Raw genomic sequence first — 57,671 nt, forward strand, 5'->3', positions numbered from 1 at the left:
GCTACCTCGGTCCGGACGGCAGCAACGTCGCCGACACGGATGTCGGTACGGTGAGCGAGGTGCTCGGTGACCAGCAGACGCTGCGCTACCAGTTCTCGGACAAGGCAGTGTTCTCCGACGGCAAGCCGATGGACTGCGACGACCTGGTGCTGGCGTGGGCCGCGCAGAGCGGGCGATTCGAGGGTTTCACCCCGGCGACCACCGCCGGATACCGCGACATCGAATCCGTCGACTGCGATCCCGGGCAGAAGTCCGCGACCGTCACCTTCGCCAAGGGCCGTGACTACCGCGACTGGCGCGGGTTGTTCGGCGCGGGAACGTTGTTGCCCGCCCATCAGGCGGCGGCGGCGGCGGGTGTGCCCGACGTGGTCGCCCCCATCCGCAACCGCAACACCGGGGCCGTGGCGCGCATCGCGAAGTTCTGGAACACCGGGTGGTCGTTGACTCCGGGCTCCATCGACCCGGCCAGGAACCCAGCATCCAAGTACCCGTCGTCGGGCCCGTACAAGCTCGAGTCCTACAGTGCGACGGACGGTCTGGTGCTGGTCGCCAACGACAAGTGGTGGGGTGACAAGCCCACCGAACCGCGGATCACCGTGTGGCCACGCGGCACCGACGGTGCCCAGCGGTTGTCGGCCGGGCAGATCGACGTGATGGATACGGGCAGAGGGACCTACGGTTCCGGTTCGGTGAACCAGACCCCGTCGTCGTCGGCCCCGCCGGTGAACGGTGCCACCGAGGGCCGGCCCACGTCGACCGGGGTGGAGCGGTTGGTGATGTCCACCAGCGGTCCGCTGGCCGATCCGAACGTGCGCCGAGCGCTGGCCGCCTGTCTGCCGCGTGATCAGCTCGCCCAGACGGCGGGCACCGCGATCAGCAATCTGCACCTGCTGGGCGCCGGTGACCTGGTCGCCGCGACGCTGAACGGTGAGTTCGGCGCCGACGCCCAACGCGCCGACGTCGACAAGGCCCGCGCGCTGCTGAAGACCGCCGGCCGCACCGCGCCGGTGGCGGTGCGGATCGGCTACCCCGGCCCGGATCAGCGGCGCGCGCAGACCGTCTCGCAGATCGCCTCCTCATGCGCGGGCGCCGGCTTCCGGATCCAGGATGCCGCGTTCACCGGATCGGAGCCCGCCCTGGAAGCGGTGCTCACCGGTAGCGGCGACGACTTCGCCGCGTCCGGTGCCGCCGATCCCACCCGCGACAGCTACGCCCTCTACGCCGGGGATCCGGCGAACGTCGGGCGGTACGACGACAAGGGCGTCGCCGACGGCATCGATGAGCTCGCGGTGACGTCGGACGGTCAGACCCGGACCACCCGATTGCGGGATCTGGAGAAGACGCTGTGGGATCAGATGCCCAGCGTGCCGCTGTTCGTCAGCCCCCGCGAGGTCCAGTGGCGTTCCGGTGTCGGCAACGTGGTCGCCGCCTCGGGGCGCAATGGTGCCGGATGGAACATGGATCGTTGGGAGCTGCGATGACCCCCGAGAACCCCGGCTCCGCAGACCACGACCCCGACGAACCGGGGACCGCGAAGCGCGTCATCGACCGACTGACCCGTCGGGTCGCCGACTTCCCCGAACCGGGGATCCAGTTCAAGGATCTCACCCCGGTGCTCGCCGACCCCGACGGGCTGCGCGCCGTGGTCGACGGGCTGCTGCACGACGTCCCGTCGATCGACGTGGTCGCGGGGATCGACGCGCGGGGGTTCCTCATCGGTGGGGCGGTCGCCCTGCGTCGCGACGTCGGGGTGCTGGCCATCCGCAAGGCGGGCAAGCTGCCGCCGCCGGTACACACCCGCGAATACCAGCTGGAATACGGCGCGGCCTCCCTGGAACTGCCCGCCGACGGTCTCGACATCGCAGGCAAACGGGTGCTCGTGGTCGACGACGTGCTGGCCACCGGCGGCACCGTGTTGGCGGCGGTGGGGTTGCTGCGGGAATGCGGCGCGCAGGTGGTGGCCGTGTCGACCATCATGGAGATCGCCGACATCCCCGGTCGGCGGACCGTACAGGCCGAGCTCGGTCCCGACGTGCCGCTGCTCAGCCTCACCGAGGGATGACCCGATCGCCCACGATCGGGCGACGGGCGCACCCACGCGACGCCGACGACTAGAGTCGGCAACCAACACGCAGCGGAGGAGGTGGCGATGACGGAACGGACCGACACGGCAGGTGCGGAACCGGTGGCCGACGCCGACCCCGCGCCGGAGACATCGGTGCCGGCCGCACCGGAGGCCGGTGGCGAGCCGGCAGCCGTCGCCCCGACCGACACCCAGCCCGACGGCACCCGGACGCCCGTCGGCTCCTCGTCGACGTCGCGCCGAGTCCGGGCCCGCATCGCGCGGCGGATGACCGCGACCCGCAATCCCATCCGGCCGGTTCTCGAACCGTTGGTGGCGCTGCACCGCGACGTCTACCCCAAGGCCGACGTGGTGGTGCTCCAGCGGGCCTACGACGTGGCCGACGAGCACCACCGCGGACAGTTCCGCAAGTCCGGCGACCCCTACATCACCCATCCGCTCGCCGTCGCGACCATCCTCGCCGATCTGGGCATGGACTCGACCACGCTGGTCGCCGCGCTGCTGCACGACACCGTCGAGGACACCGGGTACTCGCTGGCGCAGCTGTCGCAGGACTTCGGGTCGGAGGTCGCCCACCTCGTCGACGGCGTCACCAAACTGGACAAGGTGGCCCTCGGCCACGCCGCCGAGGCCGAGACCATCCGCAAGATGATCATCGCGATGGCCCGCGACCCCAGGGTGTTGGTCATCAAGGTCGCCGACCGCCTGCACAACATGCGGACCATGCGTTTCCTGCCACCGGAGAAGCAGGCCCGCAAGGCCCGGGAGACCCTCGAGGTGATCGCCCCGCTGGCCCACCGCCTCGGGATGGCCACGGTGAAATGGGAACTCGAGGACCTGTCGTTCGCCATCCTGCACCCGAAACGCTACGAGGAGATCGTCCGGCTGGTCGCCGACCGGGCTCCGTCGCGCGACACCTACCTGGCCCGGGTCCGTGCCGACATCACCACCGCGCTCACCGCCTCCCGGATCAGCGCGACCGTGGAGGGTCGGCCCAAGCACTACTGGTCGATCTACCAGAAGATGATCGTCAAAGGACGCGAGTTCGACGACATCCACGACCTGGTGGGGATGCGGATCCTGTGCGACGAGATCCGCGACTGTTACGCCGCCGTCGGGGTGGTGCACTCGCTGTGGCAGCCGATGGCCGGTCGGTTCAAGGACTACATCGCCCAGCCGCGGTTCGGGGTCTACCAGTCCTTGCACACGACGGTGATCGGGCCGGAAGGCAAGCCGCTGGAGGTGCAGATCCGCACCCAGGACATGCACCGGACCGCCGAGTTCGGCATCGCCGCGCACTGGCGCTACAAGGAGACGCGCGGTCGCAACGGCGCCAAGTCGGGATCCGACGCCGGTGAGATCGACGACATGGCCTGGATGCGTCAACTGCTCGACTGGCAGCGTGAGGCCGCCGACCCGGGGGAGTTCCTGGAATCGTTGCGCTACGACCTGGCGGTCAAGGAGATCTTCGTGTTCACCCCGAAGGGTGACGTGATCACGCTGCCTGCCGGGTCGACGCCGGTGGACTTCGCCTACGCGGTGCACACGGAGGTCGGTCACCGATGTATCGGCGCTCGGGTCAACGGCCGGCTGGTCGCGCTGGAGCGCACGCTGGAGAACGGCGAGGTGGTGGAGGTGTTCACCTCCAAGGCGGCCACCGCTGGACCGTCCCGGGACTGGCAGACCTTCGTGGTGTCGCCACGGGCCAAGGCCAAGATCCGGCAGTGGTTCGCCAAAGAACGCCGCGAGGAGGCACTGGAGGCGGGCAAGGACGACATCGCCCGCGAGGTGCGGCGCGGGGGTCTGCCGCTGCAACGGTTGATGAGCGCCGAGTCGATGGCCGCGATCGCCACCGAACTGCGCTACACCGACGTCTCCGCGCTGTACACCGCGGTCGGCGAGGGCCACGTCTCGGCCAAACACGTGGTCGGCAGGCTGGTGGCCTCGCTGGGTGGTCTCGAGGACGCCGAGGAGGAACTCGCCGAGCGGTCCACGCCGTCGACGATGCCCACCCGGCCCCGGCAGACCGGTGACTCGGGGGTGTTGGTGCCGGGCGCCGACGGTGTGGTGGCGAAACTCGCCAAGTGCTGCACCCCGGTGCCGGGCGACGAGATCATGGGCTTCGTCACCCGGGGTGGCAGCATCAGCGTGCACCGCACCGACTGCACCAACGCGGGGACTCTGCAGGCCCAGTCGGAACGCATCATCGAGGTCACCTGGGCTCCGTCGCCGTCATCGGTGTTCCTGGTCGCCATCCAGGTGGAGGCCCTGGACCGGTCGCGTCTGCTCTCCGACGTCACCCGGGTACTCGCCGACGAGCGGGTGAACATCCTGTCCGCGTCGGTGACCACCAGTCGTGACCGGGTTGCCATCAGCAAGTTCACCTTCGAGATGGGTGACCCCAAACACCTCGGTCACGTACTGAACGTGGTCCGCAACGTCGAGGGTGTCTACGACGTCTACCGGGTGACATCGGCCGCCTGACGGCGGGGGTGACATCGGCCGCCTGATCAGCTCAGCTTCACCGTCGAGATGTCCACCGGGGTCTTCGGCTTGCCGTCGCCGGGGGTCTGCTGGAAGCCGGTCACCGCGCCGGTCTGCTGGTCGCGGCTCGGTTGCACACCGGGCGTCACACCACCGGCGTAGATCTTGTCGATCACCTTCATCCCCGCGTCGTCGACCTTGCCGACCAGGCTGTAGTTCGGCGGCAGCTGGGCGTCCTTGATGGCGATGAAGAACTGGCTGGCACCCGTGTTCTGGCCCACCTCCTGGCCACCCGCGGACTGATAGCCGTTCGCGATGGCGACGCTGCCGCGCGGGTAGATCGCCTTCTGCGGCAACCCGTAGGCCGCGGACTGCTCATCCTGGGGGAGGGTCTTGAGGTTCTTCGGGAACTCGTCGGGGCTGGTCCAGCCGGGGGTGCCCACACCGGTGCCGGTCGGGTCACCGCACTGCAGCACGGCCAACTTGCCGGAGTCGTCACCCTCGGTCATCCGGTGGCACGAGGTGTTGTCGAAGTACTTGTCGCCGATCAGCGCGCCGATCGCGGCCACGTTACACGGGGCCGACGCGCGGTCGAGGCTCATGGTGATCGCACCCTGTGAGGTGGTGAAGGTGGCCTTCTCGGTGCCTTCCTTCAGCTGCCGGTTACCTGGTTGGGATTCCTTGCGCTGCTTTGCCTTACCCGCGTTGAGCTCGTCGACATACTGTTTGCCCCACGCCTGCTGGTCGGCGGGTAGGTTCGCCGGGACCGTCGGCACCTGACTGAACGGGTCCTGGGTCATCGCTGTGTAGGCGCAGGCGGTGTGGCGCGCGTTGTCCCGATCCTGCAGGACCTTCATGGTGATCAGGGTCGCCGCGGTGGCGGCCACCGCGACCACCACCACCGCCGAGGTGCCGATGATGATGAACCGCCGCTTCCGGGCCGCCTGCCGTTCCTGCTGCAGTCGGTCCTCGAGCTTGCGCTTCGCCGCCTGCCGGCGCTCCTCATTGGTGGACACAGCCGCATCCCTCTTCCCGCACGTCTGGCCGACGCCGTCCACCGGCCGGCTGGTCTGTGACGACCGATTCCGGCGCGACGGTGCCCGCATCGGTTACTCGATCAACTCCAAGGCACTTCTCGCTGAGATGGCATCGCTGCCGGGGCAAAGTGTGCCAGTGCGAGCTGAGAGTTTTCTCAGTGGGAGGCGTTCCGCGCGTCGGCGGGCACCGGAATCGCCCTTCTCGGCGACCGCGGCCGCACGTACCGATTTGCGTCGACCAGTCCGCCCGCCAGAGACTGGACACCCACCAGCGTCCGCGGCGGAGACCCCGAGGCGGCGCTGTCCGGGGCAGATGAAGGAGTGGTATTCGGTGCTGATCACCGGTTTCGCTGCAGGCGTGTTCTCGACCAACTGCTACCTGGTGGCACCGGAGCCGGGTGGCGAGGCGATCATCATCGACCCGGGACAGGATGCCGCCGCGCAGGTCGCCGAACTGGTCGACCAGCACGAGGTGCGCCCGGTGGCCGTGCTGCTGACCCATGGACACCTCGACCACACCTGGACCGCATCGCAGGTGTGCGAGCGCTACGACATCCCGGCCCACATCCACCCCGGTGACAACGCCATGCTCGCCGACCCGACGGTCGGCATCGGACCCGGTCTGGCCGCCATGATGCCGACCATCGACTACACCGCACCCGCGGACGTCCGTGAACTGGTGGACGGCACGGCACTGGACCTGGCCGGGCTCAGCATCGGGGTGCAACACGCACCCGGTCACACCCAGGGTTCGGTGCTCTACAGCCTGCAGATCCCCACCGACGCGGGGGTGGTGCCGATCTGCTTCAGCGGCGACGTGCTGTTCGCCGGATCGATCGGACGCACGGACCTGCCCGGCGGCGACCACGCGCAGTTGCTGGAGACGCTGGCGACCACGGTGTTGCCGATGGCCGACGACACCCAGGTGTTGCCGGGGCACGGTCAGCAGACCACCATCGCGCGCGAACGCGCCACCAATCCGTTCCTCACCGAGTTGACCCGGTCCAGCTGACCCCACCGAACCGACCCGGGCACCGCACCCGGTGGGTGAACACCCGGTGACCTGCCCTGCAGCGGATGGTGGCACAGTGGCGCACGACCGTTCGCGCGTCTGAGATCTCCGGTGGCGCGCCGATGCGAGAAAGGACGAACCTCTCCGGTGAGTGCAGGTTTCCAGGCTCCGAGGGGCATCCCGGACTACGTCCCACCCGGTTCCGCGCAATTCGTCGCGGTCCGCGACGGGCTGCTGCAGGCCGCCCGGCTGGCTGGTTACGGCCACATCGAACTGCCGGTGTTCGAGGACACCGCGCTGTTCGCCCGGGGCGTCGGGGAGTCCACCGACGTCGTGTCCAAGGAGATGTACACCTTCGCCGACCGTGGTGACCGGTCGGTGACCCTGCGACCCGAGGGCACCGCGGGGGTGATGCGCGCGGTCATCCAGCACGGACTCGACCGGGGCGCGTTGCCGGTCAAATTGAGCTATGCGGGGCCGTTCTTCCGGTACGAGAAGCCACAGACCGGTCGCTACCGGCAGCTGCAGCAGGTGGGGGTCGAGGCCATCGGCGTCGACGACCCGGCACTGGACGCCGAGGTGGTGGCCATCGCCGACGAGGGTTACCGCCGCCTGGGTCTGCGCAACCACCGGCTGGAGATCACGTCGCTGGGCGACGGCACCGACCGTCCCGCCTACCGTGAACGCCTGCAGGAGTTCCTGCTCTCGCTCGACCTCGACGAGGACACCCGCAACCGGGCGCGGCTCAACCCGCTGCGCGTCCTCGACGACAAGCGCCCACACGTCCGGGAACTCACCGCGGACGCGCCGCTGATGATCGACCACCTGTCGGAGTCGTCGCGGGCGCATTTCGACGCCGTGCTCGGCCATCTCGACCGGATGGGCGTGGCCTATGTGGTCAACCCGCGTCTGGTCCGCGGGTTGGACTACTACACCAAGACCACCTTCGAGTTCGTGCACGACGGCCTCGGTGCGCAGTCGGGTATCGGGGGCGGCGGTCGCTACGACGGGCTGATGCGCGACCTCGGGGGCAAGCAGGAGCTGTCCGGGATCGGTTTCGGTCTGGGCGTCGACCGGACCGTGCTGGCCCTGGAGGCCGAGAACGTCGCCGCGGCGCCGGATGCGCGCTGTGACGTGTTCGGTGTGCCGATGGGAGAGAACGCCCTCGACGAACTGGTGGCGCTGGCCGCCGCGCTGCGCGCCGCGGGTGTGCGGGTGGATCTGGCGTACGGCGGTCGCGGTCTCAAGGGCGCGATGAAGGCCGCGGACCGGTCCGGTGCGCGGTACGCGCTGGTCCTCGGTGACCGGGAGCTCGAGGCGCGCGAGATCGAGGTCAAGGATCTCGGCACCGGACACCAACAGCGGATGCCGATCGACGGCGTCGTCGCCTGGTTGCGGGCTCAGGTCCTGCTGTCGCGCTGACTCATTCCCTGCTCGTCGACCATCTCCGTGCGTAGGACGTCGAGGCTGACCCCGCCGAGTCGCAGTGCTCGGGAGTGGAAGTCCTTGAGCGTCGCGGTGGGGTGGCGACTCAGGTAGTCGGCCCGAGCCTGTTCCCACACCCGCTGTCCCAACGCATACGACGGCGCCTGTCCGGGCCAGCCCAGGTATCGGTTCAGTTCGAACCGCAGCACCGCGCGGTCCATGGCCACCGCGTCGGTGAGGAAGGCCCATGCCTTGTCGGCGTCCCAGAAACCGCCACCCACCGACTCCGGCGCCCGCAGTCCGCAGTGCACGCCGATGTCGACCACCACCCGCGCTGCGCGCAACCGCTGCGAGTCGAGCATGCCCATGCGGTCGCCGACGTCCGACAGCCACCCGAGCTCGTCCATCAGACGTTCGGCGTAGAGCGGCCCAGCCCTCGCCGTGACCGGAGGTGAACGACGCCAGCTTGCGCCAGCGGTTCAGTTCGGGGCTGATCATCGACTGACCGAGCTGCAGATGGTGACCGGGGACGCCCTCGTGGAAGACCGTCGTGGTCTCCTGCCAGGTGTGGAACACGGTCTGCTCCGGTGGCACCGACCACCACATGCGTCCGGGCCGGCTCAGGTCCTCACTGGGCGCCGTGTAATAGATCGTCCCGGTCGACGACGGTGCCAACCGGCATTCGAGACCGGTCAGGCCGGCGGGGATGTCGAAGTGTTCGCCGGCCAGACCGTGCAGAGACCGGTCGGACAGATCCTGCATCCAGGCGACGAAGGCCGCGCGGTCGGTCATCTGGTAGCGGGGATCGGCGTCCAGTGCCGCCATCGCCCCGGCGACGGTCGATCCGGGCGCGATCCTGTCGGCCAGGGACTGCTGCTCCGCGGCGATGGCCGCGACCCGATCCAGACCCCACGCATACGCCTCGTCGGGGTCGATGTCGGCGCCGAGGAACTCCGCGGAATGCAGCAGGTACCGGTCCCGACCCACGCCGTCGGTCTCGACGGCGTCGGGCAGCACCTCGTCGCGGAGCACCAGGCGGAAGCGGTCGAACGCGGCCGCCGCGTCGGTGTGGGCGGTGGTGAACCGGTCGGTCAGCGCGGCGTCGGCCGCGAGGGCGCGGGCCACATTCGTCCACAGCGCGTCGGCCGCGGCACCTGCCTGGTCGGCGACCAGCTCGGCCTGCCTCCGGGGTACCGGTGGGCCCGCGGTGCGCCGGTACCGTAGCCCGGCGACGGCCGCATCGATCGCCGGCGGGAGCGCCGCGACCCGCAGCAGCATGATCTCGCGGTCGTCGGTCGTCTCGACCGGCATCAGGTCGAACACGTCGCGGAGTGCCTGCAACGGCGATTCGATCACGTTGAGCTCACCGGTGCGAAGGCCGGAGTCGTCGACGGCCAGCGCGCGACCGAGCTGTGCGGCCATGGTGGCGACGGTGACCCGGTCCACGTCGTCACCGGGGGCGGCCGCGGCGAGATCGGCGACCACGGACCGCTGTAGGGAACTGCGTTCGCTGATCGCCTCGGGGGAGTAGTCGGTCAACCGGTGGTCGTGGCCCGGTACGCCGACCAGTGTGGCGAACACCGGGTCGAGGCCGCACGATCGCACCAGGAAGTCGTCGGCGATGGCGTCGATGGTGCTGGGTGTGCGATTGGTCGCGGCATCGGTCATAGGGGATATGCAATCAGAGCCGACCGACGCCAGGCGGGCGGCCACACGCCGTGGCCCGGACATCTCGATCGGGACGGGTGCCATCGGAGTGCGCGCACGATTACGGTCGGGGAATGGGCGATGTCAGCACCGACGAGCAGACCCGGGTGACCAACCTACTGGACGCACAGCGCATGGCGGTGGGTCTCTTCGACGCCATCACCGAACAGGGGCTGATCCGACCCGGCGTCTCGGAACGGCAGGTCAGCGACGAGGTCCGCGACCTGGCCGCCGAGATGTACGGGGTGTCGCGGTTCTGGCACAAGCGCATCGTGCGCGGCGGGGTGAACACCTTGCAGCCGTACCGCGAGAACCCTCCCGACCGCACCCTGACCGACGACGACATCGCGTTCGTCGACTTCGGTCCCGTCTTCGAGGGCTGGGAGGCCGATTTCGGGCGGACCTACGTGCTGGGCGCCGACCCGCGCAAACAGGCGCTGCGTGACGCCTTACCGACCATCTTCGACGCGGGCCGGTGCTACTTCGACAGCCACCCCGAGGTGACCGGCGAGGAGCTATACCAGGAGGTGGTCCGACTCGCCGAGCAGGACGGGTGGGAGTTCGGCGGTGAGATCGCCGGCCACCTGGTGGGTGAGTTCCCGCACGAGAAGATCCGCGGTGACGAGGTGTTGTCATACATCGCGCCCGGCAGCACCACCCCGATGCGCCGACTCGACGGGTCCGGACGCCCATGTCACTGGATCCTGGAGATCCATCTCGTCGACCGGGACCGCGGTATCGGTGGTTTCCACGAGGAGTTGCTGGACATCGGGCATCGGTGAGGTGTGCGGGTACGGTCACGATGAACGACGGATGAGACCTGCATCGCACCCGATGACGAGGTCGTCGGGTACTCACGGCAAAATGGGCATCGCCGACACCCCGTGTGAACGGATAATGGATCACGATGTCTCCTGCGACCCCGCTGCGCGTGCACGTTCGTCGACTGGTTCGACTGCTCGAGCAATGGTGGAACGACCCCGCGGACTACCGGTGGCTCACAGCGCTGATGGACTCGCGTGGCCTGTTGCCCGCCATGAAGGCGTTCATCGCCTTCGGTGGATTGGTCCTCGCGCTGATCTCCGCATTGGTGCAGTTCAGCTCCAGTGCGCCGGATACGATCGTCGGCCGGGTGGTGTGCGGCCTGGTCAGCGTTCTGGCGTTGGTCTGGGCCATGCGCTGGGCGTTCGGGGAGTGGCCGACCCCCGGTGAGTCCTTGCGGCTGTGTGTGGCGGCGGACGTCGCCATCACCGTGGCCTGTGTGTTCGACTCCAACCGATTGGCAGGACTTGCCGGCACCACCCTGTTCGTGGTCACCGGCGCCTACATCACCTTCTTCCACGGCCCCCGGTTGCACGCCGCGCATGTGGTGTGGGCCACCGTCTCGGTCGTCGCGTTCGCGGTGTGGATGGGGGTCGACGGCGGCACACCCGCACTGGTGTTGGCCGTCGCGAAGGCGTTGATCGCGTTGATCGTGATCGTCGGGATCCTGCCGGTCCTGCAGTTCGGCTACTGGCTGATCCGCACCAGCGCGGTCGATTCGCTGGTGGACCCGCTGACCGGTCTCGCCAACCGACGTGGGCTCGACCATCACATCGCGCACACCTTCACCGCGGGTCCTGCGACGACCGTCTGCGCGATCCTCGTCGATCTGGACAACTTCAAGGCCATCAACGACCGGTATGGGCATGCCGTCGGCGACCGGGTCCTGGTCCGGGTGGCCGACCGCATCCAGCGTGCGGTCGATGCCGGTGGGTTCACCGCACGCCTCGGCGGCGAAGAGTTCCTGGTCCTGCACACGTTGTCCGCGTCGGTGGCCGCCGAACTGGCCGAACGGGTCCGCCTCGCCGTCGCCGAGCCCGCCGACCCGCCGATCACCGCCAGCGTCGGGGTCGCGCTCACCGACCACCCGCGCGGTCTCGCCACCGGTACCGGTGACATCGGCGACCTGCTCGCGGCGGCCGACACCGCGATGTACGCCGCCAAACAACTCGGCGGTGACGCGGTGCGCCACCACGCCGCCTAGCCGTACCGACCACGGAGGGCGGTGACAGCGCTCAGAGTTGGTCGGTGTCGAAGGTGCCGCAGTCGCGCGGATCGCCGCCGCGGTAGCCGTTGGTGAACCAGCGCACCCGCTGCGCCGCCGAACCGTGTGTCCAGCCCTCGGAGTCGTTGTTGCCCGACAGCGTGTCGTCGCCGATCGCCTTCGCGGTCTGGATCACCTCGGAGATCTGATCCTGGGTCAGCGTCTTCAGCATCGCGTTCGGCCCCTTGTCGGCGTGTTCGGCCCACACACCCGCGTAACAGTCGGCCTGCAGTTCCAGCCGCACCGACCCCGACGTCGGGCCCTGCGAACCCAGGCTCTGCGCCTTGCTCATGGTGCCCATCAGGTTCTGGACGTGATGACCGAACTCGTGAGCGACCACGTATTCCTGGGCCAGCGGGCCGTTGCTGCCGCCGAGTTTGTCGTGCAGTTCGTCGAAGAACGACGGGTCGAAGTAGGCGGTCCGATCCTCGGGGCAGTAGAAGGGGCCCACCGCAGAGGACGCCACCCCGCACCCCTGCGTCTGCACCGAACCGGTGAAGATCTTGGTCTCCGGCGGGGTGTACCGCGACAGCATCGTCGGCCACACCTTGTTCAGGCTGTTGGTGGTGGCCACGATCCGGCAGATGGTGTCGGTGTTCGCCTTGGCGATGGTGCAGCTGTGGATCTGGTCGTCGATGGCCGAGTTGCCCGCCGACGCGCCCGCACCACTACCGGTCGACGAGCCACCGTCCTCACCGAGGATGTCGCCGGGGTTGATCCCGAACAACAGCGCCACCACGGTGACCACGAGCCCCACCCCGCCGCCGATCGCGATTCGGCCGCCGCCGCCACCACCGCCGCCGGACACACCACCGGTGTCGAGCGGGCCGTCCCCCTGGAAGGTCATCGGACTCCTCGTGTCCTCGCGCACCGGTCGGCGCCCCATCGTGTCCCCGCGCCGGTCGGCGCCGATCCGAATCATCTCACCATGTCGGTACTCCGTACGATGACGGACGGACAATGTGCCGGGGCAGCCCCGCGCGCGTCCCGCCGGTCGTGTCCTCCTCACCCGGCGGTGTGACGCCGACGGACCCCCGGGTGATGGCTAGGAAAGGACCTCCACCAGTGCTGCGCAGCAATCTCGCCGGCTCGTTGCGGATGCAGAACGCCTCCGACGTCGTGACCGTGGCCGGGTGGGTGGCCCGTCGACGTGACCACGGCGGTGTCATCTTCATCGACCTGCGGGACAGCTCCGGCGTGGTGCAGGTGGTCTTCCGTGCCGAGGCGATCGCCGAACAGGCCCATCGGTTGCGCGCCGAGTACTGCGTACAGGTGACCGGGGTGGTCGAGGCCCGACCCGAGGGCAGCGCCAACCCGGCCCTGGCCTCCGGTGAGATCGAGATCAACGCCACCGAGTTGACCGTCCTGAACGAGTCGGCACCACTGCCGTTCCAGCTGGACGAGCAGCCCGGCGAGGAGACCCGCCTGCGCTACCGCTATCTCGACCTGCGACGGTCCGGTCCGGCGGCCGCACTGAAACTGCGGTCCGCGGCGAACTCCGCGGCTCGAGGTGTGCTGGAGGCTCACGACTTCGTGGAGGTGGAGACCCCCACCCTGACCCGGTCGACGCCGGAGGGTGCCCGCGACTTCCTCGTCCCGGCCCGACTGCAACCGGGCGACTTCTATGCCCTGCCGCAGAGTCCGCAGCTGTTCAAGCAGCTGCTCATGGTCGCGGGGGTGGAGCGCTACTTCCAGATCGCCCGGTGTTACCGCGACGAGGACTTCCGCGCCGACCGGCAGCCCGAGTTCACCCAGCTCGACGTCGAGCTCAGCTTCGTCGACCAGGACGACGTCATCAAGGTCGCCGAGGACATCCTGGTGGCCGTGTGGCGACTCATCGGCCACGAGATCTCGACCCCCATCCCGCGGATGACCTACGCCGAGGCGATGCGCCGGTTCGGCAGCGACAAGCCGGACCTGCGGTTCGGTGTGGAGCTCGTCGAGTGCACCGACTTCTTCGCCGACACCCCGTTCCGGGTGTTCCAGGCGCCCTACGTCGGCGCCGTGGTGATGCCCGGGGGCGCCGGTCAGCCGCGTCGTCAGCTCGACGCCTGGCAGGAATGGGCCAAGCAGCGCGGTGCACGGGGACTGGCCTACGTCCTCGTCGGTGAGGACGGCACGCTCGGCGGCCCCGTCGCCAAGAACCTGTCCGATGCCGAACGCGCCGGTCTGGCCGATCACGTCGAGGCCCGGCCGGGCGACTGTGTGTTCTTCGCCGCCGGTCCCGCGAAGGCGCAGCGTGCGCTGCTCGGTGCCGCCCGGGGCGAGATCGCCCAGCGACTCGGCCTGATCGACGACAACGACTGGGCGTTCACCTGGGTGGTCGACGCGCCGTTGTTCGAACCCGTCGAGGACGCCACCGCCGGCGGCGACGTCGCGGTGGGCACGGGTGCGTGGACCGCGGTGCACCACGCCTTCACCTCACCCACACCGGAGTCGATGGACATCCTCGAATCCGATCCCGGCGCGGCCCTGGCCTACGCCTACGACATCGTCTGCAACGGCAACGAGATCGGCGGCGGCAGCATTCGTATCCACCGCCGTGACGTGCAGGAGCGGGTGTTCCGGATCATGGGCATCGACGACGCACAGGCACAGGAGAAATTCGGGTTCCTGCTCGACGCCTTCGCCTTCGGCGCCCCGCCGCACGGGGGAATCGCCTTCGGCTGGGACCGCATCACCGCACTCCTGGCCGGTCAGGCCTCCATCCGCGAGGTCATCGCCTTCCCCAAGTCCGGCGGTGGGGTGGACCCGCTGACCGATGCCCCCGCGCCGATCACCGCAGCGCAGCGCAAGGAATCGGGTATCGACGCGACGCCCAAGCCTCGCGGCGACGGGTCCGTCGGCACCCCTGACGGCGCGAGCACGGGCAACGGGGACGAGTCGACCCCGCGGTGACCGCGCGCCACGGGGTTCCGGCGAGACCCCTCCCGCGGTGCACACGTACAGTTCTCCGGTGACTTCTTCACCGGTGCGACTCGGTGACCGGGCGGACCGCGACGACAGATCGCTCGACACCTACCGCGCCCAGCGGTCCGGGGATGCGCCCGGGACCGGAGACGAGATGCTCGAACCGGACGGTGAGATCCGGTCGGTGTGGGCGGATCTCATCGGTACGTTCGCACGTACCGGCGACAGCGGACTCCGGCAGGCCACGCAGCGGGTGGCCGCAACCGTCCGCGACGACGGCATCACCTACAACGCCCACACCGCCGCCGACACCACCCAGACCCGCAGTTGGGTCCTCGACAGCATCCCGCTGGCGATCGACGGTGCGGAATGGGCTGGGTTGGAGCGGGGCCTGGCCCAGCGCGCGCTGCTCCTCGACGCCCTGCTGACCGACATCTACGGCGAGCAGCGAACCATCGCCACCGGCCTGCTGCCTCCCGAACTCGTCTACGGCCACCCCGGTTATCTACGCAAGGCGGCCCGGCTGCCCACCCCGGGTCCGCACGCATTGTTTTTGCACGCCGCCGACATCGGACGCACGGCCTCGGGCGAGTTCGTCGTCTACGCCGATCGCACCCAGGCACCGTCCGGGATCGGTTACGCCATTGCCGACCGCCGGGTGCTGTCGCGGGCTTTTCCGCGGATGTTCGGCCGATTCGGTCCGCGTCCCATCGCCGGCTTCATCGCGGCCCTGCGGTCGGCGCTGATCGGCTGCGCCCCCGACGACGTCACCGAACCGACGGTCGCGGTGCTGAGCCCGGGCAGCCTGTCGGAGACCGCCTTCGACCAGGCGCATCTGGCGTCGGTGCTCGGCTTCCCGCTGGTCGAGGCGGCGGACCTGGTGGTCCGCGACGGTGGGCTCTACATGCGTTCGCTGGGCCGGTTCAAGCGGGTCGACGTACTGCTGCGGCGAGTGGACGCCCCGTGGGTCGACCCGTTGGACCTGCGCAGCGACTCGCGGCTCGGGGTGGCCGGACTGGTGGAGATCATCGCCAGGGGACAGGTCGGCGTGGTCAACACGCTGGGTAGCGGGGTGCTGGAGAATCCCGCCCTGCACACGCTGCTGCCGCGACTCGCGCCGGCGCTCATCGACGAGGACCTGCTGATGGGTTCGGTCTCCACCTGGTGGGCCGGCGACCCGACGCAGCGGACCGTCATCCGCGACGACGCGGCGTCACTGGTGCTCACCAACTTCCACACCGGCGAGGAGTTCGTCGGCCCGTTGCAGTCCGCGCGACGGATCGACGAACTCCGCGCCCGGGTCGAGGCCGAGACCTGGCAGTGGACCGCGCGTGGCATGGAGCACTATTCGGTGGCCCCGTCGGTTGTACCCGGCGGTTCCGGTGCACAGTTGCTCCGGCCCGCGCCGGTCGGGTTGCGCAGTTTCGCCGTCGCCCAGACCGGCGGATACGCGGTGATGCCGGGCGGGCTGGGCCAGGTCCTCGCCGACGGGCCGCTGGGTGCGGCGATGGTCTCCGTCGCGGGCAAGGATGTGTGGGTCAGCAGCGAGTCGTCGGCACCCACCCGCATCACCGACACCCAGTCGACTCCCGCCGACGCGGTGGAACCGTCCGGCGGGGCCGAGTCGTCGTGGGCGTCGCCGCGCGTGGTGTCGGACCTGTTCTGGCTCGGTCGCTACGGCGAACGGGCCGAGGTCGCCAACCGGTTGCTCAAGGTGGTCCGCGAACGGTACGAGGACTACCGGTTCCGGCCGTGGATGAACGGCACCCGGTCGATGCCGCTGCTGCTCATCGCCGCGGCCACCGTCACCGCGAACCCGCAGCTCGTCGCCGACGTGGACGCCGCGACCCCACCCGACGACGACGACGTCTCCGAGGCGTTGACCGTCATCGCGGAGCTCACCGTCGCCAGACACGTGCCGGGTACCGTCGCGCACTCCACCGACCGTCTCACCGCGTCCGCCCGTGCCGTCCGCGACCAGTTGTCCACCAGCACCTGGATGGTGCTGAGCAGCGTCGACCGCGCGCTGAACACCCTGCGCTCGGTGTTGCACCCGGAGTCCTCATCGCCCCGGGTCGGGGTACCCCGCGCCGACCGTGGTGAGGCGTCCAGCGACGACGCGGGCCCCGAACTCGACGTCGTCGAACTCGGTCGTGCGCAGAGCGAGGTGCTCAACGGGTTGCTCGCCCTGACCGGTCTGCAGGCCGAGTCGATGGTGCACGACCCGGGTTGGCTGTTCATGGACATGGGTCGCCGTCTCGAACGGGGGATCACGCTGGCCGATCTCAACCGCGTGGTGCTCGACATCCGGCACGACCCCGATACCGAACAGGCTCTGTTGGAGGCGTACCTGGTGGCCAACGAGTCGAGCGTCATCTACCGACGCCGCAACCGCGGCATCATCCGCCCGGTGGCGGTGCTGGCTCTGTTGCTGTTCGACGAGACCAACCCGCGGTCGATGATCTTCCAGCTCACCGGTATCCGCGGCGACCTGGTCGGGCTGCCCGAGGAGATCCGGTCGGCCCCGGCCGAGCGCATCGTCGAGGATCTGATCGCCGAACTCCGTCGGGTGGACCCGACCGATCTGGTCGCCGTCGCCGGTGACGGGCGTCGCGAGTTGCTCACCGAGTTGATGACCACCATCGGCGACGGTCTGCGTGAGCTGTCGACGGTGCTCGGGCGGACGCGTTTCGCGCCGCCCGCCGACCTGCAGCCGCTGTGGGGTGGCGGTCTGTGGGGCGCCAGTGGAGATGAGGTGGGATGAACCCCGCCCGTGACATCCCCGCCCGTGACATCCCCGCGCGCAGTTACCTGGTCACCCACGTCACCGACTACTCCTACGACGACACGGTGACCTCCTCCTACGGCCGCTGCCACCTCACCCCGCAGGATCTGCCCGGACAACGGGTGCTCGAGACGGAGGTGACCATCGACCCGCACCCCGACGATCGCTCCACCGGTATCGATGTCTTCGGCAACGTCGACACGTACTTCCACGTCCGCACCCCGCACACCCGGCTGACCGTGACCGCGCGGACGCGGGTGGACGTCGACCCGCTCGACCCGGCGCTGGTCACCGGTGGCGCCGCCCTGCGACCGTGGGAGTCGGCGCGACCGACCGCTCGGGCGGGCGGGTCCGATGCGCTGGCGGTCGAGTTCGTCCTCGACCTCACCCCTCCGGAGATCACCGATGCCGTCCGTGCCTACGCCGCCCCCACTTTTCGTCCCGGTCGCCCGCTCATCGACGTCGTCACCGAGCTGACCACCCGGATCAACACCGACTTCACCTACCGGTCGGGGTCCACCGCGATCTCCACCCGGGTCGACACCGTGATGGACCGACGCGAGGGGGTCTGTCAGGACTTCGCACGGGTGGCCATCGCCTGCCTGCGATCCCAGGGTCTCGCCGCGCGGTATGTCTCGGGGTACCTGGCCACGGATCCGCCGCCCGGACGCGACCGGATGGTCGGTGCCGACGCCAGTCACGCCTGGGCGGCGGTGTGGCTGCCCGGTGGCACCTGGCTCCCGTTCGATCCGACGAATGACAAACTGGTCGACGAACGACACGTCACCGTCGCCTGGGGCCGGGATTACGACGACGTCCCGCCCCTGCGCGGGGTCATCTACACCGACTCGCGGCGCAGCAAGATCGACGTGTCGGTGGATGTCGCGCCGGTGTCGCCGACGTGATCACCGACCCGCGACATCACGACCGCGTGGAGGGCACCGCGCCCCGGGTGCGGACTCGTCGCGATCCGAATCGGCGCGGTGGCGACGACCTGCACGAGCGGTGACTCCGGTGACCACGGCCGGGGTGTTCGTTCGACGGGTTGGCGTAGGTTGGGGTGCGATGAGACAGGGCCAGACATGAGACCCGGACGACACCGGACGCCCGGGTACACGGCGAACCGAGGGGACGTTCGATGACGGTGGTGGTCGACCATCGCATCGCCGGGGCGGTGCACACGGCCGAGAAGGTGTTGTCGATGCGGGCGGGTACCGCGGTCACGCTGGCAGAACCGGAAGACCTCGGCGGCAGTGGACGTACCCACGTGGTCCGCGTCCGGGTCGCGCAGAACCCGCTGTCGATGGACCGTTCGCTGGTCATCAAGGCGTTGCCCGACGACGAGCCGATGGACGCATTCAACCGGGAACTGGTGTCTTACAAGTACGCGACCGCATTACCCAGTGATTCCCGCCCTGGACCGCAGTTGGTCGCCTATGACAGCGACGAGCGGACCATCGTGCTCAGCGACCTCGGTCACGGCCGCGCGATGGCCGACCTGCTGCACAGCCCGGAACAGACCGACATCGACCGGGCGATCAGCGCCTGGGGGCAGGCGCTCGGCCGGATGCATGCCGCGACCGTCGGCGGCGAGCACGATTTCGCGGCACTCCTACGGTGGAGCAACGGCGGCCGCGCCGTCGACGGGTTGTGGGAGCAGGCGAAGTCGGCGGCCGAGGTCGCCGACACCGTGCTGACCGACCAGTTCGGCCTGCCGCCGGTACCGGGGGTGCTGGAGGTGCTCGACGAGGGCTGCTCGTTGTTCGTCGAGGGCGATCACCGGGCGTTCAGCCCGTCGGATGTGGGCCCCGAGAACATCATGATCAACGACTCCGGGGTGCAGTTCCTCGACTACGAGTGGGGCGGTTTCCGCGACGCGACACTCGACATCGCCTACGCGGTGGTGACATTCGGTCCGCACCTGGCCTCGCAGTGGGCCGACCGCACGCCGGCGTTGGAGACTGCGATGGTCGATGCCTGGCGTTCGGAGGTCCAGGCCATCTGGCCGTCGCTGGGTCACGACCGCGAACTGCGGCGCAAGGTGTTCGCCGCCCGCGCGATGTGGGTGTGGCTGTCGACGGTGTGGATGTTGCCGGTCGACGTCAACCGCGACGAGCAGCAACACGGACTGGCCCTGTTCGCCTCCGATCCGCATGTCATCGTGCAGCGCTGGCGGGACCTGTCGCGAGCGGCCCAGGGACTGCACGACGGTTGGGCCGCATACGCCGCCGAGGTGGCTGACGCGCTCGACGCGTCCTGGTTGTCCTAGGTCGCGCTCATGACCGGTGAGGATTTCGGCCTCTTCCAGATCACCATCGGAGAGGACGATCGGCCGTCGGGCCCGAGCGCGGTGCCCGCATCGGCGCCGCTCGCCGTGCGGATGCGGCCCCGCAGCCTCGACGAGATCGTCGGACAGACCCATCTGCTGACCCCGGGTTCGCCGTTGCGACGCCTGATCGACGGATCCGGGGCGGCATCGGTGCTGCTCTACGGGCCGCCGGGCACCGGGAAGACCACCATGGCCTCGCTCATCTCCACCGCGACGGGCGGTCGGTTCGAGGCGCTCTCGGCCCTCTCGTCCGGGGTCAAGGAGGTGCGCGCGGTGATCGACACGGCTCGCCGCCGGTTGGCCGGCGGCCGGCAGACGGTGCTGTTCATCGACGAGGTGCATCGCTTCTCCAAGACGCAGCAGGACGCCCTGCTCGACGCGGTGGAGAACCGGATCGTGCTGCTCGTCGCGGCCACCACCGAGAACCCGAGCTTCAGTGTGGTCTCACCGTTGTTGTCGCGGTCGCTGGTGTTGCAACTGACTCCGCTGTCGGATGGCGACCTCACCGAGTTGCTGGGTCGCGCGGTGGCCGACGAGCGGGGGCTGGCCGGGGCGGTGGTGCTGGCCGAGGACGCGCTCGACCACCTGGTGTCGTTGTCCGGAGGTGACGCGCGGAGGGGTTTGACCGCACTCGAGGCGGCGGCGGGGGCGGCGCTCGATCGTGACGGTGACGGTGACCCGGTGGTGGTCACCCTCGCCGACGTGGAGTCGGCGGTCGATCGCGCGGCGGTGCGCTACGACCGCGACGGCGACCAGCATTACGACGTGATCAGTGCGTTCATCAAGTCGATCCGCGGTTCCGATGTCGACGCCGCGGTGCACTACCTGGCCCGGATGATCACGGCGGGGGAGGATCCTCGCTTCATCGCCCGGCGACTGATGATCCACGCCAGCGAGGACATCGGCATGGCGGATCCGACGGCGTTGCAGACCGCGGTCGCCGCCGCGCAGGTGGTGGCACTGGTGGGGATGCCGGAAGCGAGACTGGCGCTGACGCAGGCGACCATCCACCTGGCGACCGCGCCCAAGTCGGGCGGGGTCGTGTCGGCCATCGGCGCCGCCATGGCCGATGTCGCAGCGGGGAAGGCCGGGCTGGTGCCGCCGCATCTGCGCGACGGTCACTACCCCGGTGCGAAGTCCCTCGGCAACGCGCAGGGATATCTGTACCCGCACGACGACCCGGACGGGGTCGTCGCCCAGCAGTACCCACCCGATCAGCTGGTCGGGGTGGACTACTACGAACCCACCGACCACGGATACGAACGGGAGATCGGTGGTCGGCTGAAGCGGTTGCGCAGCATCGTGCGCGGTCGTCGGCGCGCTCGCTGACCACCGGCGGGTCGTCGGCGTGTCACCGGTAGGGTGGACTCGCCCCGACGACGGACGCCCCACGCGACCGCCGAGGCGACGAGGATCCCCCGGGCGCCGCACCGCCGCGCCCACGAACAGCCAGTGAGGGCAGCGCAGTGCAGACGCATGAGATCAGGAAGCGATTCCTCGATCACTTCATCCGTGCCGGACACACCGAGGTGCCGAGTGCGTCGTTGATCCTCGACGACCCGAACCTGCTGTTCGTCAACGCCGGCATGGTGCCGTTCAAGCCGTACTTCCTCGGCGACCAGACACCGCCGTGGGACCGCGCCACGAGCATCCAGAAGGTGGTCCGCACCCTCGACATCGATGAGGTCGGCAAGACCACCCGGCACAACACCTTCTTCCAGATGGCGGGCAACTTCTCTTTCGGCGACTATTTCAAGCGTGAGGCCATCACCTTCGCCTGGTCGTTGCTCACCGACCCGGTCGACCAGGGTGGATACGGCATCGACCCGCAACGACTGTGGCCCACCGTCTATCTCGACGACGACGAGGCGTACGCCATCTGGCGTGACGAGATCGGCGTCCCTGGCGACCGCATCCAGCGCCGCGGGCTCGCCGACAACTACTGGTCGATGGGTGTTCCCGGGCCCTGCGGACCGTGTTCGGAGATCTTCTACGACCGCGGACCCGACTACGGCGTCGAGGGTGGACCCGAGGCCGACGAGGACCGCTACATCGAGATCTGGAATCTCGTGTTCATGCAGAACGAACGCGGCGAGGGCACGAGCAAGGACGACTACCCGATCCTGGGCCCGCTGCCGCGCCGCAACATCGACACCGGTCTCGGGATCGAGCGCCTCGCCTGCATCCTGCAGGGTGTCGACAACGTCTACGAGACGGATCTGGTCGAGCCGGTGATCGAGACCGCGGAGGCGGCCACCGGCCGTCGCTACGGGGCGGGCAACCACGACGACGACGTGCGGTTCCGGGTGATCGCCGACCACGCCCGCACCGCGTCGATGCTCATCGCGGACGGGGTGCGCCCCGGCAACGACGGCCGCGGTTACGTGCTGCGCCGGTTGCTGCGCCGCATCGTGCGATCGGCACGGCTGCTCGGCGCCACCGAACCGACGATGGGGGCGTTCATCGAGACCGTCCGCGCGACGATGTCACCGTCGTATCCGGAGCTCGACCTGCAGGCCGAGCGAATAGCCGAGATCGCCGTCACCGAGGAGTCCGCGTTCCTGCGCACCCTGAACGCGGGGTCGTCGTTGTTCACCGATGCCGCCGAGGCGACCAGGGAACAGGGTCGGGACCGGATCAGCGGGGCCGACGCGTTCGCTCTGCACGACACCTACGGCTTCCCGATCGATCTGACGCTGGAGATGGCCGCCGAGGCCGGACTCCAGGTCGACGAGGGCGGTTTCGCCGAGCTGATGCAGGAGCAGCGCGATCGTGCCAAGGCCGACGCCGGTGCCCGCAAACACGGGCACGCCGACATGTCGGTGTACCGCGAGTTCCTCGACCGCGGGCCGACTCTCTTCACCGGGTTCGACGAGTTGGTGACCGACGCACACGTGCTCGGGTTGGTCGTCGACGGCCGGCGCGTCCCCATCGCCACCGCGGGGCAGGAGGTGGAGGTCATCCTCGACCGCACCCCGCTCTACGCCGAGTCCGGCGGCCAGATCGCCGACGTCGGCACCATCACCAACGGACCCGGCACCAAACTCGTCGTCCGCGACGTGCAGAAGGTCGCCAAGTCGGTGTGGTTGCACCGTGTGTACGTCGAGGAGGGGGAGATCGCCGAGGGGGACGAGGTGCTCGCCCAGGTCGATCCGGCATGGCGACACGGGGCCACCCAGGGCCATTCCGGAACCCACCTGGTGCACGCCGCGCTGCGACAGGTGCTCGGACCGGGAGCCACCCAGGCCGGGTCGCTGAACCGCCCCGGTTATCTACGCTTCGACTTCAACGCCAACGCCCCGGTGACCGAGTCGCAGCGTACGGAGATCGAGGAGATCGCCAACGGCGCCGTGGAGTCGAACTACCCGGTGCACACCTTCGAGACCGGCCTCGAGGAGGCCAAGGCGATGGGTGCGATGGCGTTGTTCGGTGAGAACTACGGCGACGTGGTCCGCGTGGTCGACATCGGCGGGCCGTTCTCGATGGAGTTGTGCGGCGGCACCCACGTGGGATCGTCGTCGCAGGTCGGCCCGATCACCTTGCTCGGCGAGTCGTCCATCGGGTCGGGTGTCCGCCGCGTCGAGGCCTACGTGGGCATGGACTCGTTCCGACACCTGTCCCGGGAGCGGGCGCTGCTCGCCGGACTCGCCTCGTCACTGAAGGTGCCCTCCGAGCAGGTGCCGGACCGGGTGGAGAATCTCGTCGCCCGGCTGCGTGACGCGGAGAAACAGCTGGAGCGGCTGCGCGCCGAGCAGGCTCGAGCGTCCATCGGCGGGCTGATCGACAGCGCCGTCCGGGTGGGCGACGTGCTGGTGGTCGGCGGACGGGTCGCCGACGGGCTCGACGCCAACAATCTGCGTGGACTGGCCACCGACCTGCGGGGTCGGCTCGCATCCGACACCGCCGTGATCGCGCTGTTCTCGCAGACCGACGGCAAGGTGCCGTTCGTGGTGACCACGACCGAGGCGGCCCGCGACCACGGGCTGCGCGCAGGTGACGTCGTCAAGGCGATCGGACCGGCGGTCGGAGGTCGTGGTGGCGGCAAGCCCGACCTCGCCCAGGGGTCGGGGACCGACGCCACGGGCATCGACCGCGCACTGGGCGAGCTGCGCGACCTCGCGGCGAAGGCCGGATGACCGCGTTCTCCCGGGGACGCCGCGTCGGTGTCGACGTCGGCAGTGTCCGCGTCGGCGTGGCGATCAGTGATCCGGACGGGATCCTCGCCACACCGGTGGAGACCGTGGCCCGAGGTCGCGGCGACGTCGAGCGGATCGCCGGCATCGTCGACGAGTACGAGGCGGTCGGCGTGGTGGTGGGGCTGCCCCGCACGTTGCGCGGCGAACGCGGCCGTGCCGCCGACGAGGCCGACCGATTCGCGCAGGTCATCGCCGCGCGGGTCGCGCCGGTGCCGGTGGAGTTCGCCGACGAACGGTTCAGTACCGTCACCGCGTCGCAGGCGATGCGGGCCAGCGGGCGGTCGGCGAAAACGCAACGCGCCGAGATCGATCAGGCGGCTGCGGTGACCATTCTGCAAGGATGGTTGGACCTGCGTCGTTCGCAGGCCGCGGCAGCGTCCGGAGCGGGCGAGACGAACGAGGGAGATCCAGCGTGAGCGAGCATCCGCGCGGCAGTCACCGCCGCGAACGCCGCTCAGACGTCGACGACGAGCGGCTGCGGTACTTCACCCAGGGCACTCGTGCCCCTGGTGTGGGCCACCGACACCGCCACGGCGGTAGCGCACCGACCTCGGAGTGGACGGGTCCCGCGGCTCGTTACCGCGGCGATCCGCCACCCTCCGACCGTTCCGCTCCCCGCGAGTCCGTGCGACCACAGACTCCTGACCCCGACCTGCACGACACCGACACACGAGTCCAGGACGCCGACGGCCCGGACACCGCCGCGACGGTGTCCTCGAATGGTCACGCTCCGGTCGCCGACCCGCAGGACGACGTGACTCGACCGGCGATCGACGAGCGCACGCAGTCCGAGCACGACGACGCCGCCCGCGTGGCCGACGCCGTCCGCGTGGCCGACGCCGGAGGGGTCGTCGTCGGTGCCGATATCGTCCACGGTGACCCGGACGAGTCCGCCACCGAACCTGATCAGGACGGCGAGCCGTTCCGGGACACCGGTTCGGACGTGAACGGTGCGTCGGAGCAGAACACCCACGAGCCGGAGACCGCACGCAGCGACGGCAAGGACCTCCCCACCCGCAGCAGTCGGCCGCAGTCGGCACCGGATGACAGCCGCACATCTTCCGGCGAGGGGTCCGACTCCGACCGGCGACGCACCGCCCGACTGCGGCCGTTCCGCGCGGGCGGCGAAGACCTCGGCAGCGTTCGGCCCGACGACGCACCCCCTGCGGTCGCCGAGTTCGACCGCGCCGACGACGCCGCGACCGAGAGCACCACGACCGACAGCACCACGACGCGTCGTGGTGCCGCGCTGCGACCTGTCGTCGAACCGGATTCGGACCGCGAACCGGGGTCAGACGACCGACCCGACGTAGCATCCGGCGACCGTCGCGACCGGGTGTCGGTGGGCGACGGCCGAGGCGGCGACCATCGCCCGCCGCGGCCCTCCACCGCTCGGTCGGGTTCGTATCCCGCACCGACTCGCGACTCCGCATCCAGACCGGTGGAACCGGTACACGACTCACGACCGGTCACGGACATCCCGCGACGTCGCCCGACGGATGCCGGTGCGAGTCGTCGCGAACAGATCACCCGGAAGCGGCGACGCGGTGCGGTGTTGGCCGTGGCGTTGGTGGTGATGCTCGCGGTGGTCGGCGGAGTGGCCTACCTCGGGCTCGAGCGAACCGGGTTCTTCGTCAATGATGACGACTACTCGAACACCGCGGGCACCTCCGATGTGCTCGTGCAGATCCCGGCCGACTCCACCCTCACCGATTTCGGCCGGATCCTGCAGAAGGACAAGGTGGTGGGCAGTGTGAAGGCGTTCACCGATGCCGCCGACGGCCGTGGGATAGAGGCCGGGTACTACCGTCTGCGTACCGAGATCCCGGCCAAGACCGCGGTGTCGATGCTCGGGGACAGCAACAACCGCGTCGGCAGGCTCTCCATCCCCGCCGGTCGACAACTCGACACCAAACCCAATGCCGACGGCACGAACAACCCCGGTTTGTTCGCGCTCATCGCCGACGCCATGAGCTACGAGATCAACGGTGACAAGCACGAGGTCACGATCGAGCAACTGGCCCAGGCCGCGGCAACGGCTTCGCCCGAGGAACTCGGTGTCCCCGATTGGGCGACGTCGAAGGTCCGGAGCCTCACCGGCGATCACCGTCGCGTCGAGGGTCTCATCGCCCCGGTGTCGTGGGAGGCGGTCGATCCCGACGAGACCCCCGTACAGGTCCTGCACACTCTGATCTCGGGCAGTGCTGAGTACTTCCAGCAGTGGGGTCTCGACGACAACGCTTCCGGTCTGTCGCCCTACGACACGTTGACCGCGGCGTCGATCGTCGAGAAGGAGGCATCGGGAACACCCGAGCAGGTGAAGGCCAAGGTCGCGCGCGTGATCCTCAACCGGCTCAAGGACAACCAGCGTCTGGAGATGGACTCCACCGCGAACTACACCGCCGCGGTGCAGAACATCGATGTGGCGGGCGATGCCTATTCGGCGCCCACCCAGTGGAACACCTACCAGCGCTTCGGTTTACCTGCGACACCCGTCGGATCGGTGGGACAGGATTCGCTCACTGCGGCCGCCAATCCGCCGCAGGGCAACTGGTTGTTCTTCGTCACCGTCGACCGCACCGGCAAGACCCTCTTCGCCGACAACTACGAGGACCACAAGCGCAACCGCGAGCAGGCCTGCCGCAGTGGACTGCTCACCGTCGGCTGCGACTGACGCAATGGCCCCCGATTCCCTTCCGACCGAACCCCCACCCGCCTCCGGACGCAAGGCAGCCGTGGTCGGATCACCCGTCGGACACTCCCGGTCGCCCGATCTGCACCGCGCGGCCTACGCCGCACTCGGCCTCGACGACTGGTCCTACGACCGTATCGACTGTGACGCCGACGGATTCGCCGCCATGCTCACCGCACTGGGACCCGAGTGGGTCGGGCTGTCGGTGACCATGCCGGACAAGATGGTCGCCCTGGCCACGGCCACCACGGCCACCGCGCGCGCCCGGATCGTCGGATCGGCGAACACCCTCATCCGCACACCCGACGGGTGGCACGCCGACTGCACCGACATCGACGGTGTCGCCGGTGCGCTGGACGAACTCGACCGATCCGACCTCACGGACACCTCGGCCGTGATCGTCGGCGCGGGCGGGACCGCGCTGCCCGCCCTCGCCGCGCTGGGCGGTGCGGGGGTGCGGTCGGTCACCGTCGTCGCCCGCGACTCCGGCCGCGCCGCACCGGTACTGCAACTGGCGCGACAACTCGGCGTCACCGCCGACGTCGTGCCGTTCGAGCGCGGTGAGCGACTCGCCGGCCGGGCCGCGTCGTCATCGGTGCTCGTCAGCACCGTGCCCGCCGACGCAGCGGCAACCCTCGCCGCCGACCTGGCGGCCGCCACCGCCGTCGTCGACGTCATCTATCACCCGTGGCCGACGACCCTCGCCACCGCCGTGCGGGAAGCCGGCGGCACCGTGGTGGGTGGGTTGGTGATGCTGTTGAACCAGGCCTACGCACAGGTGGAGCACTTCACCGGCATGTCCGCCCCTCGCGACGCCATGGCCGCCGCCCTCGGGTCAGGTCGGTAGATCCGACCCAGGGCGTCGGGTGGCCCGGATCGGCGAGGATCCCCGACCGGTGTCGACTGCGATCACACTCTGTAGTTGTCAAGGTACGCAGCGACAAGGCAGCCGCTCGACGGAGATGATCGCGTATCCGGGATCCGAAGCCGGGGATCGTCCGTCACCGAGATCAGACCCGACGACGCCGACCATCCACTCCGGCCGGACCGGGTCCAGCACGGTGTTGTCCACAGTTCCGGACTCTCTCCACAGATTCGGATCGGTGCCACACCGACGTCTCGTCCTCCACCACGCTGCGGATATGGAACTGTGTCTCGGCGTACTCATCGGGTCGGCTGTCGTCCTCTCCGTCGGTGATCTGCGGCGACGACGCCTTCCCAACGCCGCGACCATCCCCGCAATGCTGGCGGCGACGATCATGGCGGTGTCGTCGACCCTGCGCGGTGACGTCACCGTCGGGTGCGGACTGGCAGTGGCTCTCGCGGTGTACACGGCAGGCTTCCTGACGGGCGGTTGCGGTGGGGGAGACGTGAAGCTCGCGGGAGTCCTCGGTGCGTCGGTGGGCGGGGTGATGCCGACCCTGGTGATGATCGTGCTGGCCCAGGCGGCGACGGTCGTGATCGCGGTCCTGACACGCGCACGGCGGACATCCGCGCGGCCGCATGCGCCGCCCCTCATCGCGGCGGCGATTGCCGTGGTGATCGCAACCGGCGCGTGACGTCGATACGCCGACGATCTGCGGGCGACCGGCGATGGTCCGCCGCATCGGTGTCATCCGCATCATGGAAGAATCGGGAACCGTGTTGCGATGGATGACCGCCGGCGAATCCCACGGACCGGCACTGGTAGCGGTCCTCGAGGGCATGATCGCCGGCGTCGAGGTGACGTCGGGTGACATCGCCGAACAGTTGGCCCGTCGTCGGCTCGGATACGGCCGCGGCGCGCGGATGAAGTTCGAGGCCGACAGGGTGACCGTGGTCGGGGGTGTGCGGCACGGCGTGACGATGGGTGGCCCGGTCGCCGTCGAGATCGCCAACACCGAATGGCCCAAGTGGGAGACGGTGATGGCCGCCGACCCGGTGCCCGCCGAGGAACTCGCCGACGTGGCCCGTAATGCGCCGCTGACCCGGCCGCGACCGGGGCACGCCGACTACTCGGGCATGCTCAAGTACGGCTTTGACGACGCGCGACCGGTCCTCGAGCGTGCCAGCGCCCGGGAGACCGCGGCCCGGGTGGCCGTCGGGACGGTCGCCAAGGCACTGCTGCGTCAGGTCCTCGGAGCGGAGGTGTTGTCGCACGTGATCTCGATCGGCGCGTCGGAGCCCTACACCGGTCCCACACCGGACATCAGCCGACTCACCGCCATCGACGAGAGCCCGGTGCGTGCCGCGGACGCTGCCGCCGAGGCGTCGATGATCGCGGAGATCGAGGCCGCGAAAAAGGAGGGCGACACCCTCGGCGGTGTGGTCGAGGTGGTGGTCACCGGCCTGCCCGTGGGGCTCGGGTCGCACGTCAGCGGGGACACCCGACTCGACGCGCGCCTCGCCGGTGCGCTGATGGGGATCCAGGCCATCAAGGGCGTCGAGGTCGGCGACGGCTTCGAGACCGCGCGTCGCCGAGGCAGTCAGGCCCACGACGAGATGGTTCCCGGGGCCGACGGGGTGCTCCGCTCGACCAACCGGGCGGGCGGACTCGAGGGCGGGATGACCAACGGCGAGAGCCTGCGGGTGCGGGTGGCGATGAAACCCATCTCCACCGTCCCCCGTGCGCTGTCGACGGTGGACATGTCCACCGGCGAACAGGCGACCGCGATCCATCAGCGCTCCGACGTGTGTGCGGTCCCCGCGGCGGGAGTGGTCGCCGAGGCGATGGTGGCGTTGGTCGTCGCCCAGGCCGCACTGGAGAAGTTCGGTGGTGACTCGGTGGTCGAGACCACCGGCAACGTCCACCGCTACCGCGAACTCGTCGACCAACGGATTCCGCGGTCGTGACCGACCGCGGACCCCGGGTGGTGCTGATCGGCATCATGGGTGCCGGCAAGACCACGGTGGGGGACCGCCTCGCCCGGCAGCTGGGCGTGACCCTGGTCGACACCGACCGGGAGATCGAACGCCGTACCGGCCGCTCGATCCCGACCATCTTCGCCGAGGACGGAGAGACCGCGTTCCGTGACATCGAACGTCAGGTCGTCACCGCCGTCCTGACCGAACACGACGGCGTCGTCGCACTCGGTGGTGGTTCCATCCTCACCGACGCCATCCGAGACGCGGTCCGACACCACCCCGTGGTGTACCTGCACGTCGACGCCGACACCGGGTTCGCGCGGGTCCGGCACTCCGACCGACCGCTGCTGCGCAGCGCCGACCCGGGTGCCACCTACCGGGCCCTGCACGCCGAACGCGACCCCGTCTACCGCGCCGCCGCGCACCTGGTGGTCGATGCGAGTGCCGACCCCGACCGGGTGGTCGCCGACATCACCCGGACCATCGGCGCCCCCGAACCGATGGAACACGATGACAGGAGCACGATGACGGCACCGCAACCCACCCGGATCACCGTCGCCACCGCCGATCCCTACGACGTGGTCATCGGCCGAGATCTGTCCGCCGACCTGCTCAAGGCGGTGCGCGGTGCCGACTCCGTCGCGATCATCTACCAACCACCCCTGCTCGCGACCGCCGACGCCATCCGAGAAGCGCTCAACGACAACGGTTTCGACGCGCACCGGGTGGAGATACCGGACGCCGAGGACGGCAAGGACCTGTCGGTGGCGGCTTTCTGTTGGGAGGTCTTCGGCCGCATCGGTATGAAGCGCAACGACGTGGTGGTGAGCCTCGGAGGCGGGGCGGCCACCGACCTCGCCGGATTCGTGGCCGCCACCTGGATGCGGGGGATCCCCGTGGTCCACGTCCCGACCACCCTGCTCGCCATGGTGGACGCAGCGGTCGGCGGCAAGACCGGCATCAACACCGACGCGGGTAAGAACCTGGTCGGCTCGTTCCATGAACCCCGAGCGGTGCTCGTCGACATCGACACCCTGCAGACGGTCCCGCACAACGAGATCGTCGCGGGTATGGCGGAGATCATCAAGACGGGATTCATCGCCGACCCGATGATCCTGGACCTCGTGGAGGCGGACCCGCAGGCCGCGTTGGACCCCGCCGGAGTCGTTCTGCCCGAACTCATCGAACGTTCGATACGGGTGAAGGCCGACGTGGTCGCCGCGGACCTCAAGGAGTCGTCTCTGCGGGAGATACTCAACTACGGGCACACTCTCGGTCACGCCATCGAACGGCGCGAACGCTACCGCTGGCGGCACGGTGCCGCGGTCGCCGTCGGCCTGGTCTACGCCGCCGAACTGGGACGGTTGGCCGGGCGGCTCGACGACGCCACAGCCGACCGGCACCGACAGGTGCTCGAGACCGTCGGCCTTCCCGTCGCCTACGACGCCGACGCCTTCCCCGAGTTGCTCAAGGGAATGGCCGGCGACAAGAAGAACCGGTCCGGGATGTTGCGGTTCGTGGTCCTCGACGGTCTCGCGGAGCCCGGACGACTCGAGGCGCCCGATCCGAGCCTGCTGGCCGCCGCGTATTCAGCGGTCGCGTCCGAGCAGACACCGGGAAGCGGTCCGATCCTGCTCTGACCGACGGACCACACGGTGGTGGCCGATGGACGCACGCTGTACCGGCCGGCGCGGCCCTCCGGACCACGACCGCTCCGGCGACCACTGCGGACTACTGCGCGGAGCTGTACTGCCTGCTGTGGGTGTCCCGTTCGTCGCGGCCCTCACCGTTGCTGTCCCGGTCGTCCCGGTCGTCGTCATCGCGGTCGGCGCGCTTCTGCGCCCTCCTACGCTGCGACCGGATCAGGAACCGGCCCACCGCCACCCCGGCCATCGCCGGGATGAAGACCAGCAGCGCGGTGAACGAACCACCCGCGATCAGCTCGATGAAGAAGCCGTTGTCGCCCATTCCGGCCAGCACGTGCTGAGCCAGGAGATAACACACGATGGCTGAGATGAGCCCGGTGAACAGGCCCGCCTTCAGCCACCGCATCAGCAGATCCCGGTAGTCGTCGGGCTCCTCGTGCGCGCGCGCGTCGAGGATGCCGTCGACACCGCCCCAGATCAGGGCGATCAGGATCACCACGGCCACGGCGAAGAACTTGTACGCCGTCCCGTGCAGCGGCGACTCCACCACGGCAATCGCCAACAGCACTCGAGCGGCGATGTGGACGCCGGTCATCACCAGCCCACGCAGCAACCACGCAATCATGGGCCGTAGCGTACCCACATCCCCGGCGCTGACGACCGTATTCGCGACTTCCGGCGGTAGCGTGGCGGATGTGTCTGCCGACAACGACCCCATTCAGGACGATCCGCCGCAGGTGACGGCCGGCGGCCCCGCGACCGGCGGCGTCGTCCGGATCGACAGCGAGACGACGGTCCCGCACGCTGCCCGACGCGATCGCCTACGGGCGCTGCTCACCGGGGAGGGTGTGCAGACCCTGGTGGTCAGCGACCTGATCAACGTGCGGTACCTCAGTGGGTTCACCGGTTCGAACGCCGCCCTGCTCATCGACGCCGCCGGCCCCGACGACGACCGGATCTGCACCGATGGGCGCTACATCACCCAGGTCGGCGAACAGTCACCCGACCTGACCGCGGTGATCGCCCGTGACTGTGCCGCCGAGCTCGTCGCACTCGCGGCCGAACAGGCGCCCGTGATCGGGTTCGAGGCGCACGTCGTGACCGTCGAACAGTGCGAGCGACTCCGTGAGCGGCTGTTCGACACGCGCCCGGAAGCCGACCTGCGGGGGGTCGGCCGCCTGGTCGAGGACTTGCGGATGGTCAAGGACCCGGGTGAGGTGGAACTGCTGCGGATGGCCTGTCAGGCCGCCGACGTGGCGCTGGCGGCGATCATCGAGCGCGGGTTGTTGGCCCCCGGACGCACCGAACGTGAGGTGGCACGCGCCCTCGAGTGGGAGATGTATGCCCGCGGCGCGGACGAGATCTCCTTCGAGACCATCGTCGCGGCGGGTGCCAACTCCGCCGTGCCGCACCACCGGCCCACCGACGCCGTGTTGGCCTCCGGGGATCTGGTGAAGATCGATTTCGGCGCGGTGGTCGACGGCTACCACTCCGACATGACCCGTACCTACGTCCTCGATCACGCCAGTGAATGGCAACGCGAGATCTACGAGTTGGTCGCCGAGGCCCAGCGCGCCGGTCGTGAGGCGCTCTCACCGGGTGCCGACCTGCGGGCCGTGGACGCCGCCGCACGCGACGTCATCGACGGCGCCGGATTCGGTGACCAGTACGTGCACGGTCTCGGCCACGGTGTGGGGCTGGAGATCCACGAGGCCCCGGGAATCGGCAAACTCGCCGCGGGCACCCTCCCGGAACGCGCAGCGGTCACCGTCGAACCGGGCATCTACCTGCCCGGCCGGGGCGGCGTGCGCATCGAGGACACGCTCGTGGTCACCGCCGCCGGCCACCGACCCGAGTTGCTCACCATGACCGACAAGGCGTTCACCATCGTCTGACGTGGTGGCATAACCGCACCCCGCGTGGCGGTACACTCTGCATCGCGGTGGCGACGGCCGGTGACCGGCCCCCGCCGCGCCGTGAGACCCTCCGCCGCACAGCTCCACCCGCGCGAGGGCTCGACCGAGCGCATCGCACGACCAGCGCACCCGATGAACCAGGACTCGTGCCGCGGGAACACGCACCGCAGCGGGCCCGACGAGACGCGCCCCGACACCCGGCGGGGCTGGAGGAATCACACGTGGCAACCACCGCCGACTTCAAGAACGGTCTGGTCCTGCAGATCGACAACCAACTCTGGCAGATCACCGAGTTCCAGCACGTCAAGCCCGGCAAGGGGCCGGCGTTCGTGCGAACCAAGATCAAGAACGTGCTGTCCGGCAAGACCGTCGACAAGACGTTCAACGCGGGCGTCAAGGTCGAGACCGCGACCGTGGATCGCCGCGACATGACCTACCTGTACAACGACGGCTCGGACTTTGTGTTCATGGACGGCGAGACCTACGACCAGATCTCCGTCCCTCCGGCCACCATCGGTGACGCCAGCCGCTTCCTGTTGGAGAGCATGCCCGTCCAGGTCGCGATGCACGAGGGCAACCCGCTCTACGTCGAACTCCCGGTGACCGTCGAGCTGGAGGTCACCCACACCGACCCGGGCCTGCAGGGCGACCGCTCCACCGGCGGCACCAAGCCGGCCACCGTGGAGACCGGCGCGGAGATCTCCGTTCCGCTGTTCATCAACACCGGCGACAAGCTCAAGGTCGACTCGCGCGACGGCAGCTATCTCGGCCGTGTGAACGCCTGATCACCCCATCCCGTGAAGAAACCCGGTACCCGGCACAGGGCTCGCAAACGCGCCGTCGACCTGCTGTTCGAGGCGGAGGCCAAGGGCGTCTCCGCCGCCGAACTGGTGGTGCAACGGCGTGAATACGTCCGCGAGGACGAGAGCATCGGCGTCATCAACGACTACACCGCCACCGTGATCGACGGGATCACCGCCGACAGCGCGCAGGTGGACGCCGTCATCGAATCCCACCTCACCGACTGGAAACTGTCGCGGCTGCCCGCCGTGGACCGGGCCATCCTGCGCCTGGCCACCTGGGAGATGTTCAACTCCCTCGACGTCGACCCGATGGTCGCCGTGGACGAGGCCATCCAACTCGCCAGGGAACTGTCCACCGACGAGTCGCCGGCCTTCGTCAACGGGGTCCTCGGGCGCATCGTGGAGCTCGCCCCGCAGGTCCGGGCGGCGCAGGCGGCACAGCCTGCCGCCCGACCCGCCGTGGAACCACACGCCTCGGAATGACCCCCGCCGGTCGGGGGTTGCGGTCGCCGACTGCTAACCTCGACCTCGAGACAGACATCCTTTAACGATCCGTCCCGTGAGGCGGAGAAGGAGGTCGATATGACGCAGCCGCCAGCAGGTTCCGTACCAGACGACTCCGCAGACTCCGGTCGCGTACTGCTCGACGCCGCGGACGTCAGTCGCACCGTGGCGCGGATCGCCCATCAGGTGATCGAGAAGACCGCCCTGGACGCGCCGGACGCCCGTCCTGTCGTCATCCTCGGCATTCCCACCCGGGGCAGCACCCTCGCGTATCGGCTGGCCGCCGACATCCGGGACTTCACCCAGGTGGATGTGCCGGTCGGATCGCTGGACATCACCCTCTACCGCGACGACCTGCGCGCCAAGCCGCACCGTCCACTGGAACGGACGTCGGTACCCGCAGGCGGTGTCGACAACACCCTCGTCATCCTGGTCGACGACGTACTGTTCTCCGGCCGGACCGTGCGAGCGGCGCTCGACGCCCTCCGCGACCTGGGGCGACCCGCCGCCGTGCAGCTCGCCGTCCTCGTCGACCGCGGCCATCGGGAACTCCCGCTACGCGCGGACTACGTGGGCAAGAACATCCCCACCGCCCGCAGCGAGGACGTCGCGGTGCACCTCACCGAGCACGACGGCCGTGACGAGGTGGTTCTGCGCGGACAGGCCGACGGCCACGGTGGTCGGTGATGAAGCACCTGCTGTCGGTCGACGACCTCGACCGGGACACGGCGACCGGACTGCTCGACGAGGCCGAGCGGTTCTCCCAGGCCCTCCTCGGGCGGGAGATCCGCAAACTGCCCACCCTGCGTGGCCGCACCGTGATGACGGTGTTCTACGAGAACTCCACCCGCACCCGGGTGTCGTTCGAGGTGGCGGGCAAATGGATGAGCGCCGACGTGATCAACGTCAGCGCGTCGAGCTCGTCGGTCAACAAGGGGGAGTCGCTGCGCGACACCGCCAAGACGCTCTACGCGGCGGGCGCCGACGCACTCATCGTCCGACACCCCGCCTCCGGTGCCGCCCATCAGATCGCCCGATGGACCGCCGAGGACGACGGTGCGGGCCCGGCCGTGATCAACGCCGGTGACGGCACCCACGAACATCCCACCCAGGCCCTGCTCGACGCACTCACCCTGCGGCAGCGTCTCGGCGGTCTCGAGGGCAGACGTATCGCCATCGTCGGCGACGTCGTGCACTCCCGGGTCGCCCGGTCGAACGCCCGACTGCTGAGCACCTTCGGCGCCGAGGTCGTTCTCGTGGCCCCACCGACCTTGTTGCCCGTCGGCGTCGGCAGCTGGCCGGTGGAGGTCTCCCACGACCTCGATCGGGTGTTGCCCACCGTCGACGCGGTGATGATGCTGCGGGTCCAGGCCGAACGCATGAACGGCGGGTTCTTCCCCAGTGCACGCGAGTACTCGGTGCGCTACGGGCTCAACGACCGCCGCGGTCGACTGCTGCCCGACGACGCGGTGGTGCTGCACCCCGGGCCCATGCTGCGCGGAATGGAGATCGGTTACGACGTCGCCGACTCCCCGAGAGCCGCCGTGCTGCAACAGGTCTCCAACGGTGTGCACATGCGGATGGCGGTCCTGTTCTCGTTGCTCGTCGGAACCGAGGGAGGCGGCGCATGACCGACCTGTTGATCACATCCGTGCGCCCCTACGGTGAGGGCGACCCGGTGGACGTCCTCGTCCGAGACGGCGACATCGCCGAGATCGGGCCGGGTCTCACCGCCCCCGACGACGTCGACACCGTCGACGGGGCGGGCGGCGTGCTGCTGCCGGGCCTCGTCGATCTGCACACTCACCTGCGCGAGCCCGGACGCGAGGACACCGAGACCATCGGGACGGGTTCGGCCGCAGCGGCACTCGGCGGGTTCACCGCGGTGTTCGCGATGGCCAACACCGATCCGGTCGCCGATTCACCGGTGGTCACCGACCATGTGTGGGCGCAGGGGCAGGCGGTCGGACTGGTCGACGTGCACCCCGTCGGAGCGATCACCGTGGGGCTGGGCGGCTCCCGGTTGTCGGAGATGGGTGCGATGGCGGCGGGCGCGGGCAGGGTGCGGGTCTTCAGCGACGACGGTAAGTGTGTCGATGATCCGCTGCTCATGCGTCGCGCACTCGAATACGCCTCGGGACTCGGTGTGCTGATCGCCCAGCACGCCGAGGAACCCCGGTTGACCGTCGGTGCCATCGCCAACGAGGGAGCCACCGCGTCCCGGCTCGGCCTGCCCGGTTGGCCGCGGTCGGCCGAGGAGTCGATCGTCGCGCGCGACGCGATCCTGGCCCGGGACGCCGGTGCGCGGGTGCACATCTGCCACGCCTCGACGGAGGGCACCGTGCAGCTGCTGCGCTGGGCCAAGGCCCAGGGCATCGCGATCACCGCGGAGGTCACCCCGCACCATCTGCTGCTCGACGACTCCCGGCTGGAGACCTACGACGCGGTGAACAAGGTGAACCCACCGCTGCGCGAGATCCGCGACACCACCGCGTTGGCCGGTGCACTGGCCGACGGCACCGTCGACTGTGTGGCAACCGACCACGCACCCCATGCGGCACAGGAGAAGTGCTGCGAATTCGCCATCGCGCGCCCCGGCATGCTCGGTCTGCAGACGTCGCTGCCGATCGTGGTGCAGACCATGGTGAACACCGGATTGCTCGACTGGCGCGGCGTGGCCCGCGTGATGAGTGAGCGGCCCGCCGAGATCGTCGGGTTGACCGACCAGGGCCGCCCGATCGCGGTGGGCGAACCGGCCAACCTGACCGTCGTCGACCCCGAACGGTCCTGGGTGGTGGAGTCCGCGGAACTGGCCAGCCTGTCGCAGAACTCGCCCTTCCAGGGGATGACGATGCCGGCCACCGTCGTGGCCACCGTGTTGCGCGGTGCGGTGACCACTCTTGACGGCGAGGTCCGGTGGCCGGAGGTCGTGCGCCGATGAGTGAGGTCCTGATCGTGGTGGTGGTGCTCATCGCCTGGGCGGGTGTCGTCGCGCTGATGCTGCGCGGGTGGCGCAACCGCGGACGCAGGCAGGCACAGTCGCTCGGCGCATTCCCCGAACCGCCCGCCGACCTGCCCGCCCCGCTGGTGGGCCCGGACACCGGCCTCTACGTCGGCTCGACCATCGCACCGAGTTGGCAGGACCGAGTGGCCGTGGGCGACTACGGCGACCGCGCGTCGGCGGAGCTCTCGCGATACCCGCAGGGAATCCTCATCGCGCGCAGCGGGGCCAACCCGATCTGGATCCCCGTGGGGGCGATCACCGCGATCCGCACCGAACGCGGGTTGGCGGGCAAGGTGATGAGCGCCGACGGTGTGCTGGTCATCCGCTGGGTCCTGCCGTCGGGTACCGAGATCGACTCCGGTTTCCGCGGTGACGACAAGGCCCGTTACCCCTCCTGGGTGGCACTGGACCCCACGAGACCCGAACGTGAACACAGCAATTCAGCCGAGGAGAACGGTACCGAGCAGTGACCACAGCCCTTTTGGTGCTCGAGAACGGGCAGACATTCACCGGTAGGCCCTACGGAGCCGAGGGTCAGACCCTGGGCGAGGCCGTGTTCTGCACGGCCATGACCGGATACCAGGAAACCCTCACCGACCCCAGCTATCACCGTCAGATCGTGGTCGCCACCGCACCGCAGATCGGCAACACCGGCTGGAACCGCGAGGACGGCGAGAGCCGGTACGCCGGGCCGGACGGACAGAGCGGCGACGACGTCGGCCGGATCTGGGTCGCCGGATACGCCGTGCGCAACCCCACCCGCCGGGTGTCCAACTGGCGGGCCACCACTAGCCTTGCGGACGAACTGCACTCGCAGGGCGTGGTCGGCATCTCGGGCATCGACACCCGGGCGGTGGTGCGGGTGTTGCGCGAACACGGGTCGATGCGGGCCGGGGTGTTCTCCGGCGATGCGCTGGCCGACCATGACGTGTTGCTCGAGCGGGTCCGCGGGCAGCAGCCGATGACCGGCGCGGATCTGGCGGGTGAGGTCAGCACCGACGAGGGTTACGTCATCGAGCCGATCGGTGAACACCGGTTCACGGTCGCGGCCATCGACCTGGGCATCAAGACCAACACCCCGCGCATGTTCGCCGAACGCGGCGTGCGGACCCATGTGCTGCCCTCGAGCGTCGGATTCGACGCCATCGCGGACGCGGCCCCCGACGGGGTCTTCCTGTCCAACGGACCCGGCGACCCGGCCACCGCGGACGGTCCGATCGCGCTGACCCGTGAGGTCCTCGGAGCCGGGATCCCGCTGTTCGGAATCTGTTTCGGCAACCAGATCCTCGGCCGGGCGCTCGGTCGCGACACCTTCAAGATGACCTTCGGCCACCGCGGCATCAACATCCCGGTCATCGACGTGGCCACCGGCACCGTCTCGATCACCGCCCAGAACCACGGTTTCGCGCTGCAGGGCGAGGCCGGGGAGGAGTTCGACACCGCCTTCGGACGCGGTCGGGTCAGCCACGTCTGTGCCAACGACGGCACCGTCGAAGGCGTCGAACTCGTCGACGGCCACGCGTTCTCGGTGCAGTACCACCCCGAGGCCGCGGCCGGGCCGCACGATGCGGCCTACCTGTTCGACCGATTCACCGCTCTCATGCAGAAAGGTCGTGCCTGATGCCACGCCGCACCGACATCGAGCACGTCCTCGTCATCGGCTCCGGGCCGATCGTCATCGGTCAGGCCTGTGAGTTCGACTACTCCGGAACGCAGGCCTGCCGGGTGCTGCGGGCGGAGGGGCTGCGGGTCAGCCTGGTCAACTCCAATCCGGCGACGATCATGACGGACCCCGAATACGCCGACGCCACCTACATCGAGCCGATCACCGCCGACTACGTCGAGAAGGTGATCGAGGCCGAACGCGATGCCGGACACCCCATCCAGGCCGTGCTGGCCACCCTCGGTGGTCAGACCGCGCTGAACACCGCGGTGGCACTGCATGATCGTGGCATCCTGGCCAAGCATCACATCGAGCTGATCGGCGCCGACTTCGACGCCATCCAGCGCGGTGAGGACCGGCAGATGTTCAAGGACATCGTGGCGAAGGTGGGTGGCGAGAGCGCACGTTCGCGGGTGTGCCACAACATGGATCAGGTCCGTGAGACCGTGGCCGAGCTGGGATTCCCGGTGGTGGTGCGCCCGTCGTTCACCATGGGTGGCCTGGGGTCCGGGATGGCCTACGACGACGCCGATCTGGACCGGATCGCCGGCGGTGGTCTGGCCGCGTCGCCCACCGCGAACGTGCTCATCGAGGAGTCCATCCTCGGCTGGAAGGAGTACGAGCTCGAGCTGATGCGCGACAACCGCGACAACGTGGTGGTCGTGTGTTCCATCGAGAACGTCGACCCGGTGGGTGTGCACACCGGCGACTCGGTGACCGTCGCCCCGGCGATGACGCTGACCGACCGCGAATACCAACGGATGCGTGACCTGTCCATCGACATCCTGCGCGAGGTGGGGGTGGACACCGGCGGCTGCAACATCCAGTTCGCCGTCGACCCCACCGACGGTCGCATCGTGGTCATCGAGATGAACCCGCGGGTGTCGCGGTCGTCGGCCCTGGCGTCCAAGGCCACCGGCTTCCCGATCGCCAAGATCGCCGCCAAACTTGCCGTCGGTTACAGCCTCGACGAGATCGTCAACGACATCACCCGCAAGACCCCGGCGTGTTTCGAGCCGACCCTGGACTACGTGGTGGTGAAAGCTCCCCGGTTCGCCTTCGAGAAGTTCCCCGGGGCCGACGACACCCTCACCACCACCATGAAGTCCGTGGGCGAGGCGATGGCGTTGGGGCGCAGCTTCGCCGAGGCCCTCGGCAAGGTGATGCGGTCACTGGAGACCAAGGCCGGCGGCTTCTGGACCGAACCGGGGTGGCAGAACGGCCACCGCACCGTCGACGACCTCCCCGCGTTGCTGGAAGACCTGTCGACCCCGCAGGACGGCAGGCTCTACGGCCTGATGCAGGCCCTTGCCGGCGGCGCGACAGTCGACGACCTCTACCGGGCCACGGCCATCGACCCGTGGTTCCTGGCCGAGATCGCCGGGATCGCCGAGGTGGGGGCGGCCGTCCGTGACGCCGACACCCTCGCCGAGACGCTGCTGCGGGAGGCCAAGTCACACGGGCTGTCCGATCGCCAGATCGCCGCACTGCGTGCCGATCTCGCCGACGAGACCGCGGTACGGGAGCTGCGCGCCGAGCTGAACGTGCACCCGGTGTACAAGACGGTGGACACCTGCGCGGCCGAATTCGAGGCCGCGACGCCGTATCACTACTCGACCTACGAGCTCGACCCCGCGGCGACCAGTGAGGTGGCGCCGCAGACCGAACGACCGAAGGTGCTGATCCTCGGTTCGGGTCCCAACCGGATCGGTCAGGGCATCGAGTTCGACTACTCCTGTGTGCACGCCGCGCAGACCCTCAGCGAGGTCGGGTACGAGACCGTGATGGTCAACTGCAACCCGGAGACGGTGTCCACCGACTACGACACCGCCGACCGGTTGTACTTCGAGCCGTTGACCTTCGAGGACGTCTACGAGGTGTACCGGGCGGAATCCGCCTCGGGCACCGTGGCCGGCGTGATCGTGCAACTCGGCGGTCAGACACCGTTGGGGTTGGCCCGCAGGCTGCAGGATGCCGGGGTCCCGATCGTCGGCACGTCGCCCGAGGCCATCGATCTCGCCGAGGATCGCGGAGAGTTCGGGCAAGTGCTCTCCCGGGCCGGTCTGCCCGCCCCCGCCTTCGGGACGGCGACGAGCTTCGACCAGGCACGTGAGATCGCCGCCCGGATCGGATACCCGGTGTTGGTGCGCCCGTCCTACGTGCTCGGTGGTCGGGGGATGGAGATCGTCTACGACGAGAGTTCGTTGGAGGGGTACATCTCCCGGGCCACCGAGCTCAGCCCCGAGCACCCGGTGCTGGTCGACCGGTTCCTCGAGGATGCGGTGGAGATCGACGTCGACGCCCTCTGTGACGGGGACGGGGTCTACATCGGCGGCGTGATGGAGCACATCGAGGAGGCCGGTATCCATTCCGGTGACTCGGCCTGTGCGCTGCCACCGATCACCCTGGGCCGTACCGATCTCGAGACGGTTCGCCGCTCCACAGAGGCACTGGCCACCGGGATCGGGGTGCGCGGACTGCTCAACGTCCAGTACGCGCTCAAGGACGACATCCTCTACGTGCTGGAAGCCAACCCGCGCGCCAGCCGCACGGTGCCGTTCGTGTCCAAGGCCACCGCGGTCCCGTTGGCCAAGGCCTGTGCCCGCGTGATGCTGGGCAGCAGCATCGCCGAACTCCGCGATGCGGGACTGCTTCCCGCCGAGGGTGACGGTGGGGTGGTGCCCGCCGACTCGCCGGTCTCGGTGAAGGAGGCGGTGTTGCCGTTCAACCGGTTCCGTCGCGCCGATGGCACCGGGGTGGACTCGCTGCTCAGCCCGGAGATGAAGTCCACCGGCGAGGTGATGGGTATCGACGCCGATTTCGGCCGCGCCTTCGCCAAGTCGCAGACCGCCGCCTACGGATCACTGCCGTTGAGCGGTAGCGTCTTCGTGTCGGTGGCCAACAAGGACAAGCGGGCGCTGATCTTCCCCGTGAAGCGGTTGGCCGATCTCGGGTTCCGGGTGTTGGCCACCGAGGGAACCGCGGATGTGCTGCGTCGCAACGGGATCACCTGCACCACCGTACGCAAGCACTTCGAGGCGATGGACGACCCCGAGCAGCGGACCATCGTGGACATGATCCGCGACGGTGAGGTCGCGATCATCATCAACACCCCCTACGGCAATTCCGGGCCACGCGTGGACGGTTACGAGATACGCAGCGCCGCTGTGTCGGTGGGCATCCCGTGTATCACCACGGTGCAGGGTGCCAGCGCCGCGGTACAGGGCATCGAGGCGGCGATCGACGGCGACATCGGAGTGTTGTCGCTACAACGCAGACATTCGGCGATGATCGGGTCGTGACCTTCGGTGCGCGGTACCGCGATGCGGTGGGCTCCCGCGGGCGCTTCTGCGTCGGGGTCGACCCGCATCCGGAGCTGCTCACCGCCTGGGGTCTCGGGGTGGACGCCGACGGGGTGCGCCGCTTCGCGGACATCTGCGTCGAGGCGTTCGCCGGGACGGCCGCGGTGGTCAAGCCCCAGGTGGCGTTCTTCGAACCGTTCGGTGCCGACGGGTTCGCGGTGCTCGCGGATCTCATCGCGGCCTGCCGGGCCGGGGGAGCGTTGGTGCTCGCCGACGCCAAGCGGGGGGACATCGGGTCGACCATGGCCGCCTACGCGTCCGCCTGGTTGGCCGACGGTTCGCCGCTGCGCGCGGATGCGGTGACGGTGTCGCCGTACCTGGGGTTCGGCGCCCTGGCGCCGGCACTGAGCGCGGCCCGCGCAGCCGACGGCGCGGTGTTCACCCTGGCCCGCACCTCCAACCCCGACGGCACCGGGGTGCAGACCGCGCGGGTGATGGGGACCGGGGTGACCGTGGCCCAGCAGATCGTCGACGAGGCGGCAGGGGAGAACGCGGACGGCAGTGCCTCGGTCGGCCTCGTGGTGGGCGCGACCCGGGCGCACGGCCTGGACCTGGCACGGTTCGGAGGGCCCATCCTGGCGCCCGGGTTGGGCGCGCAGGGGGCGAGCGCCGCTGACCTGCCCGAGGTGTTCGCCGGTGCGGATACCCGGTGGGTGCTGCCCGCCAGCTCCCGCGACATCCTGCGACACGGCCCCGACGTCGCGGCATTGCACGCGGCTGTGGAGCGCACCCGCGACGAGGTCGAGGGTGCGCTGGGCCCCTAGCCGATCGATGACTCGTCGGCGGAGGTGTCCCCGCCGACCGGGTGGTGGCCGATCGGCTCGCTGTCGGGTTGGTCGCCCCGCGCATCCAGGGAGTCGTAGAAGGCGTCGATCCGCGGCCAGGTGTGCTCGGCGGCGTCGGCTCCGGCGATCAGCCCCAGATGGCTGGTCTCCACGGTGGTGAAGTGCACCTCCTCGGCGCTACCGAACAACTCCAGTCCGTGCCGCGCCGCGTCCCACGACACGATGGCGTCACGATGGCTGCCGAACAGCTGAATGGGCACGGTGATGGACGTCAGATCGACCGGCGCGCCGTCGATGGTGACCACGCCGGTGGCCAGCTCGTCGCGGAAGATCAACCGCCCCCACATCTGGCCCGCCATCCGGCCGGTGTAGCCGAGCATCGAGTCCTGGAAACGGTCGATGACCTCCATGCGCGCCAACGTGGCGTGGTCGTCGATGTTGGACAGGATGTACGCCGGTTTACGTATCTCACGCTGCCAGGCGCTGGCCCGGTAGGCCACCCGCACCGCCGGGGCGGGGATACCCCCCAGCGTCCGCAGCACGGCCGTCACGGCCATGCCACCGGTCGGCTTGTTCACCGCGCGCAACAGCGGGTAGCCGGGCAGCGCCGAGTAGTCCAGTGGGGTGCCGATGGCGGTCACCGACCGGATCGGCAGATCCGGCCGGGCCGCCGCGGTCAACAGGCTGATGGTGCCGCCCAGGCTCCACGCGGCCAGGTCCACCGCGTGCGCGTCACCGCCGGTGGCCGAACCGTGATCGGCGGCGACGCGCACCAGGGCCTGCGGGATGATGTCGTCGAAGAAGTCCTCGAAGCCGATGCGCCGGTGCTCACGGCTGCCGGTCGCGCCGTGGTCGAGCACGTAGGGGATCCGACCGGTATCCAGCAGATGCGCCACCAGCGACGTCTCCGGTGACAGGTCGTAGCAGCGGGCCGACACCGCGGGCGGGGGCAACAGCAACACCGGGGAGGCACCGCGGGACCGGGCGTCGGCGAGTTGCTGTTCGGTGCCGTAGCGGCGCAGGGTGCGCAGCGGTTCGTCGGCGATGGTGGTGTGTTCGGTCTGTACGTCGGGACGGATGCCGTCGCCGAGCGTGAGTGAATACAGCGTGCGGGCCTGGTCGGGTAGCCGTTCCAACAGTCGGCGCGGCCGATCGAGCACGGACATCGTGTCTCCGATGGGTCGGGCGGGGCACTGCGGCACCCGCCGGGAATGCGCCGGATGCCGTCGCGGAATCGCGACACGCGGGGCGCGCTGTTGGCTCGACAATAAACGGCTGTCCCCGGGTCGCCGACGGCCGGGCGGCGGCAAACCCCGTCCGGTCGTCGTGGCGACGGTATCCGAGCCACTCCGGTGCTGTGAGCTGCACCGATACCGTGCGGTAGGTCCTCGGGGACGTCGCGGGGTCCCCACCACGCAGATCGGTGGTATCCCGGTCGTGGTGACCCGTTACAACACCGCCTGGCGTGCATGTTTGCCGGGGTGGGACTCGCAAATCCCAGCTCACGTCGGTACGGTCGCTTTCGCTGCCCCGTTGCGGGCAGCGGTCCGCCCACCCGAGACGGACCCGGCCGCACCGGCGGCCCACATGCCCTCAGACCGGCGAGGTCTGAGCAGATGTTCAGTTGCGAAAGACACGAAAGACGGAGGAACCGTGGCCCTTCCCCAGTTGACGGACGAGCAGCGCGCTGCAGCGTTGGAGAAGGCAGCTGCCGCTCGGCGGGCGCGTGCGGAGCTCAAGGAGCGCCTGAAGCGCGGCGGCACCGATCTCAAGCAGGTTCTCAAGGACGCCGAGACCGACGAGATCCTGGGCAAGATGAAGGTGTCGGCCCTGCTCGAGGCCCTGCCCAAGGTGGGCAAGGTCAAAGCGCAGGAGATCATGACCGAACTGGAGATCGCCCCGACACGCCGCCTGCGCGGCCTCGGCGATCGCCAGCGCAAGGCCCTGCTGGACAAGTTCGACCAGGCCTGAGAGACGCCCGGTGATCTGCGCGTCAGCCCGGTCCGGGCGTTCCGACGGACCTCGGCGGTGAGCACCGGACCGGCGGCGTCCGCAGACGTGACGAGGGGTCGACTGGTCGTACTGGTCGGCCCCTCCGCCGTCGGTAAGTCCAGCGTGGTGACCCGACTCCGGCAATTGCTGCCGAGCCTGTTCTTCAGTGTCTCGGTCACCACCCGCAAGCCGCGAGTCGACGAGGTGGACGGGCGCGACTATCACTTCGTCAGCCCCGAACGGTTCGACGAGATGATCGCCGCCCACGATCTACTGGAATGGGCTGAGATCCACGGCGGACTGCAACGCTCGGGGACGCCACGCCGACCGGTGCTCGACGCGCTGGCCGCGGGCACACCCACCCTGGTGGAGGTCGATCTGGCCGGTGCGCGCAACGTGCGCGATCGACTGCCCGAGGCGGTGACGGTGTTCCTCACCCCGCCGAGCTGGGAGGAACTGGTCGCTCGGTTGAACGGTCGGGGCACCGAAGACCCGGCGGCGGTGGAGCGACGGTTGCAGACCGCTCGCGAGGAATTGGCCGTCGCCGACCAGTTCGACCTGGTCATCGTCAACGACGAAGTCGACCGGGTGGCGCATGAGTTGCTATCCTTGCTGGTCGGACCTGCGACCCGGCCGGAATCGGTGGTCGCCGACTCGCGGATCGCAGCACCGGACGCCTGAACCCCGACCTCCACTCCACTGATGTGCGACCGGCACACGGTCGCACCACCAGCACCCAGAGTGCGCACGAACAGCAACAACTAGGAGAACGCGTGAGCAGCCCGAACCTCGACAGCATCGACATCCACGGCATCGACCTGCCCGCCGAGATCATCGACGCGCCCGCGTACGACACCCCGCTGGGTATCACCAACCCACCGATCGACGACCTGCTCGACCGCGCCTCGTCGAAGTACGCGCTGGTGATCTACGCGGCCAAGCGCGCCCGTCAGATCAACGACTACTACAACCAGCTCGGCGACGGCATCCTCGAATACGTCGGCCCGTTGGTGGAGCCGGGTCTGCAGGAGAAGCCGCTGTCGATCGCCATGCGCGAGATCCACGCCGACCTCCTCGAGCACACCGAGGGCGAGTAACGCCGAGCAGCGTCCACCAGCGGTGATGACCGAGCGGAGCAGTGTGGGACCTGTGCAGTCGGGGGTCGGTGAGCGGGTACCCACGGGCATCCGCCGGCTCCGCATCGTGATCGGCGTGGGCGGCGGTATCGCCGCCTACAAGGTCTGCTCGGTGATCCGCCACTTCACCGAGGCCGGCCACGACGTCCGGGTGATCCCCACCGCCAACGCGCTGGAATTCGTCGGCGCCGCGACGTTCGAGGCGCTCAGCGGGAACCCGGTGACCACCGACGTCTTCGACGACGTTGACCAGGTCGCGCACGTCCGGATAGGACGCGAGGCCGATCTGGTGATCGTCGCGCCGGCGACCGCCGACCTGCTGGCCCGAGCCGCGCAGGGGCGCGCCGACGACCTCCTCACCGCCACTCTCCTCACCGCCACCTGTCCGGTGATGTTCGTGCCCGCCATGCACACCGAGATGTGGCAGCACCCCGCCACCACGCGCAACGTCGCCGCACTGCGGGCCGACGGGGCCACCGTGGTCACCCCGGCGTCGGGTCGGCTCACCGGCGCCGACAGTGGTGCCGGTCGGCTCCCCGAGGCCGATGAGATCGCGTTGCTCGGGGAGCTGTTGCTCAACCGGTCCGACGCCCTGGTCCGCGACCTGGAGGGAGTGCGGGTCCTGGTGAGCGCGGGCGGCACCCGTGAGGCTCTCGACCCGGTGCGGTACCTAGGAAATCGCAGCTCCGGCAAACAGGGATACGCGATCGCACGGGCAGCCGCGCAGCGGGGAGCGCAGGTGACCCTCGTCGCCGGATCGGTGAGCGGCCTGGCGGACCCGTCCGCGGTGGAGGTGATCCGGATCCGCACGGCGGCCGAGCTCACCACCGAGATGCTCAAACGCGCCCATGAGGCGGATGTGGTGGTGATGGCTGCCGCGGTCGCCGACTTCCGGCCCGTCACCGTGGCCGACGCCAAGATCAAGAAGAACGACACCGGCCCGGCCCCGATCGAGCTGACCACCAATCCCGACATCCTCCGCGAGTTGGTCTCCGCCCGTCACGACGGCGCCCTGGACGCACAGACGGTGATCGTGGGGTTCGCGGCCGAGACGGGTGACGACCACGGCGGTGTCCTCGACCACGGACGCGCGAAGCTGGCGCGCAAGGGGTGCGATCTGCTGGTGGTCAACGCGGTGGGCGAGGGCAAGGCTTTCGGCACCGATGACAACACCGGGTGGATACTGACCGCCGACGGTCAGGAGACCGCGCTGCCGTTGGGACCGAAAACACTCATGGCGAGCAGAATCCTTGACGCTGTCGCCTCGGTTCTCGGCGACGAACGATGTAGCTGATCAGCGGCCCGTTCCCTCGGCAATCGGCCACCACCTGCACGACGACGATGTCACCCCCCGTGTGTAAGTTGTGGTGTCAGCCGCCGGGGGACCGTGCACGCTGCTGCAGGCGACACCTCCACACAGCGGGGGCGTACCGGCCACCCACGACCCACCCCAGCGCACACCCGCGTGCGACCCAGTTCGGAAGGAAGCGATGACCACCGATTCCCGGCTCTTCACCAGTGAGTCCGTCACCGAGGGACACCCCGACAAGCTCTGCGATGCGATCAGCGACTCGATCCTGGACGCCCTGCTCGCCGAGGACCCCACGTCCCGCGTGGCCGTGGAGACCCTGGTCACCACCGGACAGGTACACGTGGCCGGTGAGGTCACGACCTCTGCCTACGCCGACATCCCCAGGATCGTCCGCGAGAAGATCCTGGAGATCGGTTACGACTCGTCGGCGAAGGGCTTCGACGGTGCGACCGCGGGGGTCAACGTGGCCATCGGTGCGCAGTCGCCCGACATCGCGCAGGGCGTGGACAACGCCTACGAGGCTCGTGTCGGCGGTGAGACGGACGAGATCGACAAGCAGGGCGCCGGCGACCAGGGCCTGATGTTCGGGTACGCCACCAACGAGACCCCGGAGTTCATGCCGGTCCCGATCGCGCTGGCCCATCGGCTGTCGCGCAAGCTGACCGAGGTCCGCAAGAACGGCACGCTGCCGTACCTGCGCCCGGACGGCAAGACCCAGGTCACCATCGAATACGAGGGTGACAAGCCGGTCCGGCTGGACACCGTGGTGCTGTCCACCCAGCATGCCGCCGACATCGACCTCGACAACATGCTGACCCCGGACATCCGCACCCATGTCGTCGACGCGGTCCTCGCCGACCTCGACCTGCCGGACCTGGACACCTCCGACATCCGCCTGCTGGTCAACCCGACCGGCAAGTTCGTTCTCGGTGGTCCGATGGGTGACGCGGGTCTGACCGGCCGCAAGATCATCGTCGACACCTACGGCGGCATGGCCCGCCACGGTGGCGGTGCGTTCTCCGGTAAGGACCCGTCGAAGGTCGACCGCAGTGCCGCATACGCGATGCGCTGGGTCGCGAAGAACGTGGTGGCGGCCGGACTCGCCGATCGGGTCGAGGTGCAGGTCGCCTACGCCATCGGCAAGGCCGCTCCCGTGGGTCTGTTCGTCGAGACCTTCGGTACCGAGACCGTCGCCCCGGAGAAGATCGCACAGGCCATCGGTGAGGTCTTCGACCTGCGGCCCGGCGCCATCGTCCGCGATCTCGACCTGTTGCGGCCCATCTACGGTCCGACTGCCGCGTACGGCCATTTCGGTCGCACCGACCTGGATCTGCCGTGGGAGAACACGGATCGCGCCGACAAGCTGAAGGCGGCCGCGGGCGCCTGACGCCGTCATCCCGTCGTCCCGTCAGCAGCCGATGAGTACCGCCGCTGCCGGGCGCGACGCGGTGACCGATCCGGCCGGCCGGTCACCGGCGCCCCACCAATCGGTCGCGCGGGTGCTGCCCCTACTCGGGTTGTCTCACCTGGACCGGGCGTTCGACTACCGCGTCGACTCCGATCAGGACATCGAGGCTCGACCCGGGGTGCGGGTGCGGGTGCGCTTCGCGGGCCGACTGGTCGACGGGTTCCTGCTGGAGCGTCGGGACGACACCGATCACGCGGGCACATTGGCCTGGTTGGACCGGGTGGTCTCACCCGAGCCGGTGCTCACGCCGGAGATCGCGCGGCTGGCGCGCGCCACGGCCGATCGTTACGCCGGGTCGATGGGTGACGTGCTGCGCCTGGCCATCCCCCCGCGGCACGCACGGACCGAGTCCGCCGAACCCAAGGTCGACGAATCCGTCGGTGTCGACGCTGGCGCAACCGCCGGGGTCGAGGTGGATCTGTCGGCCTGGGACGCCTATGACCATGCCGATCGATTCGCCGAATCGGTGGTCGCCGGAGCTTTCCCGCGGGCGGTCTGGCAGGCCGCACCCGGTGAGGACTGGCCTGCACGCCTCGCCGAACTCGCCGCGGTCACCGTGCGCGGCGGGCGCGGGGTGGTGGTCGTGGTGCCGGATCAGCGCGATCTCGACCGGGTGGCGGCGGCCACGGAGGCACTGCTCGGCGACCGGGTGGTCGCGCTGTCGGCCGGATTGGGCCCGTCGGCTCGGTACCGCCGCTGGTTGCGTGCGCTGCGGGGGCACAGTCCAGTGGTCATCGGTACCCGCAGTGCGGTGTTCGCACCGGTCCCCGACGTCGGGTTGGTGGTGATCTGGGACGACGGTGATCCCAGCATGTACGAGCCGCGGTCGCCGTATCCGCATCCCCGCGAGGTCGGGGTGCTGCGGTCGCACGGCAGTCGCTGCGGTCTGCTCATCGGCGGCTTCGCCCGCACCGCGGAGGCCCACACCCTGGTCACCGCCGGGTGGGCGCACGATCTGCTGCCGCGCCGCACGATCGTGCGCGACCGCACCCCTCGGGTGACCGCACTCAGTGACGAGGACCGGCGGGTGGCCCGGGACCCGCTGGCCATGTCGGCACGCATCCCCGGTCTCGCATTCGACGCCGCGCGCGCCGCGTTGGCCGCCGACACCCCGGTGCTGTTCAGCGTGCCCCGCCGCGGGTACCTGCCGTCGCTGCTGTGCGCGCGCTGCCGGGAGCCGGCCCGCTGCCGACACTGTCACGGGCCGTTGCAGTCAGCCGGTCCCGACCAACCGTTGACCTGTCGGTGGTGCGGTCGCGCCGATCCCGGGTTCCGCTGTGCGCACTGCGGTTCGACGACCGTGCGGGCCGGTGCCACCGGAGCCCGGCGTACCGCGGAGGAACTGGGCCGCGCGTTTCCCGGTGTTCCCGTCCTCACCTCCGGCGGCGACAGGATCGCGGACAGCACCGAACCCGGTGCGCGGGTGGTGGTCGCGACCCCGGGTGCCGAACCCTGGGTCGCCGGTGGATACGGCGCGGCGGTACTCCTGGACACCTGGGCGCAGCTCGACCGTGCCGAACTACGTGCGGGAGAGGACGCGGTACGCCGGTGGCTGAACACCGCCGCGTTGGTGCGCGGCCATCGCGACGGCGGCACGATGGTCATCGTCGCCGACGCGGGACTTCCGGTGGTGCAGGCGGTGATCCGTTGGGATCCCGTCGGGTTCGCCGAACGTGAGGTGCTGCAACGCGCCGAGCTGGGGTTCCCGCCCGCGGTCACCATGGCCGCCGTCGACGGCGACGCCGCCGCCGTCGTCACGTTCACCGACACCCTCGAATTGCCCCCAGGGGCGGAGCGGTTGGGGCCGGTGGCGCTGCCACCGGGGGCCCGACCGCCTGCCGGAAGCGAGAACCGCGACGACGTGGAACGCGTGCTGGTGCGGGTGGACCGTCGACACGGACGAGAACTGGCGGCCGCCCTGCAGACCGCGCAGGCGATCCGCGGCGCCCACCACGACGGTCTGAGCCTGCGGGTGCAGGTCGACCCACCCGACGTGGGCTGACGTCCGCGACCGGTCGGTAGGCTGTGACCCTGTGGCTGTACTCCCCATCAGGCTCTTCGGCGACCCGGTGCTGCGCACCCGGGCCGCCGAGGTGACCGACTTCGGACCCGAACTCCACCGCCTCGTCGAGGACATGACCGACACCATGCGCGAGTTCCACGGTGCGGGTCTGGCCGCGCCGCAGGTCGGTGTGGACGCCCGCGTGTTCGTCTACGAATGCGGCGGCATGACCGGGCACATCGTCAACCCGGTGTGGGAGGTGGTCGACGACGACACCCAGACCGACGACGAGGGCTGTCTGTCGATCCCCGGCGTCCGAGCGCCCTGCACGCGCGCGGAGCGAGTGCTCGCCCACGGCCTCGACGCCGACGGCGCGCCGGTCGCGCTGGAGGTCGAGGGCATCATGGCCCGCTGTGTGCAGCACGAGACCGATCACCTCGACGGGGTGCTGTATCTGCAGCGGCTCGACCCGGACGTCCGGCGGGAGGCGATGCGGGTGATCCGCGGATCCGACTGGTTCGCCGCAGGCGAACGGGTGACCGTCGATCCCGAACGGCACCCGACCGTGCGGGTGGGGCGTCCGGTGTCCGCCGAATGAGACTCGTCTTCGCGGGCACCCCGGTGGCCGCCGTCCCCGCGCTGCGGGCGCTCATCGCATCGGACCGGCACGAGGTGGTCGGAGTGATCAGCAGGCCCGACGCGGCCGCCGGGCGCGGGCGCAAGACGTCGCGGTCGCCGGTGGCCGCTCTCGCCGACGACCACGCCATCGACGTCATCACCCCGCAGAAGCTGTCCGATCCGGACGCGCTCACGCGGCTGCAGCAGTGGGCCCCGGACTGTTGTCCGGTGGTCGCCTACGGCGGATTGGTGCCCGCCGAGGCGTTGGTGCTGCCACCGCACGGTTGGATCAATCTGCACTTCTCCATCCTCCCGGCCTGGCGCGGGGCCGCTCCGGTGCAGGCGGCCATCGCCGCGGGCGACACCATGACCGGGGCCTCGACCTTCCAGATCGAGGCAGGTCTGGACACCGGACCGGTGTTCGGGGTGGTGACCGAACGGATCGTCGCCGACGACACCAGCGGCGCCCTGCTCATGCGGCTTGCCGACACCGGGGCCCGGCTCCTGGAGTCGACCCTCGACGGCATCGAGGGCGGCGAGCTGGCCGCGGTTCCGCAGTCCCGCGACGGGGTGAGCCTGGCCCCCAAGATCTCCGTGGAGTCGGCGCGGGTGCGTTGGGACCTGCCCGCGCATCTGGTGGATCGCCATGTCCGCGCCATGACCCCCGACCCCGGGGCATGGACCATGCTCGACGACCTGCGGGTGAAGATCGGCCCGGTGACCGCCATCGAGGACGACCCGCTGCCCGCGGGGGCCGTGCTGGTGCGCAAGAACGCGGTCACCGTGGGCACCGCCGACCGGCCGGTGCGTCTCGGTGAGGTGCAGGCCCCGGGTAAGAAGCGGATGGCCGCGGCCGACTGGGCCCGCGGCCTGGGCGACACGGACGGTCTGGTGTTCCGGTGAGCCGCCCCGCCCACCTCCGGGACAAGGCGGTCGATCAACCTCGGGCCGCCGCCCGTGACACCCTGCGCGCGATCCGCGAACGCGACGCCTACGCCAACCTGGTGTTGCCGAAGCTCTTGCGTGAGCGGCAGATCACCGGCCGTGACGCCGCCCTGGCCACCGAACTCGCCTACGGCACCGCCCGGGCGACCGGAATTCTCGATCAGATCATCGCCTCCGCCGCAGACCGTCCGGTCGCCGACATCGACGGTCCGGTGCTCGACGTGCTGAGGTTGGGCTCGTACCAACTGTTGCGGACCCGTATCGGGGCGCACGCCGCGGTGTCCACGTCGGTGGATCTGATCCGATCCGAGATGGGGCAGGGACCGGCGGGTTTCGTCAACGCGGTGTTGCGCAAGGTCTCTCAGCGCGACGAAGAGCTGTGGATCGACCAACTGGCCCCGCCGATCGCCGACGACGTGATCGGGCACCTCGCGTTCCAGTACGCCCACCCGCGATGGATCGCCCAGGTGTTCTCCGACGCGCTGGGCGGTTCGGCCGGACAACTGCAGGCGCTGTTGGCCGCCGACGACGAGCGTCCACCGGTGCACCTGGCCGCGCTGCCCGGGATGATCACCGCCGAGGAACTCGCGCTGACCAGCGACGGCGAGGTCGGAACGCTGTCGCCGTACGCGGTGTACCTCGCCGGCGGTGATCCCGGCGCGCTGGAGGCCGTCCGCGAGGGGTGGGCACGGGTACAGGACGAGGGCAGTCAACTGGTAGCGCGGGCGCTCTCACTGGCGCCGACCGTGGGCGAGGACACCGGACGGTGGCTGGATCTCTGTGCCGGGCCCGGTGGCAAGGCCGCGATGCTCGGTGCACTGGCGGACATCGCCGGCGCGCGGGTCGACGCCGTGGAGATCGCCGAACACCGGGCCGAGCTGGTCCGTTCCGCGGTCCGCGACCTGCCGGTCACGGTGATGGTCGGTGACGGCCGCGATCCCGGTCTGGAACCCGGGTTCGACCGCGTGCTGGTGGATGCGCCGTGCACCGGGTTGGGATCGTTGCGGCGCCGACCGGAGGCGCGCTGGCGCCGACGTCCCGCCGACGTGGCCGATCTGGTGGTCTTGCAGCGCGAACTGCTCACCGCGGCACTGGGCTTGGCGCGGCCCGGTGGCGTGGTGGCCTATTCGACGTGTTCACCACACCTCGACGAGACCCGCGGGGTGCTGGATGAGGTCCTGGCCGAGCATCCGGCCGTGGAGCTGCTCGACGCCCGTGAGCTGGTCCCCGCACCCGACCTGGGTGACGGGCTGACCGTGCAGCTGTGGCCGCACCGGCACGGTACCGACGCGATGTTCCTCGCGGTGCTGCGCAGGGCGGTTTGAGTGCACCGTGGTCGTCGGACCACACGTCACAGACCGAGCACCGACGCCCCGTCGACGTACATGCTGCGCTGCTCGCTCTTCGGCAACACCGGCAGCACCTGCTGGAAGTAGCCGTTGAGAGTCGACATCGCACCGACCACGGCAGTACCCGCGGTGATGAAATCGACTGTCGCGCGACGTACGTGGTCGGGGTCGGACACCAGCACGGCGTTCGACGCCCCGATGGTCCGCATGAGTGCGGTGGAGTCGATGGCGTTGCCGACCGTGGACGGCGCCTTGCTCTCGGCATGGATACGGCCGGTCGGCACGAGGTGTCCGGCCAACCATGCCTTCATCGCGGCCGCCTCGGTGATGCCGTTGTGCGGGTTACCGCCGGTGACGATGATCGGCGAGGCGGGCGCCATCAGAGCCTGGACCAGTCCGGCCTCGAGTCGGCCGACCAGTTCGGGGCGCATGGCACCGTTCGGCAGCAACCCGTAACCCAGGATGACGATGGCCGTACCCGGGCCGACGACGGCCGGGAACGGGTTGGGCGGTCGCAATGCGACGTCCGCCACGGTGTTCAACATCCGGTCGACCCTGCCGCGCAGCGCGGAGTCCACCGTGGTGAGACGGTTCAGCGAATCCGTCTTGGTGACGAAGTCGTAACCGAAGTCGGCGCTCACCGCGCGTAGGGCCAGTGCCTTGGCGTTGGTCGGATCGGTCGCCAGCAGGGTGCCGAGAGCGGCTGTCGCGGCCGGGCCGTTGCCGGCCGCGAGCGCACGTTTGGCGGTCGCATAGAGCGCTGCCGAGGGCGGAGCGGCCGACGCCGGTGCGGCGGCCACGCCCGTCGCGATGAGCGTCACGACGACGGTGGTCGCGAGGAGGAACGTGAGACGGCGGATGAGGGAGATCGTCGGGCTACCTCGCCGAGTGGTCCGGGACATGAGATGCGGTCTCCTGCGGTGCGCTGATCCGAGAGCCGGCCGCGGCCGGCGGCTCCACGGTAGCGGCGATACGTGAGTTGCGCAGGGTTCGCATGTGACAGACGTGACAGATCTCCCCGGGGGAGTCGGGGTTCAGGCGGCGGAGTACGCGGGTTCGCTGCGGAACCGCGACGGCCGACCACCGATGCCCAGCGCCGACCACACGCGACGCGACACCGGGTTCATCAGACCGCACTGTTCGGTGAGCATCCGGACGTCGCCGAAGATGTCGCGCAGCAGGCGGGCCGACTCCGGCGACTGCCAGAACATGCTCCGCATCACCGACCGTGGCACGTCGAAACGGCGACGGAACTCCTTCGGCGGCACCATGATCATCGCCGCCATCGTGCGCATGATGACCGGCACCAGCAGCGACAGCGCGAACCGTTGTGCGGCGTTCTTGGTGGGCACGGTGTCACGCAACAGATGGTGGGCGAACGAGATGTGCCGGGCCTCCTCGGCCACGTGCAACTGCATGACCGCTGCCATCACCGGGTGCAGGTTGCGCTCCTCGCGCAGGAAGTCCTTCTGCAGGTGGTCGATGGGTTCCTCGCCACCGAGCACCATGAAGAAGAACACGGTGGGGAAGATCGTGGAGGTCAGCGGGACGAGCGGGGAGATGCGGCGGATGATCTTCGGGGCGCCGGGCACGTCCATCCCGATCCGGTTGACCATCTCCTGGAACATCAGCGTGTGGTTGCACTCTTCTTTGGCCTCGTGCGTGGTGTAGCGGAACTCGCGCGCGCCGTTGGGGAGGCTGAAGCTGTACTGCATCAGACCACGGATGAGCATCGACTCGAACTGCAGCCCGACTCGGGCCACGTTGGCCTGCCGCCACATGCCGACCTCGATCTGCTTGTCGCGCGGCAGGTCGACATACCACTCGTCACGGCCGACCGGATCGACGGTCGACGACAGGATCCAGCGATTGTCGTCCTCGACGACCGCCATGTCCGGGGCATCCCAGGCGATGTCGATGTAGGGGTCGAAGCTGCGGTGCACCGACGCCGCGGAGAGGTCGTCGACCAGTTGGCCGTAGTCGCTGGGTTCGGGTTCGGGTGTGCTGGGTACGTATGCGACTGCCTGCGACATCTGTCCATCCCTTCGGCCACACCGCGGACCGTCACCGCGATCGAGTTAGGTGTGACGCTACGTAACAGCTGGCGATCGTGTCAATGGTTGTTGGCAGAACAACGGCGGTTGATACATCGGTCGACCTCAGGCGCGGTCACCGTCCCTCTCGGCCGAGTCGGGCTGCCACAGGCGGTCGTGAGTAGGCGGCGAGAAACTCGTCGAGCAGTGCCGCAACCGCTTCGCCCGGACCGTCGCGGGAGATCACGTTGAACTCCCAGTCGATGCGTTCGACGAGCTCGACGGACACGATCCCCTCGCTCGGGGGGATCAACAGCCGGGGGAGCAGGGCGATGCCGAGGCCGACCGCGACAAAAGGGGGAATGGCCCCCGTCTCGGTCACCTCCGCTCGGATGTCCCGCACGATGCCCCGTGCGTGCAGCGCACTGTCCAAAACGTCGCGGTTCCCGAAGCCGACGGGGGAGTCCACGAAGCGCTCACCCGCGAGGTCGGCGAGCCGTACCTCGTTGCGCCGGGCCAGCGCATGACCCACCGGGAGGAGGACTCGATACGGGGTGGTCGCGAGCCGGTGCACGGCCAGGCCGGGTGCTGCGACGGCAGGGAGTCCGAAGAGACTGAGATCGAGCCGACCACGCCGAACCGCGTCGGCGAGTTCTCCCGAGCCACCGGGGGCGGCGCGCAGGCGCAGATCCACGCGCGGGTGGGCGCGATGGAAGGCGCCGATGACCTGCGGGATCACGAGGTAGCTGACGCTGGAGAACACCCCGATCCGCAATTCGCCCCGCAGCTCACCCCCGGGGTCGGCGGCGGTCTTGGCGCGCGCCTCGGCGTCGGCGAGTTCGCGCAACGCGGGGAGCACGGCCTCGCCCGCCGGGGTGATCCGTACGCTGCGCTGATCACGCTCGAACAGGGCGGTGCCGAGTTCCTTCTCCAACGCCCGCACGCCTGCCGAGACCGTCGACTGCCCCGCGTAGACGCGTTGCGCGGCCCGGGTGAAGTTCAACTCGTCGGCGACGGCGATCGCGTACTCGACCTGTCTGGTGTACACGATGCACGCCCTTCATCGCTCAAAACGATCAGTGTGATCCACAGTAATCGTTGGACGCGATGACGTCGTCGACCGACGATGGACCGGTGACGATCACCACGGCCCCCACGCCTCGAACCACCGGACCTGTCCGGACCGGATTCTGGATCATCGCGCTCGCCTTCCTGACCCAGATGGCGTTCTGCGCGGTCCCGACACCGCTCTACGCGATCTACCAGCACCGGGACGGGTTCCCCACCATCGTCCTCACGCTGATCTTCTCCGTGTATGCCGTCGGGGTCATGGTGAGCCTGTACCTCGCGGGCCACGTGTCCGACTGGCTCGGACGTCGGCGGGTCGTCCTCGGATCGCTGCTGATCAGCCTGCTGGCGACGACGGTGTTCCTGGTGTGGAACGACGTCACCGGCCTCCTCGTTGCCCGCTTCGTCAGTGGTCTCGGCATCGGCATCCTCACCGCGACCGCCACCGCGCATCTGTCCGAGCTCGGTGTCGTGG

General features: G+C 69.5%; 46 protein-coding genes and 2 pseudogenes (2 of these 48 only partly in view). 40 read left to right on the forward strand and 8 right to left on the reverse strand.

Annotation, left to right across the window (positions count from 1 at the left end; genetic code table 11):
* The 3 genes from BW971_RS06425 to BW971_RS06435 all read left to right on the forward strand — a co-directional run.
* Window positions 1-1,481, forward strand: partial view of an ABC transporter substrate-binding protein gene (locus tag BW971_RS06425; protein WP_234974271.1) — the 3' portion only. 199 nt of this gene lie to the left of the window's left edge; only the last 1,481 of its 1,680 coding nucleotides appear in the window; its start codon lies off the left edge, out of view; the stop codon is at window positions 1,479-1,481.
* On the forward strand, window positions 1,478-2,062 hold the full coding sequence (locus BW971_RS06430) for an adenine phosphoribosyltransferase (protein WP_143690225.1): 585 nt from the start codon (window positions 1,478-1,480) through the stop codon (window positions 2,060-2,062). Before BW971_RS06425 ends, BW971_RS06430 begins: the two co-directional genes overlap by 4 nt.
* Before the next feature lie 87 nt (window positions 2,063-2,149).
* The gene (locus tag BW971_RS06435) at window positions 2,150-4,567 is read left to right on the forward strand and encodes a RelA/SpoT family protein (protein ID WP_076478236.1); all 2,418 of its coding nucleotides are present in this window, start codon (window positions 2,150-2,152) and stop codon (window positions 4,565-4,567) included.
* 26 nt (window positions 4,568-4,593) lie between these two features.
* Here the strand turns inward: BW971_RS06435 and BW971_RS06440 are convergent, their stop codons facing one another.
* Window positions 4,594-5,583, reverse strand: a complete 990-nt coding sequence (locus BW971_RS06440) for a peptidylprolyl isomerase (RefSeq protein ID WP_076477716.1) — start codon at window positions 5,581-5,583, stop codon at window positions 4,594-4,596.
* A 352-nt stretch (window positions 5,584-5,935) separates the two neighbouring features.
* On the opposite strand from BW971_RS06440, the gene BW971_RS06445 reads away from it, so the two are divergent.
* Complete coding sequence (locus tag BW971_RS06445; RefSeq protein WP_076478238.1) at window positions 5,936-6,616, forward strand: MBL fold metallo-hydrolase; 681 nt, start codon at window positions 5,936-5,938, stop codon at window positions 6,614-6,616.
* Between the two features lie 147 nt (window positions 6,617-6,763).
* The gene (hisS, locus tag BW971_RS06450; RefSeq protein ID WP_076477718.1) at window positions 6,764-8,038 is read left to right on the forward strand and encodes a histidine--tRNA ligase; all 1,275 of its coding nucleotides are present in this window, start codon (window positions 6,764-6,766) and stop codon (window positions 8,036-8,038) included.
* On the opposite strand, the pseudogene BW971_RS06455 reads toward hisS, so the two are convergent.
* Window positions 8,017-9,709 (reverse strand): annotated as a pseudogene (locus BW971_RS06455) (DUF885 domain-containing protein). The gene hisS and the pseudogene BW971_RS06455 sit on opposite strands and share 22 nt — an antisense overlap.
* A gap of 113 nt (window positions 9,710-9,822) precedes the next feature.
* Here BW971_RS06455 and BW971_RS06460 point away from each other — a divergent pair.
* Both BW971_RS06460 and BW971_RS06465 read left to right on the forward strand, forming a co-directional pair.
* The gene (locus tag BW971_RS06460; protein WP_076477720.1) at window positions 9,823-10,530 is read left to right on the forward strand and encodes a M24 family metallopeptidase; all 708 of its coding nucleotides are present in this window, start codon (window positions 9,823-9,825) and stop codon (window positions 10,528-10,530) included.
* 125 nt (window positions 10,531-10,655) lie between these two features.
* Entirely contained in the window at window positions 10,656-11,774 is a 1,119-nt protein-coding gene (locus tag BW971_RS06465; RefSeq protein WP_076477722.1) for a GGDEF domain-containing protein, read from the forward strand.
* 31 nt (window positions 11,775-11,805) lie between these two features.
* Here BW971_RS06465 and ypfJ read toward each other — a convergent pair whose 3' ends face one another.
* Entirely contained in the window at window positions 11,806-12,681 is an 876-nt protein-coding gene (ypfJ, locus tag BW971_RS06470) for a KPN_02809 family neutral zinc metallopeptidase (RefSeq protein ID WP_076478240.1), read from the reverse strand.
* Between the two features lie 218 nt (window positions 12,682-12,899).
* Between ypfJ and aspS the strand changes: the two genes are divergently transcribed.
* The 13 genes and pseudogenes from aspS to aroB all read left to right on the forward strand — a co-directional run bounded on the left by aspS (window position 12,900) and on the right by aroB (window position 31,230).
* The gene (gene aspS, locus BW971_RS06475) at window positions 12,900-14,732 is read left to right on the forward strand and encodes an aspartate--tRNA ligase (protein WP_076477723.1); all 1,833 of its coding nucleotides are present in this window, start codon (window positions 12,900-12,902) and stop codon (window positions 14,730-14,732) included.
* 58 nt (window positions 14,733-14,790) lie between these two features.
* Window positions 14,791-17,508: a circularly permuted type 2 ATP-grasp protein gene (locus BW971_RS06480; RefSeq protein WP_076477725.1), complete on the forward strand. Its 2,718-nt coding sequence runs from the start codon at window positions 14,791-14,793 to the stop codon at window positions 17,506-17,508.
* Complete coding sequence (locus tag BW971_RS06485; protein WP_407701200.1) at window positions 17,505-18,434, forward strand: transglutaminase family protein; 930 nt, start codon at window positions 17,505-17,507, stop codon at window positions 18,432-18,434. Before BW971_RS06480 ends, BW971_RS06485 begins: the two co-directional genes overlap by 4 nt.
* Window positions 18,435-18,667: 233 nt before the next feature.
* The gene (locus BW971_RS06490) at window positions 18,668-19,798 is read left to right on the forward strand and encodes a hypothetical protein (protein ID WP_076477726.1); all 1,131 of its coding nucleotides are present in this window, start codon (window positions 18,668-18,670) and stop codon (window positions 19,796-19,798) included.
* 9 nt (window positions 19,799-19,807) lie between these two features.
* On the forward strand, window positions 19,808-21,187 hold the full coding sequence (locus BW971_RS06495; RefSeq protein ID WP_076477728.1) for a replication-associated recombination protein A: 1,380 nt from the start codon (window positions 19,808-19,810) through the stop codon (window positions 21,185-21,187).
* A gap of 137 nt (window positions 21,188-21,324) precedes the next feature.
* Window positions 21,325-23,994, forward strand: coding sequence for an alanine--tRNA ligase (gene alaS / locus BW971_RS06500; protein ID WP_076477729.1), 2,670 nt, complete (start codon window positions 21,325-21,327; stop codon window positions 23,992-23,994).
* Window positions 23,991-24,470 carry a Holliday junction resolvase RuvX gene (gene ruvX / locus BW971_RS06505; RefSeq protein ID WP_076477731.1) on the forward strand — a complete coding sequence of 160 codons (480 nt, stop codon included), beginning with the start codon at window positions 23,991-23,993 and terminating at the stop codon, window positions 24,468-24,470. Before alaS ends, ruvX begins: the two co-directional genes overlap by 4 nt.
* Window positions 24,467-26,728 (forward strand): endolytic transglycosylase MltG, encoded by a 2,262-nt coding sequence (locus BW971_RS06510; protein WP_076477732.1) that lies wholly within the window; start codon window positions 24,467-24,469, stop codon window positions 26,726-26,728. Before ruvX ends, BW971_RS06510 begins: the two co-directional genes overlap by 4 nt.
* Window positions 26,729-26,732: 4 nt before the next feature.
* Entirely contained in the window at window positions 26,733-27,593 is an 861-nt protein-coding gene (locus BW971_RS06515; RefSeq protein ID WP_076477734.1) for a shikimate dehydrogenase, read from the forward strand.
* Between the two features lie 295 nt (window positions 27,594-27,888).
* Complete coding sequence (locus BW971_RS06520) at window positions 27,889-28,305, forward strand: prepilin peptidase (RefSeq protein ID WP_076477736.1); 417 nt, start codon at window positions 27,889-27,891, stop codon at window positions 28,303-28,305.
* A gap of 64 nt (window positions 28,306-28,369) precedes the next feature.
* Window positions 28,370-29,578 carry a chorismate synthase gene (gene aroC / locus BW971_RS06525; protein ID WP_076478244.1) on the forward strand — a complete coding sequence of 403 codons (1,209 nt, stop codon included), beginning with the start codon at window positions 28,370-28,372 and terminating at the stop codon, window positions 29,576-29,578.
* Window positions 29,579-29,598: 20 nt separating this feature from the next.
* Window positions 29,599-30,063: pseudogene (locus BW971_RS21850) on the forward strand (shikimate kinase); the annotation flags it as partial.
* A gap of 51 nt (window positions 30,064-30,114) precedes the next feature.
* Window positions 30,115-31,230, forward strand: a complete 1,116-nt coding sequence (gene aroB, locus BW971_RS06530) for a 3-dehydroquinate synthase (RefSeq protein ID WP_234974293.1) — start codon at window positions 30,115-30,117, stop codon at window positions 31,228-31,230.
* Window positions 31,231-31,321: 91 nt separating this feature from the next.
* Here the strand turns inward: aroB and BW971_RS06535 are convergent, their stop codons facing one another.
* Window positions 31,322-31,861, reverse strand: a complete 540-nt coding sequence (locus BW971_RS06535; protein ID WP_076477738.1) for a B-4DMT family transporter — start codon at window positions 31,859-31,861, stop codon at window positions 31,322-31,324.
* 151 nt (window positions 31,862-32,012) lie between these two features.
* On the opposite strand from BW971_RS06535, the gene BW971_RS06540 reads away from it, so the two are divergent.
* The 10 genes from BW971_RS06540 (at window position 32,013) to pyrF (ending at window position 43,252) form a co-directional block, all read left to right on the forward strand.
* Window positions 32,013-33,131 carry a M24 family metallopeptidase gene (locus BW971_RS06540; protein ID WP_076478249.1) on the forward strand — a complete coding sequence of 373 codons (1,119 nt, stop codon included), beginning with the start codon at window positions 32,013-32,015 and terminating at the stop codon, window positions 33,129-33,131.
* Between the two features lie 242 nt (window positions 33,132-33,373).
* Window positions 33,374-33,937 carry an elongation factor P gene (gene efp / locus BW971_RS06545; RefSeq protein ID WP_076477740.1) on the forward strand — a complete coding sequence of 188 codons (564 nt, stop codon included), beginning with the start codon at window positions 33,374-33,376 and terminating at the stop codon, window positions 33,935-33,937.
* A 12-nt stretch (window positions 33,938-33,949) separates the two neighbouring features.
* On the forward strand, window positions 33,950-34,438 hold the full coding sequence (gene nusB, locus BW971_RS06550; protein WP_076477742.1) for a transcription antitermination factor NusB: 489 nt from the start codon (window positions 33,950-33,952) through the stop codon (window positions 34,436-34,438).
* Between the two features lie 99 nt (window positions 34,439-34,537).
* Entirely contained in the window at window positions 34,538-35,146 is a 609-nt protein-coding gene (gene pyrR, locus BW971_RS06555; protein ID WP_076477744.1) for a bifunctional pyr operon transcriptional regulator/uracil phosphoribosyltransferase PyrR, read from the forward strand.
* The gene (locus BW971_RS06560; protein WP_076477746.1) at window positions 35,146-36,090 is read left to right on the forward strand and encodes an aspartate carbamoyltransferase catalytic subunit; all 945 of its coding nucleotides are present in this window, start codon (window positions 35,146-35,148) and stop codon (window positions 36,088-36,090) included. Before pyrR ends, BW971_RS06560 begins: the two co-directional genes overlap by 1 nt.
* Window positions 36,087-37,400 (forward strand): dihydroorotase, encoded by a 1,314-nt coding sequence (locus tag BW971_RS06565; RefSeq protein WP_076477748.1) that lies wholly within the window; start codon window positions 36,087-36,089, stop codon window positions 37,398-37,400. Before BW971_RS06560 ends, BW971_RS06565 begins: the two co-directional genes overlap by 4 nt.
* Complete coding sequence (locus tag BW971_RS06570) at window positions 37,397-37,933, forward strand: PH-like domain-containing protein (protein WP_076478251.1); 537 nt, start codon at window positions 37,397-37,399, stop codon at window positions 37,931-37,933. Before BW971_RS06565 ends, BW971_RS06570 begins: the two co-directional genes overlap by 4 nt.
* Window positions 37,930-39,084 (forward strand): glutamine-hydrolyzing carbamoyl-phosphate synthase small subunit, encoded by a 1,155-nt coding sequence (gene carA, locus BW971_RS06575; RefSeq protein ID WP_076477750.1) that lies wholly within the window; start codon window positions 37,930-37,932, stop codon window positions 39,082-39,084. Before BW971_RS06570 ends, carA begins: the two co-directional genes overlap by 4 nt.
* Entirely contained in the window at window positions 39,084-42,428 is a 3,345-nt protein-coding gene (carB, locus tag BW971_RS06580; RefSeq protein WP_076477752.1) for a carbamoyl-phosphate synthase large subunit, read from the forward strand. The genes carA and carB overlap by 1 nt, the downstream gene beginning before the upstream one ends.
* Window positions 42,425-43,252, forward strand: coding sequence for an orotidine-5'-phosphate decarboxylase (gene pyrF, locus BW971_RS06585; protein WP_076477754.1), 828 nt, complete (start codon window positions 42,425-42,427; stop codon window positions 43,250-43,252). The genes carB and pyrF overlap by 4 nt, the downstream gene beginning before the upstream one ends.
* Here pyrF and BW971_RS06590 read toward each other — a convergent pair.
* Entirely contained in the window at window positions 43,249-44,439 is a 1,191-nt protein-coding gene (locus BW971_RS06590; RefSeq protein ID WP_076477756.1) for an alpha/beta hydrolase, read from the reverse strand. The two genes, pyrF and BW971_RS06590, sit on opposite strands and share 4 nt — an antisense overlap.
* 487 nt (window positions 44,440-44,926) lie before the next feature.
* On the opposite strand from BW971_RS06590, the gene mihF reads away from it, so the two are divergent.
* The 9 genes from mihF (at window position 44,927) to BW971_RS06635 (ending at window position 54,071) form a co-directional block, all read left to right on the forward strand.
* Window positions 44,927-45,244, forward strand: coding sequence for an integration host factor, actinobacterial type (mihF, locus tag BW971_RS06595; RefSeq protein ID WP_076477758.1), 318 nt, complete (start codon window positions 44,927-44,929; stop codon window positions 45,242-45,244).
* A 57-nt stretch (window positions 45,245-45,301) separates the two neighbouring features.
* Window positions 45,302-45,946, forward strand: coding sequence for a guanylate kinase (gmk, locus tag BW971_RS06600; RefSeq protein ID WP_200799371.1), 645 nt, complete (start codon window positions 45,302-45,304; stop codon window positions 45,944-45,946).
* A 116-nt stretch (window positions 45,947-46,062) separates the two neighbouring features.
* Entirely contained in the window at window positions 46,063-46,362 is a 300-nt protein-coding gene (rpoZ, locus tag BW971_RS06605) for a DNA-directed RNA polymerase subunit omega (RefSeq protein WP_083709464.1), read from the forward strand.
* A gap of 25 nt (window positions 46,363-46,387) precedes the next feature.
* The gene (coaBC, locus tag BW971_RS06610) at window positions 46,388-47,695 is read left to right on the forward strand and encodes a bifunctional phosphopantothenoylcysteine decarboxylase/phosphopantothenate--cysteine ligase CoaBC (RefSeq protein WP_076477760.1); all 1,308 of its coding nucleotides are present in this window, start codon (window positions 46,388-46,390) and stop codon (window positions 47,693-47,695) included.
* A 196-nt stretch (window positions 47,696-47,891) separates the two neighbouring features.
* Window positions 47,892-49,100: a methionine adenosyltransferase gene (gene metK, locus BW971_RS06615; protein ID WP_076477762.1), complete on the forward strand. Its 1,209-nt coding sequence runs from the start codon at window positions 47,892-47,894 to the stop codon at window positions 49,098-49,100.
* Window positions 49,101-49,131: 31 nt separating this feature from the next.
* The gene (locus tag BW971_RS06620) at window positions 49,132-51,183 is read left to right on the forward strand and encodes a primosomal protein N' (RefSeq protein WP_159441832.1); all 2,052 of its coding nucleotides are present in this window, start codon (window positions 49,132-49,134) and stop codon (window positions 51,181-51,183) included.
* A 31-nt stretch (window positions 51,184-51,214) separates the two neighbouring features.
* Window positions 51,215-51,781 carry a peptide deformylase gene (def, locus tag BW971_RS06625; protein WP_076477764.1) on the forward strand — a complete coding sequence of 189 codons (567 nt, stop codon included), beginning with the start codon at window positions 51,215-51,217 and terminating at the stop codon, window positions 51,779-51,781.
* A complete protein-coding gene (locus BW971_RS06630; RefSeq protein WP_076477766.1) occupies window positions 51,778-52,704 on the forward strand; it encodes a methionyl-tRNA formyltransferase in 927 nt (308 codons plus the stop codon). The genes def and BW971_RS06630 overlap by 4 nt, the downstream gene beginning before the upstream one ends.
* Window positions 52,701-54,071, forward strand: a complete 1,371-nt coding sequence (locus BW971_RS06635) for an RsmB/NOP family class I SAM-dependent RNA methyltransferase (RefSeq protein ID WP_076477768.1) — start codon at window positions 52,701-52,703, stop codon at window positions 54,069-54,071. Before BW971_RS06630 ends, BW971_RS06635 begins: the two co-directional genes overlap by 4 nt.
* Before the next feature lie 26 nt (window positions 54,072-54,097).
* Here the strand turns inward: BW971_RS06635 and BW971_RS06640 are convergent, their stop codons facing one another.
* The 3 genes from BW971_RS06640 to BW971_RS06650 all read right to left on the reverse strand — a co-directional run bounded on the left by BW971_RS06640 (window position 54,098) and on the right by BW971_RS06650 (window position 57,176).
* On the reverse strand, window positions 54,098-54,997 hold the full coding sequence (locus tag BW971_RS06640; RefSeq protein ID WP_083709387.1) for a YdcF family protein: 900 nt from the start codon (window positions 54,995-54,997) through the stop codon (window positions 54,098-54,100).
* A gap of 132 nt (window positions 54,998-55,129) precedes the next feature.
* A complete protein-coding gene (locus BW971_RS06645; protein WP_076477770.1) occupies window positions 55,130-56,128 on the reverse strand; it encodes an AurF N-oxygenase family protein in 999 nt (332 codons plus the stop codon).
* A gap of 136 nt (window positions 56,129-56,264) precedes the next feature.
* Window positions 56,265-57,176, reverse strand: coding sequence for a LysR family transcriptional regulator (locus tag BW971_RS06650; RefSeq protein ID WP_076477772.1), 912 nt, complete (start codon window positions 57,174-57,176; stop codon window positions 56,265-56,267).
* An 86-nt stretch (window positions 57,177-57,262) separates the two neighbouring features.
* On the opposite strand from BW971_RS06650, the gene BW971_RS06655 reads away from it, so the two are divergent.
* Window positions 57,263-57,671, forward strand: partial view of an MFS transporter gene (locus BW971_RS06655; RefSeq protein WP_200799372.1) — the start only. Its footprint extends 794 nt past the window's final position; only the first 409 of its 1,203 coding nucleotides appear in the window; the start codon lies at window positions 57,263-57,265; the stop codon falls past the right edge of the window.

It is taken from the genome of Williamsia sterculiae, from assembly GCF_900156495.1.
GTDB classification, from domain to species: Bacteria; Actinomycetota; Actinomycetes; order Mycobacteriales; family Mycobacteriaceae; genus Williamsia_B; species Williamsia_B sterculiae.

Bases quoted from the DNA above. Each gene is read 5' to 3' on its own strand.
- BW971_RS06490 (WP_076477726.1), top strand. From the start codon at position 18,668: ATGACGGTGGTGGTCGACCATCGCATCGCCGGGGCGGTGCACACGGCC.
- BW971_RS06465 (WP_076477722.1), top strand. From the start codon at position 10,656: ATGTCTCCTGCGACCCCGCTGCGCGTGCACGTTCGTCGACTGGTTCGA.
- BW971_RS06645 (WP_076477770.1), bottom strand. From the start codon at position 56,128: ATGTCGCAGGCAGTCGCATACGTACCCAGCACACCCGAACCCGAACCC.
- BW971_RS06630 (WP_076477766.1), top strand. From the start codon at position 51,778: ATGAGACTCGTCTTCGCGGGCACCCCGGTGGCCGCCGTCCCCGCGCTG.
- BW971_RS06515 (WP_076477734.1), top strand. From the start codon at position 26,733: ATGGCCCCCGATTCCCTTCCGACCGAACCCCCACCCGCCTCCGGACGC.
- ruvX (WP_076477731.1), top strand. From the start codon at position 23,991: ATGACCGCGTTCTCCCGGGGACGCCGCGTCGGTGTCGACGTCGGCAGT.
- BW971_RS06565 (WP_076477748.1), top strand. From the start codon at position 36,087: ATGACCGACCTGTTGATCACATCCGTGCGCCCCTACGGTGAGGGCGAC.
- aroC (WP_076478244.1), top strand. From the start codon at position 28,370: ATGGAAGAATCGGGAACCGTGTTGCGATGGATGACCGCCGGCGAATCC.
- carB (WP_076477752.1), top strand. From the start codon at position 39,084: ATGCCACGCCGCACCGACATCGAGCACGTCCTCGTCATCGGCTCCGGG.
- ypfJ (WP_076478240.1), bottom strand. From the start codon at position 12,681: ATGACCTTCCAGGGGGACGGCCCGCTCGACACCGGTGGTGTGTCCGGC.
- BW971_RS06535 (WP_076477738.1), bottom strand. From the start codon at position 31,861: ATGATTGCGTGGTTGCTGCGTGGGCTGGTGATGACCGGCGTCCACATC.
- coaBC (WP_076477760.1), top strand. From the start codon at position 46,388: ATGACCGAGCGGAGCAGTGTGGGACCTGTGCAGTCGGGGGTCGGTGAG.
- BW971_RS06460 (WP_076477720.1), top strand. From the start codon at position 9,823: ATGGGCGATGTCAGCACCGACGAGCAGACCCGGGTGACCAACCTACTG.
- BW971_RS06640 (WP_083709387.1), bottom strand. From the start codon at position 54,997: ATGTCCCGGACCACTCGGCGAGGTAGCCCGACGATCTCCCTCATCCGC.
- BW971_RS06560 (WP_076477746.1), top strand. From the start codon at position 35,146: ATGAAGCACCTGCTGTCGGTCGACGACCTCGACCGGGACACGGCGACC.
- metK (WP_076477762.1), top strand. From the start codon at position 47,892: ATGACCACCGATTCCCGGCTCTTCACCAGTGAGTCCGTCACCGAGGGA.
- BW971_RS06570 (WP_076478251.1), top strand. From the start codon at position 37,397: ATGAGTGAGGTCCTGATCGTGGTGGTGGTGCTCATCGCCTGGGCGGGT.
- BW971_RS06620 (WP_159441832.1), top strand. From the start codon at position 49,132: ATGAGTACCGCCGCTGCCGGGCGCGACGCGGTGACCGATCCGGCCGGC.
- BW971_RS06495 (WP_076477728.1), top strand. From the start codon at position 19,808: ATGACCGGTGAGGATTTCGGCCTCTTCCAGATCACCATCGGAGAGGAC.
- BW971_RS06520 (WP_076477736.1), top strand. From the start codon at position 27,889: ATGGAACTGTGTCTCGGCGTACTCATCGGGTCGGCTGTCGTCCTCTCC.
- pyrR (WP_076477744.1), top strand. From the start codon at position 34,538: ATGACGCAGCCGCCAGCAGGTTCCGTACCAGACGACTCCGCAGACTCC.
- BW971_RS06590 (WP_076477756.1), bottom strand. From the start codon at position 44,439: ATGTCCGTGCTCGATCGGCCGCGCCGACTGTTGGAACGGCTACCCGAC.
- BW971_RS06485 (WP_407701200.1), top strand. From the start codon at position 17,505: ATGAACCCCGCCCGTGACATCCCCGCCCGTGACATCCCCGCGCGCAGT.
- BW971_RS06430 (WP_143690225.1), top strand. From the start codon at position 1,478: ATGACCCCCGAGAACCCCGGCTCCGCAGACCACGACCCCGACGAACCG.
- aroB (WP_234974293.1), top strand. From the start codon at position 30,115: ATGACGGCACCGCAACCCACCCGGATCACCGTCGCCACCGCCGATCCC.
- BW971_RS06435 (WP_076478236.1), top strand. From the start codon at position 2,150: ATGACGGAACGGACCGACACGGCAGGTGCGGAACCGGTGGCCGACGCC.